General features: G+C 66.3%; 60 protein-coding genes and 1 tRNA gene (2 of these 61 cut by a window edge). 10 read left to right on the top strand and 51 right to left on the bottom strand.

Annotated features, from left to right (window positions below):
• From ACW7G0_RS09785 to ACW7G0_RS09580, 42 genes are all read right to left on the bottom strand, one after another.
• On the bottom strand, nucleotides 1–246 hold the start of the coding sequence (locus tag ACW7G0_RS09785; RefSeq protein WP_456960793.1) for a protein phosphatase CheZ. It extends 363 nt beyond the left edge of the window; 246 of the gene's 609 nt are visible here — the first part of the coding sequence; its start codon is at nucleotides 244–246; its stop codon lies beyond the left edge, outside the window.
• Entirely contained in the window at nucleotides 243–635 is a 393-nt protein-coding gene (gene cheY / locus ACW7G0_RS09780) for a chemotaxis response regulator CheY (protein ID WP_456960794.1), read from the bottom strand. The genes ACW7G0_RS09785 and cheY overlap by 4 nt, the downstream gene beginning before the upstream one ends.
• Before the next feature lie 56 nt (nucleotides 636–691).
• Complete coding sequence (locus tag ACW7G0_RS09775) at nucleotides 692–1444, bottom strand: RNA polymerase sigma factor FliA (protein ID WP_456989333.1); 753 nt, start codon at nucleotides 1442–1444, stop codon at nucleotides 692–694.
• Nucleotides 1441–2307 carry a MinD/ParA family protein gene (locus tag ACW7G0_RS09770; protein WP_456962907.1) on the bottom strand — a complete coding sequence of 289 codons (867 nt, stop codon included), beginning with the start codon at nucleotides 2305–2307 and terminating at the stop codon, nucleotides 1441–1443. The genes ACW7G0_RS09775 and ACW7G0_RS09770 overlap by 4 nt, the downstream gene beginning before the upstream one ends.
• 19 nt (nucleotides 2308–2326) lie before the next feature.
• Complete coding sequence (flhF, locus tag ACW7G0_RS09765; protein WP_456989332.1) at nucleotides 2327–4024, bottom strand: flagellar biosynthesis protein FlhF; 1698 nt, start codon at nucleotides 4022–4024, stop codon at nucleotides 2327–2329.
• A gap of 41 nt (nucleotides 4025–4065) precedes the next feature.
• On the bottom strand, nucleotides 4066–6054 hold the full coding sequence (gene flhA, locus ACW7G0_RS09760) for a flagellar biosynthesis protein FlhA (RefSeq protein ID WP_456989510.1): 1989 nt from the start codon (nucleotides 6052–6054) through the stop codon (nucleotides 4066–4068).
• A gap of 92 nt (nucleotides 6055–6146) precedes the next feature.
• Nucleotides 6147–7295 carry a flagellar biosynthesis protein FlhB gene (gene flhB, locus ACW7G0_RS09755; protein ID WP_456989331.1) on the bottom strand — a complete coding sequence of 383 codons (1149 nt, stop codon included), beginning with the start codon at nucleotides 7293–7295 and terminating at the stop codon, nucleotides 6147–6149.
• Between the two features lie 67 nt (nucleotides 7296–7362).
• On the bottom strand, nucleotides 7363–8151 hold the full coding sequence (gene fliR, locus ACW7G0_RS09750) for a flagellar biosynthetic protein FliR (RefSeq protein WP_456960799.1): 789 nt from the start codon (nucleotides 8149–8151) through the stop codon (nucleotides 7363–7365).
• A 15-nt stretch (nucleotides 8152–8166) separates the two neighbouring features.
• A complete protein-coding gene (locus tag ACW7G0_RS09745) occupies nucleotides 8167–8436 on the bottom strand; it encodes a flagellar biosynthetic protein FliQ (RefSeq protein WP_456960800.1) in 270 nt (89 codons plus the stop codon).
• Between the two features lie 4 nt (nucleotides 8437–8440).
• On the bottom strand, nucleotides 8441–9253 hold the full coding sequence (gene fliP, locus ACW7G0_RS09740; protein ID WP_456962908.1) for a flagellar type III secretion system pore protein FliP: 813 nt from the start codon (nucleotides 9251–9253) through the stop codon (nucleotides 8441–8443).
• A gap of 17 nt (nucleotides 9254–9270) precedes the next feature.
• Entirely contained in the window at nucleotides 9271–9912 is a 642-nt protein-coding gene (fliO, locus tag ACW7G0_RS09735; RefSeq protein WP_456989330.1) for a flagellar biosynthetic protein FliO, read from the bottom strand.
• Nucleotides 9909–10262: a flagellar motor switch protein FliN gene (gene fliN, locus ACW7G0_RS09730; protein ID WP_456989329.1), complete on the bottom strand. Its 354-nt coding sequence runs from the start codon at nucleotides 10260–10262 to the stop codon at nucleotides 9909–9911. The genes fliO and fliN overlap by 4 nt, the downstream gene beginning before the upstream one ends.
• The gene (fliM, locus tag ACW7G0_RS09725) at nucleotides 10259–11266 is read right to left on the bottom strand and encodes a flagellar motor switch protein FliM (RefSeq protein ID WP_456960803.1); all 1008 of its coding nucleotides are present in this window, start codon (nucleotides 11264–11266) and stop codon (nucleotides 10259–10261) included. Before fliM ends, fliN begins: the two co-directional genes overlap by 4 nt.
• A 10-nt stretch (nucleotides 11267–11276) precedes the next feature.
• Nucleotides 11277–11765, bottom strand: a complete 489-nt coding sequence (locus tag ACW7G0_RS09720; RefSeq protein WP_456960804.1) for a flagellar basal body-associated FliL family protein — start codon at nucleotides 11763–11765, stop codon at nucleotides 11277–11279.
• A gap of 268 nt (nucleotides 11766–12033) precedes the next feature.
• A complete protein-coding gene (locus tag ACW7G0_RS09715) occupies nucleotides 12034–13032 on the bottom strand; it encodes a flagellar hook-length control protein FliK (protein WP_456989328.1) in 999 nt (332 codons plus the stop codon).
• Between the two features lie 128 nt (nucleotides 13033–13160).
• On the bottom strand, nucleotides 13161–13619 hold the full coding sequence (gene fliJ, locus ACW7G0_RS09710) for a flagellar export protein FliJ (RefSeq protein ID WP_456989327.1): 459 nt from the start codon (nucleotides 13617–13619) through the stop codon (nucleotides 13161–13163).
• Nucleotides 13620–13624: 5 nt separating this feature from the next.
• A complete protein-coding gene (gene fliI / locus ACW7G0_RS09705; protein ID WP_456989326.1) occupies nucleotides 13625–15031 on the bottom strand; it encodes a flagellar protein export ATPase FliI in 1407 nt (468 codons plus the stop codon).
• Nucleotides 15028–15663, bottom strand: coding sequence for a FliH/SctL family protein (locus ACW7G0_RS09700; RefSeq protein WP_456989325.1), 636 nt, complete (start codon nucleotides 15661–15663; stop codon nucleotides 15028–15030). Before ACW7G0_RS09700 ends, fliI begins: the two co-directional genes overlap by 4 nt.
• A 5-nt stretch (nucleotides 15664–15668) precedes the next feature.
• Nucleotides 15669–16655: a flagellar motor switch protein FliG gene (gene fliG, locus ACW7G0_RS09695; RefSeq protein ID WP_456989509.1), complete on the bottom strand. Its 987-nt coding sequence runs from the start codon at nucleotides 16653–16655 to the stop codon at nucleotides 15669–15671.
• Nucleotides 16656–16680: 25 nt separating this feature from the next.
• Nucleotides 16681–18360 (bottom strand): flagellar basal-body MS-ring/collar protein FliF, encoded by a 1680-nt coding sequence (gene fliF / locus ACW7G0_RS09690; RefSeq protein WP_456989324.1) that lies wholly within the window; start codon nucleotides 18358–18360, stop codon nucleotides 16681–16683.
• Nucleotides 18361–18437: 77 nt separating this feature from the next.
• Nucleotides 18438–18809, bottom strand: coding sequence for a flagellar hook-basal body complex protein FliE (gene fliE / locus ACW7G0_RS09685; protein WP_456989323.1), 372 nt, complete (start codon nucleotides 18807–18809; stop codon nucleotides 18438–18440).
• A 293-nt stretch (nucleotides 18810–19102) separates the two neighbouring features.
• Nucleotides 19103–20506, bottom strand: coding sequence for a sigma-54 dependent transcriptional regulator (locus tag ACW7G0_RS09680; RefSeq protein WP_456989322.1), 1404 nt, complete (start codon nucleotides 20504–20506; stop codon nucleotides 19103–19105).
• The gene (locus tag ACW7G0_RS09675; protein ID WP_456960812.1) at nucleotides 20503–20904 is read right to left on the bottom strand and encodes a response regulator; all 402 of its coding nucleotides are present in this window, start codon (nucleotides 20902–20904) and stop codon (nucleotides 20503–20505) included. The genes ACW7G0_RS09680 and ACW7G0_RS09675 overlap by 4 nt, the downstream gene beginning before the upstream one ends.
• A gap of 16 nt (nucleotides 20905–20920) precedes the next feature.
• Nucleotides 20921–22375, bottom strand: a complete 1455-nt coding sequence (rpoN, locus tag ACW7G0_RS09670; RefSeq protein WP_456989321.1) for an RNA polymerase factor sigma-54 — start codon at nucleotides 22373–22375, stop codon at nucleotides 20921–20923.
• A gap of 156 nt (nucleotides 22376–22531) precedes the next feature.
• The gene (locus ACW7G0_RS09665; protein WP_456989508.1) at nucleotides 22532–23161 is read right to left on the bottom strand and encodes a response regulator; all 630 of its coding nucleotides are present in this window, start codon (nucleotides 23159–23161) and stop codon (nucleotides 22532–22534) included.
• 112 nt (nucleotides 23162–23273) lie between these two features.
• The gene (locus tag ACW7G0_RS09660) at nucleotides 23274–23846 is read right to left on the bottom strand and encodes a PilZ domain-containing protein (RefSeq protein ID WP_456989320.1); all 573 of its coding nucleotides are present in this window, start codon (nucleotides 23844–23846) and stop codon (nucleotides 23274–23276) included.
• Nucleotides 23843–24127, bottom strand: coding sequence for a hypothetical protein (locus ACW7G0_RS09655; RefSeq protein WP_456989319.1), 285 nt, complete (start codon nucleotides 24125–24127; stop codon nucleotides 23843–23845). Before ACW7G0_RS09655 ends, ACW7G0_RS09660 begins: the two co-directional genes overlap by 4 nt.
• A complete protein-coding gene (gene fliS / locus ACW7G0_RS09650) occupies nucleotides 24124–24558 on the bottom strand; it encodes a flagellar export chaperone FliS (RefSeq protein WP_456960815.1) in 435 nt (144 codons plus the stop codon). Before fliS ends, ACW7G0_RS09655 begins: the two co-directional genes overlap by 4 nt.
• Nucleotides 24559–24581: 23 nt before the next feature.
• Nucleotides 24582–25925 (bottom strand): flagellar filament capping protein FliD, encoded by a 1344-nt coding sequence (gene fliD, locus ACW7G0_RS09645; RefSeq protein ID WP_456989318.1) that lies wholly within the window; start codon nucleotides 25923–25925, stop codon nucleotides 24582–24584.
• Nucleotides 25926–26194: 269 nt separating this feature from the next.
• On the bottom strand, nucleotides 26195–27364 hold the full coding sequence (locus tag ACW7G0_RS09640; RefSeq protein ID WP_456989317.1) for a flagellin: 1170 nt from the start codon (nucleotides 27362–27364) through the stop codon (nucleotides 26195–26197).
• 132 nt (nucleotides 27365–27496) lie between these two features.
• Nucleotides 27497–28693: a flagellar hook-associated protein FlgL gene (gene flgL, locus ACW7G0_RS09635; RefSeq protein WP_456989316.1), complete on the bottom strand. Its 1197-nt coding sequence runs from the start codon at nucleotides 28691–28693 to the stop codon at nucleotides 27497–27499.
• Between the two features lie 42 nt (nucleotides 28694–28735).
• Nucleotides 28736–30619 carry a flagellar hook-associated protein FlgK gene (gene flgK / locus ACW7G0_RS09630; RefSeq protein ID WP_456989315.1) on the bottom strand — a complete coding sequence of 628 codons (1884 nt, stop codon included), beginning with the start codon at nucleotides 30617–30619 and terminating at the stop codon, nucleotides 28736–28738.
• A 2-nt stretch (nucleotides 30620–30621) separates the two neighbouring features.
• Nucleotides 30622–31701, bottom strand: a complete 1080-nt coding sequence (gene flgJ / locus ACW7G0_RS09625; protein WP_456989314.1) for a flagellar assembly peptidoglycan hydrolase FlgJ — start codon at nucleotides 31699–31701, stop codon at nucleotides 30622–30624.
• 10 nt (nucleotides 31702–31711) lie between these two features.
• A complete protein-coding gene (locus ACW7G0_RS09620) occupies nucleotides 31712–32818 on the bottom strand; it encodes a flagellar basal body P-ring protein FlgI (protein ID WP_456960821.1) in 1107 nt (368 codons plus the stop codon).
• A gap of 11 nt (nucleotides 32819–32829) precedes the next feature.
• On the bottom strand, nucleotides 32830–33594 hold the full coding sequence (locus tag ACW7G0_RS09615) for a flagellar basal body L-ring protein FlgH (RefSeq protein WP_456989313.1): 765 nt from the start codon (nucleotides 33592–33594) through the stop codon (nucleotides 32830–32832).
• Between the two features lie 5 nt (nucleotides 33595–33599).
• Nucleotides 33600–34385 carry a flagellar basal-body rod protein FlgG gene (gene flgG, locus ACW7G0_RS09610; protein WP_456960823.1) on the bottom strand — a complete coding sequence of 262 codons (786 nt, stop codon included), beginning with the start codon at nucleotides 34383–34385 and terminating at the stop codon, nucleotides 33600–33602.
• A 36-nt stretch (nucleotides 34386–34421) separates the two neighbouring features.
• A complete protein-coding gene (locus tag ACW7G0_RS09605) occupies nucleotides 34422–35168 on the bottom strand; it encodes a flagellar basal body rod protein FlgF (RefSeq protein WP_456989507.1) in 747 nt (248 codons plus the stop codon).
• 37 nt (nucleotides 35169–35205) lie between these two features.
• Nucleotides 35206–36426, bottom strand: a complete 1221-nt coding sequence (gene flgE / locus ACW7G0_RS09600; RefSeq protein ID WP_456989312.1) for a flagellar hook protein FlgE — start codon at nucleotides 36424–36426, stop codon at nucleotides 35206–35208.
• A gap of 36 nt (nucleotides 36427–36462) precedes the next feature.
• Nucleotides 36463–37131, bottom strand: a complete 669-nt coding sequence (locus tag ACW7G0_RS09595; protein WP_456989311.1) for a flagellar hook assembly protein FlgD — start codon at nucleotides 37129–37131, stop codon at nucleotides 36463–36465.
• Nucleotides 37132–37156: 25 nt separating this feature from the next.
• Nucleotides 37157–37564 (bottom strand): flagellar basal body rod protein FlgC, encoded by a 408-nt coding sequence (flgC, locus tag ACW7G0_RS09590; RefSeq protein WP_456960826.1) that lies wholly within the window; start codon nucleotides 37562–37564, stop codon nucleotides 37157–37159.
• 11 nt (nucleotides 37565–37575) lie between these two features.
• On the bottom strand, nucleotides 37576–37935 hold the full coding sequence (gene flgB / locus ACW7G0_RS09585) for a flagellar basal body rod protein FlgB (RefSeq protein WP_456989310.1): 360 nt from the start codon (nucleotides 37933–37935) through the stop codon (nucleotides 37576–37578).
• A gap of 69 nt (nucleotides 37936–38004) precedes the next feature.
• The gene (locus ACW7G0_RS09580) at nucleotides 38005–38976 is read right to left on the bottom strand and encodes a chemotaxis protein CheV (RefSeq protein WP_456989309.1); all 972 of its coding nucleotides are present in this window, start codon (nucleotides 38974–38976) and stop codon (nucleotides 38005–38007) included.
• A gap of 76 nt (nucleotides 38977–39052) precedes the next feature.
• Between ACW7G0_RS09580 and flgA the strand changes: the two genes are divergently transcribed.
• From flgA to ACW7G0_RS09560, 4 genes are all read left to right on the top strand, one after another.
• On the top strand, nucleotides 39053–39733 hold the full coding sequence (gene flgA / locus ACW7G0_RS09575; RefSeq protein WP_456989308.1) for a flagellar basal body P-ring formation chaperone FlgA: 681 nt from the start codon (nucleotides 39053–39055) through the stop codon (nucleotides 39731–39733).
• A gap of 76 nt (nucleotides 39734–39809) precedes the next feature.
• Entirely contained in the window at nucleotides 39810–40124 is a 315-nt protein-coding gene (gene flgM / locus ACW7G0_RS09570) for a flagellar biosynthesis anti-sigma factor FlgM (RefSeq protein ID WP_456960830.1), read from the top strand.
• Between the two features lie 11 nt (nucleotides 40125–40135).
• Nucleotides 40136–40477, top strand: a complete 342-nt coding sequence (locus ACW7G0_RS09565; protein ID WP_456962913.1) for a flagellar protein FlgN — start codon at nucleotides 40136–40138, stop codon at nucleotides 40475–40477.
• On the top strand, nucleotides 40474–41748 hold the full coding sequence (locus ACW7G0_RS09560) for an ATP-binding protein (protein ID WP_456989307.1): 1275 nt from the start codon (nucleotides 40474–40476) through the stop codon (nucleotides 41746–41748). Before ACW7G0_RS09565 ends, ACW7G0_RS09560 begins: the two co-directional genes overlap by 4 nt.
• 5 nt (nucleotides 41749–41753) lie before the next feature.
• Here ACW7G0_RS09560 and ACW7G0_RS09555 read toward each other — a convergent pair whose 3' ends face one another.
• From ACW7G0_RS09555 to ACW7G0_RS09535, 5 genes are all read right to left on the bottom strand, one after another.
• Nucleotides 41754–43484: an EAL domain-containing protein gene (locus ACW7G0_RS09555; RefSeq protein ID WP_456989306.1), complete on the bottom strand. Its 1731-nt coding sequence runs from the start codon at nucleotides 43482–43484 to the stop codon at nucleotides 41754–41756.
• A gap of 9 nt (nucleotides 43485–43493) precedes the next feature.
• Nucleotides 43494–44864 (bottom strand): M28 family peptidase, encoded by a 1371-nt coding sequence (locus ACW7G0_RS09550; RefSeq protein ID WP_456989506.1) that lies wholly within the window; start codon nucleotides 44862–44864, stop codon nucleotides 43494–43496.
• A gap of 174 nt (nucleotides 44865–45038) precedes the next feature.
• Complete coding sequence (gene mscL, locus ACW7G0_RS09545; RefSeq protein ID WP_456989305.1) at nucleotides 45039–45458, bottom strand: large conductance mechanosensitive channel protein MscL; 420 nt, start codon at nucleotides 45456–45458, stop codon at nucleotides 45039–45041.
• 39 nt (nucleotides 45459–45497) lie between these two features.
• Entirely contained in the window at nucleotides 45498–46232 is a 735-nt protein-coding gene (locus tag ACW7G0_RS09540; RefSeq protein ID WP_456989304.1) for a fumarylacetoacetate hydrolase family protein, read from the bottom strand.
• 10 nt (nucleotides 46233–46242) lie between these two features.
• Nucleotides 46243–46554, bottom strand: coding sequence for a hypothetical protein (locus ACW7G0_RS09535; protein WP_456989303.1), 312 nt, complete (start codon nucleotides 46552–46554; stop codon nucleotides 46243–46245).
• Between the two features lie 96 nt (nucleotides 46555–46650).
• On the opposite strand from ACW7G0_RS09535, the gene ACW7G0_RS09530 reads away from it, so the two are divergent.
• Nucleotides 46651–47013, top strand: coding sequence for a Rieske (2Fe-2S) protein (locus ACW7G0_RS09530; protein WP_456989505.1), 363 nt, complete (start codon nucleotides 46651–46653; stop codon nucleotides 47011–47013).
• Nucleotides 47014–47051: 38 nt separating this feature from the next.
• On the opposite strand, the gene ACW7G0_RS09525 is transcribed toward ACW7G0_RS09530, so the two are convergent.
• From ACW7G0_RS09525 to thiS, 4 genes are read right to left on the bottom strand one after another with little or no spacing between them, the layout of a single operon-like run.
• Nucleotides 47052–48890, bottom strand: coding sequence for an SLC13 family permease (locus ACW7G0_RS09525; protein WP_456989302.1), 1839 nt, complete (start codon nucleotides 48888–48890; stop codon nucleotides 47052–47054).
• Nucleotides 48891–48939: 49 nt separating this feature from the next.
• The gene (trmB, locus tag ACW7G0_RS09520; protein ID WP_456989301.1) at nucleotides 48940–49707 is read right to left on the bottom strand and encodes a tRNA (guanosine(46)-N7)-methyltransferase TrmB; all 768 of its coding nucleotides are present in this window, start codon (nucleotides 49705–49707) and stop codon (nucleotides 48940–48942) included.
• On the bottom strand, nucleotides 49707–50516 hold the full coding sequence (locus ACW7G0_RS09515; RefSeq protein WP_456960842.1) for a thiazole synthase: 810 nt from the start codon (nucleotides 50514–50516) through the stop codon (nucleotides 49707–49709). Before ACW7G0_RS09515 ends, trmB begins: the two co-directional genes overlap by 1 nt.
• Before the next feature lie 57 nt (nucleotides 50517–50573).
• Nucleotides 50574–50774, bottom strand: coding sequence for a sulfur carrier protein ThiS (thiS, locus tag ACW7G0_RS09510; protein WP_456989300.1), 201 nt, complete (start codon nucleotides 50772–50774; stop codon nucleotides 50574–50576).
• A 196-nt stretch (nucleotides 50775–50970) separates the two neighbouring features.
• Here thiS and ACW7G0_RS09505 point away from each other — a divergent pair, with 196 nt between their 5' ends.
• From ACW7G0_RS09505 to ACW7G0_RS09485, 5 genes are all read left to right on the top strand, one after another.
• A complete protein-coding gene (locus ACW7G0_RS09505) occupies nucleotides 50971–52827 on the top strand; it encodes an autotransporter domain-containing protein (protein WP_456989504.1) in 1857 nt (618 codons plus the stop codon).
• Between the two features lie 45 nt (nucleotides 52828–52872).
• Nucleotides 52873–52946 (top strand) — tRNA-Gly (locus ACW7G0_RS09500).
• 145 nt (nucleotides 52947–53091) lie between these two features.
• Complete coding sequence (locus ACW7G0_RS09495) at nucleotides 53092–53562, top strand: ATP-dependent zinc protease family protein (RefSeq protein ID WP_456989299.1); 471 nt, start codon at nucleotides 53092–53094, stop codon at nucleotides 53560–53562.
• Nucleotides 53559–54467, top strand: coding sequence for a 30S ribosomal protein S6--L-glutamate ligase (gene rimK, locus ACW7G0_RS09490; RefSeq protein ID WP_456989298.1), 909 nt, complete (start codon nucleotides 53559–53561; stop codon nucleotides 54465–54467). The genes ACW7G0_RS09495 and rimK overlap by 4 nt, the downstream gene beginning before the upstream one ends.
• Nucleotides 54468–54743: 276 nt before the next feature.
• Nucleotides 54744–54890: the beginning of a response regulator transcription factor gene (locus ACW7G0_RS09485; protein WP_456989297.1), read on the top strand. 537 nt of this gene lie beyond the right edge of the window; 147 of the gene's 684 nt are visible here — the first part of the coding sequence; it begins with the start codon at nucleotides 54744–54746; the stop codon falls past the right edge of the window.

The following is a 54890-nucleotide window of genomic DNA, read 5'->3' as shown; positions in this document are numbered from 1 at the left end:
GACCACATGCTCCAGCCGAGCGCAGGCGTCGGGCAGCGAGGTCGCGCTGGGTTGCTCGTGACCATCCTCGCCGAACGCCTGCTCCAGTTCGCGTGCAAGTCGCGACAGCCCCTGCACGAATGGTTGGGTACGCCATTGGATCAACTCATCGACGTTCTCTCGCCAGCCGTCATGGTCGTCGTTTTCCAATGCCCACAGCGCGGCGTGCAGGCGTTGGGTGATGACCTGCCGGTCGTCGCTGTTCACGCGCCCGCCCCGAGGCGCTCGAATACCTTGCCCAGCTTGTCGCCTAACGTCGCGGCGGTAAACGGCTTGATGACGTAGCCGTTCACGCCGGCTTGCGCGGCTTCGATGATCTGCTCGCGCTTGGCTTCGGCGGTGACCATCAGCACCGGCACCTTGGCCAATGCGGGATCCTTGCGGATCGCCTTCAGCAGGTCGATGCCGGGCATGCCGGGCATGTTCCAGTCGGTGATCACCAGGTCGAAGCTCGCCTTGTTCAGCTCCACCAGGGCGGTGGTGCCGTCGTCGGCTTCGGCCGTGTTGGTGAAGCCAAGGTCGTTGAGCAGGTTCTTGACGATGCGACGCATCGTGGAGAAGTCGTCGACGATGAGGATGCGGATGTTCTTGTCCATGGGTCTGGAGGCACTCGGGAAGCGGTTGAAAATGATGATTCGATTGCGACGATGGTTCAGTCACTCGGGTCCATGGCGGTGTCGCGCCACTCGCCCAGTCGCGCGCGTAGCCGCAGCATCGACTGGCCGTGGATCTGGCACACGCGTGACTCGCTGATCGACAGCACGGCGCCGATCTCGCGCATGTTCAGCTCTTGCTCGTAGTACAACGACAGCACCAGCTGTTCGCGCTCGGGCAACTCGCCAATGGCGCCGCCGAGTGAGTCCCGGAACTCGCCATAATCGAACGCGCGTGCAGGGTTGGCATCGCCAGGGGCGGACACGCGCGGTTCGCCGTCGTGCTCGTCGGTGTGCGCGTCAAGGCTGATCAACTGGCCGCGTGAGGATTCCTCCAGCATGCGGTAGTACTCATCCAGGCCGATCTCCAACTCACCGGCAACCTCCTGCGCGGTGGCGGCGCGGCCGGTGGCCTGCTCAATCCGGCGGGTCGCGGCGATCACGTCGCGATAGCGGCGATGTACCGAGCGCGGCACCCAGTCGCCACGCCGGATCTCGTCGATCATCGAGCCGCGGATGCGGATCGACGCATACGTCTCGAATGCCGCGCCCTGGTCGTCCTGGAAGTTTCGTGCAGCGTCCAGCAAGCCGAGCATCCCGGCTTGGATCAGGTCGTCGACCTCGACGCTCGACGGCAATCGTGCCGCGAGGTGGTGGGCAATGCGACGGACCAGTTCGCCGTGGCGCTCGACCACTTCGGATGCATCCTGGCGGGGCAGGCTGGCGCGATAGGCAGCGGCGGCATGACTCATGCGATGGCACTCCTGGCAGGTGTGATCAGGCGCTCCATGTAGAACTCGACATGCCCGCGCGGACCTTGCGGGGATTGCCATTGGCCGGCGCGGCGGGCGATGTCACGGAATGCCATCGCCGAAGGACTGGACGGGAACGCCTGGGTTACCGCTTCCTGGCGCTGGATGGCGCGACGCAGCCATTCGTCGCGGGGGATCGCGCCCAGGTAGTTCAGGGTCACGTCGAGAAACTTCGATGCGACTCGCTCCAGCTTGCCGAACAGCTGTCGACCCTCGCCGGGGTTGTGCACCTGGTTGGCCAGCACCTGGATGCGGCTGACCCCGCGGTCGCGATTGAGCACCTTGATAAGCGCATAGGCATCGGTGACCGAAGCCGGCTCGTCGCACACCACGACGATCACGTCCTGTGCGGCCTGGCAGAAGGTCAATACGCTGTCGGCAATGCCGGCGGCGTTGTCGATCACCATGGCGTCGATTGGCAGGTCCAGCTGGCTGAAGGCATGCACCAGACCAACATGCTGTTGCGGCAGCAGCTCAACCATGTGGCGCTTGCCGGAGGCAGCGGGCACGACCCAAAGGCCACCCGGGCCTTCCAGCAGGGTGTCGCGCAGTTCGCAGCGCTCGGCGAATACATCGGCCAGGGTGAACCGCGGCGACAGGCCGAGCATGACGTCGACATTGGCCAGGCCCAGGTCGGTATCCAGCAACAAGGTGCGCTGGCCGGAGTTCTGCAGCGACATCGCCAGGTTGACCGATACGCTGGTCTTGCCCACGCCGCCCTTGCCGCTGGCTACGGCAATGACCCGGACCGGGGCCGCGCGCGCAGACGTTGTCGGCGTGGCGCCAGCAGGCTGCGCCATCATCGCGGGAACGGGTTGGAGGTCAGGCGATGGCATGGTGATCCTCGGTGACAAAGGGGTTATCGGCCGCACGGCGCAGTTTCTCCAGTTGCAGGACCAGGTTGGACGCATCGGCGGCCTCCAGATCCTCTGGAACGCTTTGGCCATGGGCGGTGTAGGTCAGGCTCAGACCGTTGCGGATGGCGACCGACAAGGCCGCGCCAAGGCGTCCGGTCTCATCGGTCTTGGTCAGCACCACGCCTTCGGGACTGGCCATCCGGTAGCGGCGGACCAGTTCACTCATGTCATGCGGGTGTGCGCTGGCGGGCAGTACCAGCAAGCTGCGCAACTGGCGGGTGGCACGCAGCCAGGTGATCTGGCTGAGCAGCGCGCGGTCACGGGCGCCATAACCGGCGGTATCGACCAGCACCAATGGATAGTCCTGCAACTGGGCCAGCGTCTGGGCCAGGGCTTCCGGCCCGTTCGACTCGCATACGGTGATGCCGAGGCGGCGTCCGTGTGCATGCAGTTGTTCGATTGCGCCCACGCGCTCGCTGTCAGTGGTCACCATGGCGACATCGCGGGCGCGGTGGCGGGCGGCAAAGCGGGCGGCCAGCTTTGCCACGGTCGTGGTCTTGCCGGCGCCGGTGGGTCCGATCAGTGCGATCACGCCGCCGTCGTCGATGGGCTCGCTGCGGCTGATGGTCAGCATCCGTGCCAGCTCGGCGAGCATCGGTGCGCGCACCTTGTCCGGGTCCAGCGCCGGGTTGATCTTGGCCGCAATGGTCTGTGCCAGGGACTCGTCGCAGCCATACCCCAGCAGCATGTCGTAGGCGGCGGCACGCGCCGGGGAGCCGCGCAGGCGTTCGCTGGTGAACTGGCCCATCTCGCGCTCGATCATCCGTCGCATCGAACCCAGTTCCTCGCGCATGGCGATGATGCCGGGGTCCGGCTCGGCGACCGCGTGTACCGCCGGTGGCGCGGCCTTGACGCTGGCCCCGGTCGCATCGGCCGGTGCCGGCAGGTGCGACGACATCGTCGTGGCCAGTGAGGGCGGTTCCTGGACTGGGGCCGGGTCTGGAAGATCGGCGGGAAGCTTGCCGGCCGGGGCCTCGGTGGCCGCGCCCTCGCCGAGGGGATCGGCTGGCAGCAGGTCCCGGTCGGCGAGGGCATTCATCATCGCCTCGAAGTGGGTCGGTGATCCGGTTGCTGCGTTCACCGCTGCAGCGGTCGGGGCAGCGTTGGCCTGTGGCCGCGCACCGGCAGGGCGTGACGCATTCGGGTGGAGGGCGGCCGTTGGCGGCATGTGTCCGGTGAGCTCCGCCAGGGTCGCGTCGGCGTGTTCCTTGTCATGGCTTTCCGCCGGGGAACCACCAATGCGGAACACGGCGCGTGCGCGGCTGGCGAAACTGTCGCGCGGTGGCGACGTCTTCGAGTCGGCGCCCGATGCCGGCGTCACGGCTGCCTTGCCGCTCGCGTCGTCGTGGTTCCGGCCCGCGTGTCCGGGGGTTGCCGGCGGCAGCTGGTCGGGCCTGGTGGCAGCCGGTGTCGGCGACAGTGCCGGCGTCGCGGCACGCAGAGCCTGATGCACCAGTGCCTCGTCGTAATCGGTCGCCGCGACGACCTCGATCCCGTCGGCGGTCGGCCGCGTCGACAGGATGACCGACTCCGCCCCCTGTTCCTCGCGCACCATGCGCAATGCGCTGCGCATGTCGGTGGCAATGAAACGCTTGATTCTCATGACGTTGTTCCCTTGTTCCCGTTATTCCAGGCCCTGGTTTGTCAACCAATCGAGCCGACCAACCGCAAACGCTTCTCTTCCGGTACTTCGGTGTAAGCCAGTACCGACAGGGCCGGTACGCTGTGCCGCACCAGCCGCGCGATGGTTGCGCGGATCCCGCCGGGCACCAGCAGGACGGCCGGTTCGCCGCGTCCCTCCTGCTGCGTCACCAGATCGTTGAGGTTCTGGTGCAGCCGCTCGGCAAGTCCTGGTTCCAACGCGGCGCCGGTGCCGTTGACCGACTCTTGCAATACCTGTTCCAGAGCCGGCGCCAAGGTATAGACGGGCAGTTCGGTCTTGAGCCCGTTGAGCTCCTGGACGATGAAGCGCCCCAGTGCGTTGCGGACCGCTGCGGTCAGTGCGGCCGGGTCCTGGGTGTGCGCGCCGTGCTCCAGCAGTGCCTCCACGATCTGGCGCATCTGCCGCAGCGGCACCTTCTCCAGCAACAGTGATTGCAGTACCCGCACCACCACCGACAGCGGCAGCAACTTGGGCGTCAAGTCCTCGACGAGTTTCGGGGTCGCCTTGCCCACGCTGGCCAGCAGCTGTTGTACTTCGTCGTGACCCAGCAGTTCGGAGGCGCGCTCGCGCACCACGTGCGACAGGTGGGTGGCGACTACGGTGGCGGCGTCCACCACCGTGTAGCCCAGCGATTCGGCATGGGCGCGCTGGTCCGGCGGGATCCATACCGCATCCAGCCCGAATGCCGGGTCCTTGCCGGGGATGCCTTCCAACGGGCCAAATACCTGGCCCGGGTCGAGTGCCAGGTTGCGGTCCGGGTACAACTCGCCGGTCGCCATTGGCACTCCATGCACCAGGATCCGGTATTGGCCGGGCGACAGCTCCAGGTTGTCGCGCACGTGCACCGCCGGGATCAGGAAGCCCAGATCCTGGGTCAGCTTGCGCCGGATGCCTTTCAGCCTCGCCAGCAGTTCACCGCCACGGGTCTTGTCGACCAGAGCGATCAGCTTGTATCCCACCTCCAGTCCAAGCGGCTCCACCGGGCGCACTTCGTCCCAGCTCAGCTCGGCCATGGCCTGGTTCTGGCTGCTGCCGGTGGCCACCTCGTCGGCATCCGCGGTCGCGGCGGCGGCGGTCTCGCGCTTGTGCAGTTTCCAGGCGGCATAGCCGACGATGGCCGACAGGGTCAGGAAAGGCAGGTTGGGCATTCCCGGGACCACGCCGATCAGGCCCAGCAGCAAGGCGGCGACGAACAGCGCGCGCTTGTGCCCGAATACCTGCGCCGATACCGCCGGTCCCATGTCCTGCTCGCGGGTTGCCCGGGTGACCAGCATTGCGACCGCCGTGGACACCAGCAGTGCCGGCAACTGGGCGACCAGGCCATCACCGATGGTGAGCAGCGCATAAACCTGGGCCGCGCTGGAGAACGCCATGTCGTGCTGGAGCACGCCGATCAGGATGCCGCCGACCAGGTTGATCACCAGGATCAGCAGGCCGGCGATCGCATCACCGCGGACGAACTTGCTGGCGCCGTCCATCGAGCCATAGAAGTCGGCTTCCTCCGAGACTTCCTGGCGCCGGGCCTTGGCATCTTCGCGCGTCAACAAACCGGCGTTGAGATCGGCGTCGATCGCCATCTGCTTGCCGGGCATCGCGTCCAGGATAAAGCGTGCCGACACTTCGGCGATGCGCCCGGAGCCTTTGGTTACCACGATGAAGTTGACGATGGTCAGGATCGAAAAAACGATCAGGCCGACGGCGTAGCTGCCACCAATGACGAAATTGCCGAACGACTCGATCACGTGCCCGGCCGCGCCGGGGCCTTCGTGACCGTGCAGCAGCACCACCCGGGTGGAGGCGACGTTCAGCGCCAGCCGCAGCAGGGTGACCATCAACAACACCGACGGGAACACCGAGAATTCCAGCGGCCGCTTGACGTAAACCACCGCCAACAACACCACCAGTGACAGCGCGATGTTGATGGTGAACAACGCATCCAGCACCACCGGCGCCAGCGGTACCACCACCATCGCCAACATCGCCAACACCACTACCGGGGCAGCGGCTCCGTCGCGCAGCGAACGGGCGAGGTCGGCTATGGAAAACCGGCTCATGGTTGCACTCACGCTGCCGGCCCCCCGTCAACCGGGTCGACGGCGCCGTCCGCGCCTACGTCCAACGGCTGCAGCGACGGAGCCGGGCCGTGCGCCGGCTGCCAGCGCTTGAGCTGGTACACGTAGGACAGTATCTGTGCGACTGCAGCGTAGAGTTTCACGGGGATTTCCTGGTCGACCTTGGCCTGCCTATACAAGGCGCGTGCCAGCGGCGGTGCCTCGACCACGGTGATGCGGTGTTTCCCGGCCACGTCGCGGATCATCAATGCGGTCTCGTCCACACCCTTGGCGACCACCCGGGGCGCACGCATGTTGTCGGGGTCGTACTTCAGCGCGACTGCGTAGTGGGTTGGGTTCATCACCACCACGTCGGCGCTGGGCACCGCCTCCATCGTCTGGCGTTGCGACAGTTGGCGTGCGACCTGGCGCACCCGGGCCTTGATCTCAGGGTTGCCCTCGGTCTGCTTCATCTCGTCGCGGACTTCCTGCTTGGTCATCTTCAGCTTGCTGCGGTGCTGGTAGCGTTGCCACGGCACATCGATGGCGGCAATCAACGCCAGCGAACCCGCCATCGCCAGCAGCGCGGTCATCGCGGTGTGCAGGCCGGTGTCAATGGCGACATGCAGTCCCATCCGGGGCATCAGCAACAGGTTGTCGACCGCGCCGATGATGACCAAGGCGCCGGTGCCAACCACCAGCAGCACCCGCAACATCGAACGCAAAAGCTCGGCGAAGCCTTCCTTGCCATAGATGCGCTTGAGACCAGAGGCCGGGTTGAGTCGCTTGAAATCCGGTTGCAATGCCTTGTTGGAGAAGCGGATGCCGCTCATCAGTGCCGGCGCGATCAGGCAGGCCACCAATGCGGCGGCCAGCACCGGCAACACCGGCAGCATCAGTGAAATGGCCAGGGTCACCGCGTGGGTGATCAAGCGGTCAGGGTGGCCGAGGATGGCCGGATTGAAGGCCAGCGCGCCGCCCAGCCAGCCCTGTGCCGCAGTGCCGATGCCCGGCGCCAGCAGCATCAATGTCACTGCGGTGACCCCCAGCACGGCAACGTTGGCCAGTTCACGGGATCGCGGGACATCGCCTTTTTCACGAGACTCGCGCAGGCGCTTCTCGGTCGGTTGCTCGGTGCGGTCCTCTTGATCGCCGGACATGACAGGGTTCCTGCTGCGGCCACGGGGTGGCCAATCGGATACAGCGCGACCGGCAGGCTGGGCGCGGTCAGCCGGTCAATGCGCGCGCCGCCAGGAAGGCTTCCCCGAACAGTCGCTGTATCGGCTCCTGCAGTTCCCGTGCCAGCAGCCCCAGCAGGACCAGTCCAACGACCAGGGCCACCGGCAGGCCGATCGCAATCGGGTTGAACGCCGCGGCGGCGCGCGAGAGCACGCCGAAGGCCAGGTTGGAGGTCAACAGCGCCATCATTACCGGCAGCGCCAGCAACAATCCCGCCCGCAGGCAGGTGGCAAAGAATGCGGGCAATGCCGCCAGGAAACCGTGCAGGTCAACCAGCGGCGCGCCGATCGGCAGGGTCCGGTAGCTGTCGACCAGCAACTCGACCAGCGCGAGGTGGGCATCGAAGGCGAAAAACAGCAACCCGAAAGTCAGGAAGAACCACTGCGAGAGCACCGTCGACGATGCGCCGCTCAAAGGGTCCGCCAGGGTCGCAAACGACAGCCCCATGCCCTGGCTGACCAGCTCGCCAGCCAGTTGCCCGGCCTCGAAGGCGAGCCGAAGCATCAGGCCAATGGCGATGCCGACTGCCAGTTCCCGCACAACGGTAAGGACCGTTGTCGCGTCGATCGCGGCGATGGGCGGGACGGGCAGCACGGTGGACATCGTCGCCGACAGCGCCAGGGCGACGATCAGCCGCGCCTGCACCGGCATTCCGCGGCCGCCGATCATCGGCAATGCCAGCAACGTCCCGCCTATGCGCAGCAGGTACCACAGCACCTGGCCAAGCATGCCGAACAGGTTCAATCCATCGATGGCGGTGGCGGTCGCCGGGTCCATCGCGCGGGTTCCCGGTCAGCCAATCAAGTGCGGGATGCGCTGGTACAGGCCGATGGTGAACGCCACCATCTTGCCGAGCAGGAAGTGCCCGGTCAGTGCCAGTATCGTCGCCAATGCAATCGCCTTCATCACGAACGCGATGGTCTGCTCGTTCACCTGGGTGGCGGCCTGGATGATGCCGACCACCACGCCCACGACCAATACCGCCAGCAGGGGAGGAGCGCCCATCAACAGCGCCATCTGCAGGCCGCGGCCAATTTCGGTGATGGCGGTTTCCGGCGTCATCGTCCTACACCGCGTTGAAGCTGGCAGCGAGTGAACCGACCACCAGGATCCAACCATCCACCAGCACGAACAGCAGGATCTTGAACGGGGCGGAGATCAGCATCGGCGAGAGCATCATCATGCCCATCGACATCAGCACGCTGGCGACCACCAGATCGATGATCACGAACGGGATGTAGACCAGGAACGCGATCTCGAACGCGGTTTTCAGCTCACTGGTCAGGAACGACGCCGCCAGCACCCCGAATGGCACGTCCGACGGTCCTGCGTACGGGCCGCTGCCGGACAGCCCGGCAAAGGTCATCAAGTCATTCTCGCGGACCTGGGCCAGCATGAAGCCGCGGAACGGCTCGATCGAGGCGGTCCAGGCGCTGCGGAAATCCATCTGGTCATTGAGGTAGGGGGAAATGCCCGCGGCCCAGGACTGGTCGAACACCGGCATCATGATCATGGTGGTCAAAAACAGCGCCAACGCCAGCAGCACCTGGTTGCTGGGGGTCTGCCCGGTGCCGAGCGCCTGTCGCAACAGGCCCAGCACGATGATGATGCGGGTGAAGGCCGTCAGCCCGAGCAATGCCGCCGGCAGCAGGGTGATGCCGGTCATCAGCAACAACACCTGCAACGGCAGGCTGACCGGTTCGCCGCCGATATTGCCAACCGTCACGTTTGGCAATGTGGGGGTGGTCGTCGCGGCAGGCGATGGCGCCGTTGCCGGCGCGGCCATGGGTGTGGTTGACGCGGGCGCAGTCTGCGCCGCGACGGTCGGGGCCAGTAGCAACGCGGCGACAAACAGCACTACGCCGAGCAGTCGCGACATCCGGGCAGCGACCCGGCTCACGGCTTTTTGCCGAAGTGTTGTGAAAGCAACTGGGCGAACGGCGAGGGACCGCTGTTGGGGGCGAACGGTAGCGGCGCGTCGAGGGTATGCAGGGTGCGGGTGCCACCGGGGCCGACCCCAAGCAGGAGTTGGGTCTGGCCTATCTCGACCACCACCACCCGGTCACGCGGGCCCAGTGCCAGCGACCCGACCACGCGCAGTGCCGGGTTGCCGGCACCCGCGATACCCATGCCCGGCATCCGGCGGGCCAACCACGCCAGTCCGAGGATCAGCGCGACCACCAGCAGCAGCGCGAGCACGCCACCGCCTACCGCGCCGGCGCCGCCGGAACCACTGGCTGGCGGCGGCGCGAACATCGGCGCCGGCGCTACCGACGCGGCGTGCGTGCGTGCCATTGGCAGGGGCAGCGGCACGAGGTTGGCGGTGGTATCAACGGAAGCGGTGACCCGCGCGAAAGCGCCGGTGGAATCCACCGCTGCAGCCGCCACAATCCCTTCCTTCGCCACAGTCCCGTCCTTCACCACAACCCCGTCCTTCACCACAACCCCGTCATTCGCGCGCAGGCGGGAATCCATGGACGTGGCTGTAGACGTGGCCGCAGCAACCGCCGCCGCCGCAGTGTCGGCCGCCGGGCTCATCGCAGTCGCTTGATGCGCTCGGCGGGGCTGACCACATCGGTCAGTCGCACGCCGAAGCGGTCGTTGACGACCACGACCTCGCCCTGGGCAATCAGGGTGCCGTTGACGAACACATCCAGCGGCTCGCCCGCGCCACGCTCCAGCTCAACCACCGAGCCCTGGTTGAGCTGGAGCAGGTTGCGGATCGGGATACGGGTGCGCCCGACCTCCAGCGACAGCGATACCGATACATCCAGGATCACGTCCAGGTTCAGGTCGGTGCCCCGGCTGTCGCCGTCGGCGGTCAGGGTATCGAACGCGGCGCGCGAGGTTTGGCCGTCGTCGGTCTGTGGGATGTCTGTCGGGTTCATGGCGTTGTCAGGCTTTCGAAAGTGGGGAGGGCGCGGGCGGGGTGGACGGTGCCGATCTTGATGGCGTTATGGCCGTTGTGACTGCCGAACTGGCCGGTGAACAGCGCGGTCTGTTCAACGTTCAAGGTCACCGTGTCGGGCAGATGGATCGGAATCACGTCACCGATCTTGAGTTGGCACAGTTGGCGCAGGCTGATCTGGCATTGGGTCAACGAGCTGCTGAGCTCGACCTGTGCGTCCTGCAGCTGCTCACGCATGGCCCGGGTCCAGCTTTCATCGCGCTCCACCCGGTCACTTTGCACGCCGGCGTCCAGCTGTTCGCGGATCGGTTCGAGCATCGAGTAGGGGATGGACACGTGGAACTCGCCGCCGCCGCCTTCCAGCTCGACATGGAAGCGGCTGACCACGATGTACTCGCGCGGGCTGATGATGTTGGCGAAGTGCGGGTTGACCTCCGAGTTGAGGTATTCGAATTCGACCGGCAGCACCGGCGCCCAGGCGTCCGCCAGGTCGGCGAAAGTCTGCTTCAGCAACAGCTGGATGACCCGCATCTCGGTGGGGGTAAATTCGCGGCCTTCGATTTTGGCCGGGTACTTGCCGGCGCCGCCAAAGAAGTTGTCGACCACGGTGAATACCAGCCGCGGCTCGAACATCACGATGGCAGTGCCGCGCAGTGGCTTCATCTTCACCAGGTTCAGGTTGGTCGGCACCTGCAACGAGTGCATGTACTCGCCAAAGCGCATCAGGTCGACCCCGCGTACCGACAGATCGGCCGAGCGTCGCAACAGGTTGAAAAGGCCGACCCGCCAGGTGCGGGCGAAGCGCTCGTTGATCATCTCCAGGGTGGGCAAGCGACCACGGACGATGCGGTCCTGACTGGCGAAATCGTAGTTGCGCGCCTCGTTGGGAGCTGCGGGCGCGTCCTCATCGACATCAACGGCACCGCTGTCGACGCCGTGCAGCAGGGCGTCGATTTCGTCTTGGGAGAGCAGGTCGGAGCTCATCGCAGGTGTCCTACTGGGTCACGAAGCTGGTGAAATAAACCGCTTCGAGCTTGCTGGCGGTGGTCTCGGCCTTCAGCAGCGTGCGCACTTCGTCGGCGGCGGTCTTCTGCAACCGTTCCTTGGCGCTGCGCTGGGCCAGTTGGTCGGCGGAGTACTGCCCAAACAGCAGCAGCAGGCGGTTGCGGATGGCCGGTGCATGCAACTCCATCGCCTTGGCGGTGGCGTCATCGCGGGTCATCAGCTGCACATCGGCCTGCAGGTAGCGCACCGCGTTGGTGTCAGCCAGGTTGACCACGAAGGCCGGGTCCAGCGCGAAGTAGATCGCCGGCTTGCGTGGCGAGGCTTGATCGGTTTCAGCGGCAGTCGCATCGGTTGCAACGGGCGCTGCCACGGCGCTGGAATACCAGAACCATCCGCCACCGGTGGCCAGTATCAGCACCAAGGTAGCGACAAGGATCCACGGCAGCTTGCTGGAGGACGATGGCTTCTTGGATGGCACGCGACAACTCCGGGATGCGGGGGTTGCCAAGGCAATGCAAGGGGTGTGCCGCAACTCCGGCGACGGGCAGTGACAGGGATTTGACGCATGCAGCAATGGTCACTGGTGGCGGCGGTTTGACCGCCCTGTCGTTACCGCGAAAGCGGGAAGCGCTCCACAACAGCCCAAAGGGCTGGTCATCCATGGCCTTTGGCTTTCAAAGGCTTGAAGTCGCTGGGTCCCCGCTTTCGCGGGGATGACGGGGAATGTGGCGTTGTCCGGACCTTAACTAGGCGTACTCGTCCAGCAACCCGCGACGCAGGATGGTTGGAATCGGGGTGTCCACGATGTCGGCGTCGTGTCGGTCGGAGCCGGCATCGGTCACGTAACCGTCGCTGCTGTTCGATTGCCCACTGCCAACGTCGGACTGGGCCAGTTGCAAACCCTGTTGCGCGAGCATGTCGCGCAGGCGGCCGACGCTGGCTTCCAGTGCCTGCCGCACGTCGGCGTTGGCGGAGTTGAACTCGGCACTCACCCGGTTGCCGTCGATATGCAGCCGAACATCGATGGGGCCGAGGTGGTCCGGGCTGACCCGGATCTCGGCGCGGCCGATGCGCTGATCGGCCAGCCAGCCGATGCGCGCGCCGAGCGCGTCATCAAAGCCTGAATCCGGATCGGCCGGCATCGGGATGGGTGTCGCCGCCGTCGCCGCTGCACGGACCGGACTGTTGCCGGTGAGCGGTTGGGAGGGGAGGGCAAACTCGATGGCATCCGCATCGGCACCCACCGCCGGTGCCGCTGGGAGTGATTTGCCGGCGTCATCGGCGGCTGCCAGACCCATCGCGCGGGCAAGATCGGCTAGAGGAAGCGCATCGTCGGCGGAGGCGGCGCTGGCGGCATTGGCGGCCAACGTGGCATTGGTGGCTAGTGTCGTTGGGCCAAGCGCGAAGGCCGGCAGCCTGAGGTCGGAATCGGTGGCCGCCAGCTGGCCCAGCGCTTCCCCTGCCGGGGCCACCGATGCGGTCAATGTTGTCGAGTCCGCCGTCAGCGCCAGGCTGGCATCCGCGCCGGTTGCGAGTGCGGCAGGGGCAGTCGGGGCAAGCGGTGCCGGGGTGGGCCAGTGGCCTCCCAGCAGAGCCAGGATCCGGTCGGGGGAATGGTCTTCGTCCGTGGTCTTGTCCGCGTCCGCCGGCTGTCGGTCGTGTGCATCGTTGGCGGCGGACGAGGTCTTTGCTTCCGTCGTCGCCGCGTCGCTGGACGCACCGTTGCCCGCCGAAGACTTGGCCAAGACACCGGCGAAACCACTGCTATCGCTGTCGCGCGCTGAGTCTTTGGTGGAGCTTCGGGGAGCGCCCGCTGCCGGCGCGCTGCCGGCGGACGTGCTGGCAGCACCTGCGCCAACTCCGCCGGCGGCCATCATGCGGCCGGCTCCGGCTCCGGCTCGCCGCGGCGGCTGCTCGATACCCGTCGTGCGCCCAGATCATCCATCTCGCGCTGGCTGCGCTGCTCGACCGTGCGGGATTCTTCGGCACGGTAGCTGGCCGACAACTTCTCCAGCACGTGGGTCTCGCGACTGGCCAGCAGCAGGCGCGCGCGCTCGACGTCGCTTTGTTGACGGGTGTCGCTGACCACGCGGCTTTGCTGGGCGATGGCGGTATCCAGTCGCTCGCGAAATGCCAGTCGGTTGGCCAGCAATGCCGGGCTGGTGAGGCTGGAGCCGCCGGGCACTGCGTACTCCAGTGCGTAGCGGCGCAGCGCGTCCAGGCGTGCCTGCTGCTCAACCACCGCGCGGTCGCGTTCGGCGACCTCGCGGGCGACGTCGTCCTGACGTCGCTGCTTCACTTTCAACAGTGGATCCAGTCGTTGCGATCGCATGTCGGTCAGGTCTCCTGCGGGTTGGGGGTCGGGGATTGCGGAATGTCGGGCGCATCGTCAAGCAGGCGGGCGAGTGCGGCGCGGCTGGCGTCGACATCGGACGCCTCGCTGACGTCCTGGCCCAGGAATGCCTGGATTGCGGGCCAGCGGGCGACAGCCTCGTCGACCGCCGGATCGCTGCCGCGCTGGTAGGCACCGATGGCGATCAGGTCGCGCTGGGCCGAGTAGGCCGCCAGCAGCCGGCGCAGCTTGCGGATACGTTCGCGCCACGGCGCGTCGGTGATGTCCTGCATGACCCGGCTGACCGAGACCTCCACGTCGATGGCCGGGTACTGGCCGGCGTCCGCGATGCGGCGGGTCAGCACGATGTGGCCGTCGAGGATCGCGCGGGCGGCATCGGCGATGGGTTCCTGCTGGTCGTCGCCCTCGGTCAGCACGGTGTAGAAGGCGGTGATCGAGCCGCGGCCGTCGGCGCCATTACCGGCCCGCTCCACCAGTTGCGGCAGCTTGGCGAATACCGATGGCGGGTAGCCGCGGGTGGTCGGCGGCTCGCCTACCGACAGCCCGATCTCGCGCTGTGCCTGGGCGAAGCGGGTCAGCGAATCCATCAGCAGCAGCACGTGCAGGCCCTGGTCGCGGTACCACTCGGCGATGGCCGTCGCCCGTAACGCGCCGTGCAGCCGGGCCAGTGGTGGCCGGTCGGCCGGGGCGGCGACGACCACCGCACGGCGCATGCCTTCCTCACCGAGAGTGGCCTCGACGAAGTCGCGTACCTCGCGGCCGCGCTCGCCGACCAGGCCGACCACGATCACGTCGGCGGCGGTGTAGCGGGTCATCATGCCCAGCAGCGTCGACTTACCGACACCGGAGCCAGCGAACAGGCCGATGCGCTGGCCGCGGCCAATCGGCAGCAGCGCATTGATTGCGCGCACGCCGACGTCCAGCGAGCGGGTGATCGGCTCGCGCGTCAGCGGGTTGATGATCTGTCCGCCCAGCCCGACCCAGTTCTCCGGGCGCAGCGGGCCGCGACCGTCCAGCGGTACGCCGTCGCTGTCGATCACTCGCCCCAGCAGCCCTTCGCCTACGGCCACCTCGCCGCGCTGGCGGGTGGTCACCACCCGCGCATTGGGCAACAGGCCGGCCAAATCGGCAGTGGGCATCAGGAAGGTGCGGTCGCCGGAGAAACCGACCACTTCGGCATCGACCCAGCGGCCGCCGGAGGTTTCCACCCGGCAGCGCGAGCCCAGCGGCGCGCTGCAGCCGGAGGCTTCCAGGGTCAGGCCGACCGCACGCCGCAACACGCCTTCGCGGGCGAGACCCAGCGAGGGGGGCTGCGGGTTGATGGTGCCCAGCCGCGCTGAAAGGCGCAGGTTGCGCATTTCTTCCCACTGGTCGGCGGCGATGCGGCTCATGGGGTGTCCTCGGCGTTCGTGTCGGCGTCGGTCTCCATGGCCGCGTCGAGGCAGGCCTGCAGGCGCGCGGCGAGGGTGCCGTCGATGCGGACGCTCTCGCTGTGCAACCGCAGTTCGCCGCGGGACAGGGTGCTGTCCTCGCTCAGGCGCACGCCGCTCAGCCCCATCAGGTGCGGTGCCAGCACGCCCAGGTCATCGGGGTGCAGGCGCAGTTCGATCTCGCGCGAGCTGGTGCCGACGGCGTCGAGTGCCTCGCGCACCAGGTCGGCCAGCAGGGTCGGGTCGGCGCGGTAGGTACGGCCGAGCAGGTTGCCGGCGATGCGTACGGCCAGCTCGCCCAGCGCGTCGGCCACCTCATCGTCCAGGCGCGCCAAGGGGCGGGTAAAGCCGTCCAGGATGCCTTCCATCTGGGCGGCCATCTTGCGTACTTCGGACTGGCCGCTGGCCAATCCTTCAGCATGGCCGGCGGCGTAGCCTTCGTCTCGCGCCGACTGCTCCAGTGCCTGCAGCTCTTCCACGCTCGGTCGGGCCGGTGCCGGTTCCGCCGCTGGCATGGCCGGGCTCGCGCCGCACGTGGCCATCGATTCCAGGTCCGGTGCGGTCCAGCGCACCAACTGCGCGGGATTGGCCATGACCGTCATACGAAGGCCTCTGTCTTGGCGGCCAGCTGGATCGCGCCGCTATCGGCCAGTCGCCGGACTTCGGCCAGGATCTCCTTCTGCGCAGCCTCCACCTCGGCCAGGCGCACCGGCCCGCGCGCCTCCATGTCCTCAATCAGGATATCGGCCGCGCGCTGGGACATGTTTTCGGTGATCTTGGCACGTACCTTCTGGTCGGCACCGCGCAATGCCAGCCCGAGTTTTTCGCTGGGAATCTCGCGCAATACGGTCTGTATGGCGCGGTCATCGAGTTCGACCAGATTCTCGAACACGAACATCAAGTCGCGGATCTGGGCGCTCAACGGCTCGTCGATCTGGCTGATATTGCCCAGGATGGTCTCGTCCTGGCCGGAGTCCATGAAGTTGAGGATGTTGGCCGCAACCCGCACGCCGCCGATGTTGGAGGACTTGATGTTCTGGTTGCCGGCAAACTGGCGCGCCATCACCTCGTTGAGTTCGTTGAGCGCATTGGGCGGTATGCCGTCAAGGGTGGCAATGCGCAGCAGCACGTCGGCGCGCACGCGTTCGGCCAGGCACTTGAGCACCTCGGCGGCCTGGTCCTCGTCCAGGTGGGACATCACGATGGCGATGATCTGCGGGTGCTCGTTGCGCACCAGTTCGGAGATCGCGCGCGGCTCCATCCACTTCAGCGTGTCCAGCCCGGTGGTGTTGCGCCCCGCCAGGATACGGTCGATCAGGCTGCCGGCGCGCTCCTCGCCCAACGCCTGGTTGAGTACGGCGCGGATGTAATCGTCGGCGCCCGAGCCCAGGGCGCTGGGCTGGGCAAGGGTCTCCACGAAGTCGTCAAACACCACGCCGACGGCCTCCCGCGACACGCCGCCCACCGACGTCATCGCCATGCCGAGCTTCTGCACTTCCCGCGCGCCCATGTGCTTGAGCACCTCGGCGGCCTGTGCCTCGCCCAGTGACAGCAGGACCACGGCGGCACGCTGCACGCCGGTCAGCGGCTCTTGTTTCATCGTCTTGGGCTCAGCCATCGGTTTCCACCCAGTTGCGGATCACGTTGGCGACACGCTTGGGGTCGTTGCTGACCGCGGTTCGCGCCACCTGCAGTTTTTCGTCGAAGTTCATCGATGCCTCCGGCGCGTCGTCGCGCAGGCGGGCGGCAGCCGCCTTGTCCGGTGCAGACAATGTGACCGGTACGTCCTCGTCATCCTCGATCAATGTTGCGACCGCGGTGCGTGGCTTGACCGGACCCATCAGCTGGCGCATGGCGGGGCGCAACACGGTGAAGATCAGCATCAACACCGCCAGTCCGCCCAGCGCGATACGCAGCAGTTCCTTGACCCTGGGGTTCTGCCAGAACGGCAGCTCCGCAGGTTCGTCCAGTTGCCCATGGTTGAACGGCGCGTTGACCACGGTGACCATGTCATCGCGCTGGGCATCGAAGCCGATGGCCTGCTGGACCAGCGACTTGATGCGCTCCAGTTCGGCATCGGTCAGGGGGCGGGAGGTCTGCTTGCCGTCCTTGTCGACCGCGGTGGGGAGGTTGTCCACCAGTACTGCGGCGGTTACCCGCGTGATCCGGCCGGGTGCCTGCCGGGTGTGGGTCAGGGTGCGGTCGATCTCGTAGTTGCGTACCGCGGTACGGGTGCCGGTGAGCGTGTCGTCGGCGGGTTGGGCAGTGGCTGGTGCCGCGGCCGCGGGGTTGGCGGCGGCGTTGGCGGCCGCTTGCGCGGCATCCGGGGTGTTGCTGGTGCTGCCCGGTACGCCGCCCGGGGCTGCGTTTGCGCTGAGGTCGCCGGATTCGGAGACCTGCTCGCTGCGGACGATCGCCGCCTCGGGGCCATAGATCTCGCGCGCCTGCTCGCTCTGGGAGAAGTCCATCGCCACGCTTACCTGTGCACTGACCCGCCCGGGGCCGGTCATCGGCGCCAGCAACTCCTGGATGCGCTGCACGTAAACCGCTTCCTGGCGGTGCTGCTGCTCGAAACGCTTGGCGCCGATGGCCGAGCTGCTGTCGGGATCGGCGTTGGACAGCATGCGGCCAAACTGGTCGACCACGGTCACGCTTTCCGGTGGCAGGGTCGGGATGCTGCCCGACACCAAGTGAACGATCGCGTTGACCTGGCCGGCCTCAAGCACGCTGCCGCTGCGCAACTGCAGCACTACCGATGCGCTGGCCGCCTCCTTCTGGCGGGTAAACGCGCTGGGCTTGGGTATCGCCAGGTGGACGCGCGCCTCCAACACCGGGCGCAGGTTGCCGATGGTGCGTGCCAGTTCGGTTTCCAGCGCATGCTGGTAGCGCGCGTTCTCCACAAACTGGCTGGTACCAAAGCCCTGGTCGCCGTGCAATGACTCGAAGCCACCGCCGGTCTTGGCCGGCAATCCCGCCGAGGCCAACGCCAGCTTGGCCTGGCCACTCTGGTCGGTGGGCACCGCCAGCGAGCCGCTGGAAGCGTCGACCCGGAACGGAATGTTCGCGCTGCGTAACAGGTCGGACGCTTCGCTGGTGGACTTCGCGTCCAGCCCGGCGAACACCGGCACGTAGTCCGGTCGCTGGGTCCAGAAGAACAACCACAGGCCGATCGCGATGGCGGCGGCCACCAGCGCAAACGTGCCCATCTGGCGGACCACGGGGATGTCCTGCAGCGGGCCGAGCTCGCGCAGGTTGGTGATCGCAGTCTTGGGTAGGGAAGTGGCGCTCATTGTTGCGGTCTCGAATGTGCGGTACTACGTCGGCAATCGGGTTGGCATCACACAGGCATGTATCAAACAGGCATGCATTACACCGGCATGTTCATGACGTCCTGGTAGGCCTGGACCAGGCGGTTGCGCACTTCGGCGGTGGCCTTGAAGGCGACCGATGATTGCTGCATGGCGACCATCACCCGCGCCAGGTCCGCGCGCGGGTCACCCATCTCGAATGCCTGTTGCAACTGCGCGGAATTGTTTTGCGCGTGGCTGACGCTATCCAGCGCGTGGTTGAGGGTTTCCGAGAACCCCGGAGCTTTCGTTTCGCCGACCCGGCCGGGCCCGTCGGCACGGAATCCGCCGGGCTGGATCGCGTTGCTGGCCGGCGCATCGCCCAAACGACCGCCGACCTGCGCCTGGTGGGCACGGATCTGGGAAAGAATCGAGGAAATCGCATCGCTCATGGCCGGGCTTCAAGCGTCTTGGGTAGCTGCCCATGACGATGCAATCCGTGTGCCAGAGCCGTGCCGGGATCCCGTCGCCCGATTGCTGTCTTTGCTCGTCATCCCGCTTTCGCTCGTCACTCCCGCGAAGGCGGGAGTCCATGGACGTTGTTGATCAGCGGCCTGAAGTCCATGGATTCCCGCCTTCGCGGGAATGACGGTGGTTGATCGGCGACGACGGTGGATGGTCGGGAATGACGGTGGTCGGTCGGGATGACGAGCAGAAGCCGAGTTGTTCAGGCTTTCTTTAACGCTCAGCGCTCGATGCCGTACTTGCGCAGTTTTTCCACCAGGGTTGTCCGGCGCAGGCCCAGCAGGGGGGCGGCGTGGGCTACCACGCCGTCGGCCTGTTCCAGTGCGGCGCGGATCAGTTCCAGTTCGACGTCGGCGATGTGTGAGCGCAGATCCATGCCTTCCGGCGGCAGGGTGGCGCGGGGCGACACGGTGGCGGCAGGGTGGGGGTCGAGCACCGACTCGCGCAGGGGCTCTTCGTCCGGCAGCTCCGGCATTGCCGCGCGGTAGCGTGCGGGCAGGTCGGTGGCGCGGACGGTGTCCACCGGGTGCAGCACCGCCAGTCGTTCCAGCAGGTTGCTCAACTCGCGCACGTTGCCCGGCCAGGCGTAATGGCGCAGGGCTTCCACGGCACCGTCACTCAGGGCGACCTGGCCACGGCCGGCCTCGCTCAGCTGGCGGGTAATCGCCGCGATCAGCTCGGGCAGGTCGTCGCTGCGCTCGCGCAGCGGCGGCATCTCGATGGGGAATACATTGAGCCGATAGAACAGGTCCTCGCGGAACTTGCCATCGGCGATGTGCGACTCCAGGTTGCGGTGGGTGGCGGCAATGACGCGCACGTCGCACTGGATGGTCTGGTTGCCGCCAACGCGCTCGAAAGTGCGCTCTTGCAGCACACGCAGCAGTTTGACCTGCATCGGCATGCTCATGTCGCCGATTTCATCCAGCAGCAATGTGCCGCCGTCGGCCATTTCAAAGCGCCCCTTGCGCTGGGTCAGCGCGCCGGTGAAGGCGCCTTTCTCATGGCCGAACAATTCGCTTTCCAGCAAGTCGGCGGGGATGGCGCCGCAGTTGATCGCCACGAAGGGCCGATCATGGCGCCGCGAGCGCGCGTGCACGGCGCGTGCGGCGACTTCCTTGCCGGTGCCCGACTCACCCAGGATCAGCACGGTGGTATCAAACGGCGCCACCTGGTCGATCATCCGCGACAGTCGCAATGCCGCGGCGCTTTTCCCGGTGGGACCGCCGGTAGTGGATCTGGGTTGCTCGTCCTCGTTGATGCGCTTCAGGCTGGCGCGACGGAGCGCTTCCTGCAGTTCGGCCCGGCGGATCGGGTAATGCAGCGGCCACACCGCCTCCGGATGCACGGCCGTGCGCCAACCGGCGTCGTCGGCATTGCCGGGCAGCACCATCAGCGGCGGATGCAAGGGCTGGCGGGCCAGCCAGTCCACCAGGCCCGGCCACGCCGGGTCGCCCTCCACGTCGCCCACGACCACCGCGACCCAATCACTGTGCCGGGCCTTCTTGAGGTCGATGTCGCCGGGCTCGGCCAGCCTTGGGGTGAAGTCCATGAACTCCAACAACGTCGCGACCCGCTCGGCGCGCTCCATGTCGTTGTCCAGCACCAGGATGCGGGATTCACTCACGGTGCTACCTCAGTGGTGCCGGCGTCCGCGCCGCCGACCACCGCCTCCAGCAATGGCATGACGTCATGCAGGTAGGAAAGCTTGCTGACGAATGCATCCGCGCCGGCCCGCAGCGCGTGCTCGCGGTGCTCGGCATCGTCGAAATGGCTGGCGATCACCACATAGGGTGGCTTGTCCTGGGCCTTGATCAGGCGGGTTGCCTGCAGCCCGCCCATCTCCGGCATCGCCAGGTCCATCAACACCACGTCCGGCAGCAGTGCCTCGCATTGGGCAATGGCCTCGATGCCATTGGTCGCCGAGCCGACCACGTTCACCCAGTCGACCCGGCGCAGGTGGCGGATGGCGGCGTTGATGAAACCTTCGTGGTCGTCGACCAGCAACACGGTGAGGGTGCGCATGAGGGGTTACTCCAGTTCAGCTGGCGGTGGCGGTAGGCGCCGGGCGTTGACGCGAGCGTGCGGGGCCGATGCAAAGTTGGCCGCGGTACTTCGCCACGGTGCGGCGCGCAATGCAAACCCCCTGGCGCTCCAGCAGGCCGGCAATGGTGTCATCGGCCAGCGGTGCGTGCGGGGGCTCGGCATCAATCAGGCGCCGGACCATCGCCTTGACCGCGGTTCCCGATACGCTCGCACCTTCCAGCCGGACGGCGAACAGGCGCTTGAGCTCCAGGGTGCCGCGCGGGGTCTGGACATACTTGCCGGTGGTGATGCGCGAGACGGTGGACTCGTGCATCCCGATCTCGTCGGCAACCTCGCGCAGGGTCAGCGGCACGATCGCCTCCTCGCCGCGTTCCAGGAAGCCACGTTGGCGCTCGATGAGCACCTGGGTGGTGCGCAGCAGGGTGTCGTTGCGCATCGCCACGCCGCGCACCAGCCAACGCGCCTCGTCGAGCAGGCCACGCAGCACACTCTGGTCACCCGGCGCGCCGTCCAGCGCGCGCGCGCAATGGGCGGCGACGCGGATGCGCGGGGTGGCTCGGCCGTTCAGGGCGACCCGCCACCGTCCGCCCAGGAAACGCGCCACCACGTCGGGCGTGATGTAGGGCGTTGCGGCATCCGCGGGTTCCTCGACCGGGCAGGGACTCAGGCTGAGGATCAATCCGGTGGCGCGCTTGATGGCGTCCGGGGTGGTATCCAATGCGGCGGCCAGCGCGGGGTGGTCGTGCGCGGCCAGCAGGTCGATGTGGTGGGCAAGGATGCGGTCGGCCAGGGCGTAAGTGGCGAGCTCGCGCGCGACGGGCTCGCCCGGATGTGTCCCAGCTCGTTCGGCCTGTTGGCGTTGCCGGGCCAGCTGCGCACGCAGGCACTCGGCTGCATCGACCGCCGCCATCCCCGGCCACGGGCCGTTGAGCAGCCGCAAACGCAAGGTTTTCATTGCCGGCCGGGTAATCGACAGCTCACTGGCGCCGGCGGCTACCAGCCCGGCCAGCGGGTGTTCCAGATAACCGCGGTCATCGCACTGGTCCAGCCACCACTGGGCAACACGCAGGTCGTCGATATCCCAATCCAGGGCCAGCTCCTGCAGCAGGCGGACCCGTGGGTCGCTGGAGCTGCCGGCCGCGATCCGCGCGGTGGCGTCGTCGTCGCCAGACGTACTGCCAGACGCTGCCGAGGTGTAGATCGGCTCGGGCAGCTCGTCCCAGGCACCGGCGTCCAGCGTCGCATCGTCGCCGTCAGCCTCCTGGACGTTGGCGTCGGTTTCACCAATCTCGTCGGCGTCATCGTGCTCCAGCATTGGATTGAGCTCCAAGGCCTGCAGCAGCTCCATTTCCAACTGTGGGGCAGATAGCTGCAGCAGCCGGATCGACTGCAACAGTTGCGGCGTGAGGTTGACGGTTTGCGTCAACTGCCCGTGGACGGTTTGTTTCACAGATCCCCCTGTGGTGATGCCGTACGCGCGGTACGGATCCTGCATGGCTGATCTTGCCTCGTCGGTGACAGATAACGAATCGGGGCAAACCCGAGCCAAGTAGGGATTATCCGGAATTCATGTAAGGGTTTTCCGGACCTGGTGCCGGCTTTGCGGCTACAAACCGCCCGCGTGCAATCCCAGGGCGATGCGCAGCAACTCGGTGGCGTTGGGACAGCCCAGGGTTTCCATCATCCGCGCACGGTGGGTTTCAACGGTCTTGACGCTGATGTTCAGGTCGCCGGCGATCTGCTTGCTGCTGCGGCCGGCACCTAGCGCGGCCAGGATCTCGCGCTGGCGCGGGGGCAACGCATCCACACCCGTCATCGCTCTGGAGCGCCCTCCGCGCAACTGGGGCGCGGAGACCTGCGGGCTCAGGTAAGTGCGCCCGGCGGCCGCGGCGCGCAGGGCGATGTCCAGTTCGGCGGGTGCGGCCTCCTTGACGACGAAACCGGACGCCCCTCGCGCCAGCGCCTCGCGGACATGGGAGGCATCGTCGTGCATCGACATGATGACCACTGCGGTGTCGGGACAGACCTGGCGCAGCTCATCCAGGGCCTGGAACCCATTGCGGCCGGGCATTGACAGGTCAAGCAGCACCACGTCGGGGAGGGTTCTGCGTGCTTGTATCACCACCTCGTCAGCGCTGGCGGCTTCGGCGACCACCTCCATCGCATCGAAGGATTCCAGCAACCGGCGCAAGCCGGCCCGGACCAGGGTGTGGTCATCGCAAATCAGTACGCGCAGCAAGTGAACCTCTCGCGGGACGTGCTCCAACGGGACGTGGAGACGTGTTCACTTTAGCCCAACTGTCCCGTTTCCATTGCCGCTTGCGGGGAAGGTCCGTGCGGCAAGGGGTTCAGCGGGGCCGGCGCGATTCGGCGATCGCTCGACGGTGGACCCGGAACAAGTGCCGTTCCAGGGCCGAGGCGAGCGTTGCCGGCAATGCCTGGAAGCGCAGCCATAGCTGACGGCCCGTGCCATCAGCGACGCTGGCCAGTACGGTCGCGGGCAGCTCCAGGGCCTGTGGCAACCAGTCGCAAGGCAGTACCCGGAATACGCCCACGGTGCCGGGCGCCACGTCGGCGGCGGAGTTCCCCACGGCCAGGCACACACCCAGTGCCGACCAGCGGACAGACTGCGGGTGGTCCTGGGTATCGCGATTGCCCACCAACGTGGCAACCAGCGCCGTCAGCAGGTCGAGCTTGGCTTCAATGCGCTGCATGCCCAGTTCCTGGGTGCCGCGCTCGTCCGTGTCGTCGGTGCGACTGTCCTCCACCAAGGCGATCGCGCGTAGCAGCGCCTCGGCGCGAGCGCATGCGACGCGCTGGGCGCTCTCGTCCAGCGCCCCGGGCACGAACGCGACCGGACGAACCTCCTGGCAGGTAAGCGAGTCACCGAAAACCGCGGCGCGGGCCTCGTCGGCATTCATGGCAGGCTCTGGGCCCGGTAGGCCTGTGCGCTGCGACGGTTGCCTTGCAGCCGCTGCAACGCCTCCATCGTGTCGCTGCGTGCGCCTTGCAGTTGTTCCAGCAACGAGCGCTGTGTCGATAGCAGTGCCTGCCATCCGTCCTGGTCGTCTGCGCTGGCCGGGGATTTGCCCAATGCGGTGCGCACGTCCAGCTCGTGTTGGGTGATCAAGGCGATTGCGTCGTCGAGCCGTCCGCTGTCCAGCGCGAGACGGATGGCGTCGCTGGGCAGCACCGGCGTCATGGCCCCAGCCTTGCTTGATCAGGCGACGGGCCCGCGGCGCCCGGTTGCCCCGGTGCGATGGCGGACCACGCGGTCTCGATCTCGCCCAACAAGTCTTCGATCTCGATCAGCGGCGCGCTGTCGTTGCCGATGTTCGCGTCCAGCAGCCGGCGTTGGGCGTAGTCATACAACTGTTGCAGGCCATCGGCGATCTCGCCGCCGGCTTTCATGTCCAGTGCACCATTCAGCCCGCCGATGATCGCGCTTGCCTCGCTGATTGCCTTGGCCTTGCGCGGCAGGTCGCCGCGCTCCAGGCAGGCAATGGCGAGGCGGGCGCGGGCGCGGGCGCCGGCCAGCATCAACGCGACCAACTGGTGCGGACTGGCCTCCAGCACGGCGCTGTTGACGTTGGTCTGACGGTACTGGTTGGCGTAACTGCGGGCGCTATGCATGGCGGGCTCGGGGTCCAGGAAAGTTAGTTGCCGGCAGGGCTTGGCAGGTTCTGCAGCTGCTGGGTGAGGAAGGAGCTGGTGCTTTGCAACTTCGAGATCATCACGTCCAGCGCGGTGAACTGGCGCAGGTACCGGGCTTCCACGCCTTCGATCCGGCGGTCGAAGTTTTCCCGGTCTGTCGCCAGCGATTCCAGGCGTGAGTTGAGGGCATCGGTGCGGCCCTTGATCAAGCCGTCGTCGCCGACCCAGGACTTCAACGAACCGGCCATGGTTTTCTGCAACCCGCCGTCGCCACCAAACAGGCGTGACACCGCTTCGGGGTCGGCGGCCACGGCGGCGTCGAACTTGGCGCCATCCATGCTCAAGGAGCCGTCCACTTCGGTCTTGAAGCCGAGCGCGGCCAACTGGGAGTAGTTGGCGCTGATGGTATTGCGCAGGCTGGAGGTGATGGAACGCGGCGCGGAATCTCCGCTTAGCGGTGCGCCGCTGCTGGCTTCTCCGCCGGCCGCGCTTTGTGTGCCCAATGCGGACAGGGCCGTGTTGTAGGCACTGATAAAGCCAAGCAACTTGGCTTTCAACGGGCTGGCATCGGCGCTCAGGTCCAGCGAGAACGTCTCCCCCGGCTGGGCCTTGGTCAGATCCAGGGTGATGCCGTCGATCGCGCCGTCGAGCCGGTTGCTGCTGCTGGTGTGGGTGAGCCCGTCGATGACCACGCGTGTATCGTTGCCCGGGTCGGTGACCGTCATGCTGCCACTGGTGGTGTCCAGCGCCGCCAGACCGCCGTCACCACCGGTGGCAGTGACTTGCAAACGGCCTTCGGTGCCGGTCTCGGTGGAGGCCAGCACCAACACGTCGCCGGCATCGCTGTGAATCAGCGTTGCGGTGACACCCTTGCCGCCGGCCTGGGCGTTGATGGCGTCGCGGATATCGGCCAGCGAGCCCTTGCCCTCCTCGATGGTGACCTCGATGGGTTCACCGTCGCCCATCGTGATCGACAGGTTGCCGTGGCCCAACTGGGTGTCCTTGGCCAGGGCGGCGGACTGTAATTTATGCGTGGTGGCCAGGCTTTCCACGGCGATCTGGTAACTGCCTAGGGCCGCCTTTTCGTTGGCGGTGGCGGAAAAGCCGGCGTCGCTGCCAACGGTGACCTTGCGGCCCAGTGAGGCGCCAATCCCGTCCAGTTTTGCCAGCGTGTCCTGGAGCCCGGACAAGCCGCTGCTGACCTTGCCGAAGGCGGAGATCTGCGCCTTGGTGGTGCTCTCGATCCGGTCGAAGCGGCGGTCGCCCGGGGCGCGCTCGGCCGCTACCAGCTGGGGTACCAGATCGGTGAGGCCGGATGCAAACCCTGGGCTGGAAATGGAAGCCACGCGTGTCTCCTTTGAGTGATGGCTGATGGGCCCGGGTAACCGACCCCGACAACAGACCCCGACAGCAGGCCCGTCAACCAAGCAAGAACCGTTCCGATGGATTGGCGGCGGCTTACGCCCGCCGGTCCTGCTCTCAAGGTATCGGCCAGCGCCGGCAAACCTTTAGCAATACCGTGAGCCACATCACTTTCCCCGTCCCGAAAATCAGCGCACAAAAAAAACCGGTCAGGGCAAAGCCACTGACCGGTCGGGTTCCCAGGGGAGGGAGATTAACGCAGCAGGCTGAGCACGTTCTGCGGCACCTGGTTGGCCTGGGCCAGCATCGCGGTACCGGCCTGGGCCAGGATCTGGGTGCGGCTCAGGTTGGCGGTTTCCTTGGCGTAGTCGGCGTCCACGATCCGGCTGCGGGCCGCGGACAGGTTCTCCGAGCTGGTCTGCAGGTTGGTCACCACCGAGGTGAAGCGGTTCTGGATCGCACCCAGGTCGGCGCGGGAGGAGTTGACAGCATTGAGTGCGGCGTCCATGGCCAGGATCATGTTGTCAGCTGCGTCGGCGCTCAGGACGTTCTGTGCCTGGAAGCCGTTGGTGGTGGCGCCGACTATCTCGGTGGCGGCGGTGTCGGCGACGGTCAAGCCGGTTGCGGTGAGTGTTGCCCCTGCATTGGCGGTGTTGCCGGCGATTTTGATGCCATCTTCGCTGGTGGAGGTAAGCGTCAACACGCCGGCGGCATTGGTGACCGACACGCCAGTCTCGGCGGTCTTGGCATTGATGGCTGCCATCAGGTTGGCACCCTGTGTAGTCGCATCCGTACCCGCATCGACAGCGCCGATGTCCACGCCATTGATGGTCAGGTCGCCAGCGGCCAGGGCACCGGCGGCGGCCGCACCGCCGGTGACCGTCGAGGTATAGGTGCTCGGCGCAGTCCAGGTGCCGAGCTCGTCGATGTTGGCATTGGCCATGCCGCTCACGGTAATGGTCTGGCCCTGGTTGGCGCCGATCTGGAACACGGCATCGCCAAAGCTGCCATCAAGCAACTTCTTGCCGTTGAAGTCGGTATGTTCGGCGACGCGCTGGATCTCGGACTTCAGCTGGCTGACCTCGGCGTTCAGTGCAGCGCGATCGGAGTCGGAGTTGGTGGCGTTGCGCGACTGCACGGCCAGCTCACGGATGCGCTGCAGGTTGTTGCCGATCTCGCCCAGCGCGCCTTCTGCGGTCTGCGCCAGCGAGATGCCGTCGTTGGCGTTGCGGGCGGCCTGGTCCATGCCGCGGATCTGGGTGGTGAAGCGCTCGGAGATGGCCAGGCCGGCGGCGTCGTCCTTGGCGCTGTTGATGCGCAGGCCCGAGGACAGGCGCTGGATGGTGGTGCCCAGGTCGGCGCTGTTGGCAGCGAGGTTGCGCTGGGCATTGAGCGACATGACGTTGGTATTGATGACAGACATGGTGTGGTTCTCCTGGAAGGGATGCCGGTGATTGGACCGGTAGCTCGCAGGGGCGTCGCTGTAATCAGGACTTGTCCGCTGCTGAGAAAGGTAACGGCACCGGTTATGGAAGCTTTAGCAAAAACTTGCCAATCAACCCAGTTTGTTGAACAGCGACAGGCCCTGGATCCGCAGGGTCACCGTCTGTGCGGCCTCCAGTGCGGTGAGCTGCATTGCAAATTCGGAGGCAGCCTCGGCGTAGTTGACATCGCGCAAGCCGGACAAGGTGGCCTCCAGTGACAACTTGGTGGCACTGCGGCTTTCCTCGGCCGCATCCAGTGCCGACAAGCGGTTACCGGTACTGGCGCGCGCGGCAATCATGTGCTCCTGGGCGCGGCTCAGGTCGCCCAGCCCGGCAGTGAGCGCGTTGGTCCGGCGGGCCATATCGGCCGCGGAGTCGCCCGGTGCGTCGAGTGCATCGGCCAGTGACTGCAGCGTGCCGAAGATGTCGTTCTGCGGGGCGCGCCCGACACCGAAGCTGTCGCCCGCGGCAGGTGCACCATTGATCTTCAACTGCACGCCACCGGCATTGATGGTCTCGCCTTGCTTCCATGTGCCGGTGGCGATTTCGGCGCCGCCGGCATCGAGCACCCGGTATTGATCGGCGGCAGTGAACTCCACGGTGATGTCGCCGCCGCTCCATGCGCCGTGGTCGGTGACACTGGCCGATTGCAACACGCCGCTACCGGTGTTGGCCGCCTCAGCACGGCCGCGCACGATGCCGTCACCGGTGGGCACCCGCAGGAACAGGTCGCTGCCGGGGTCGGCATCGCGCAAGCCAAGGCCGGGGGCAACGTCAAGGTCGTTCTGGCCGTCGTTGCCGGCGTAGGTGACGGTGCCGCCGTTGTCGGTAAACGGCACCACGCCGTCGCGGGTGCCGGCAAACAGGGCGCGGCCGGAGCCGTCGGTGGTGTTGCCGATGGAGATCATCTCCGCGCGCAGGTGGCGCAGCTCGATGGCGATGGTCTTGCGGTCGTCGGCCGACAGCGTCGGGGTGTTGGCTTGCACGATCAGGTCGCGGGCACGGCCCAGGCGGTCATTGGCGCTGGTCAGGGCGTGCTCTTGCAGGTTCAGGCGGCGGTCGAGGTGGCCGGCGCTGGTCTTGTAGCTGTCCAGCGCGGCCAACGCATGGTCCAGGCCTTGTGCGGTGGCGGCCGCGGCAGGCGCCTCGCCGGCCCGCGAATAGAGCACCCCGGTGGTCATCTGCTCGTGGGTGCGAACCATTTCGGACTGCCGCTGCAGCATGCTCTGCAGCCCTTGCGCGTACATCCCGGCGGTGGAAATTCTCATGGGAGTGGTCTCATCGGTTCGGGTCGGTCAGCGCGGCGGCGATCAGCGACGGACGGCGCTGAGCAGGGACTGGAACAGGGTGTCGGCGGTGGCGATGATCTGCGCGGCGGCCTGGTAGGCCTGCTGGTAGCGAAGCAGGTTGGTGGCCTCCTCGTCCAGGTTGACGCCGGAAAGCGATTCGCGCTCGGCCGTGACCTGGCCGTGGATCGCCGCTTGCGCCTCCAGGTTGAGCTCGGCGTGGCGTGCATCGCCGCCGACCTTGCCGGTCAACTGCGCCAGCCCGGCGGTAAGGTCCAGGGTTCCGCCATTGAGGATGTCCTGCTCATCCATCCCGGCCAGTTGGCGTGCGTTGCTGTTGTCGGACGAGCGTGGCGGGGTTGGCGACAGGCTGAACTGGTCGCCCGCGGCGGGCGTGCCATCCAGCTCCAGCGACCAGCCGTCGCCGTTGATCGGGGTGCCGGGGCTGTATGGGAACGGACCCGCGCCATCGATGGTGTACTGGCCGGCATCGATGAATTCGATGCTGGCACCGGCGAAACCTGCGAAGGCGGCGGTATCGGTGATTTTGCTGGAACCGGTCCTGGCGGTTCCCAGGTTGCCGCTGTCGGCACTGACTTCCATTGGTGCAGCGGCGGCGATGGAATTGGGGTCGGTCAGCGCCATTTTCAGCCCGCCGGCAACCCCTGCGGTGGGGCGCAGGGAGAACCGGTCGCCATTGGCGGGGGTACCGGCGAGGACCAGCTCGATGCCGTCCATCCGCAGCGGGTCGGCGGCGGTGCCACTGCCGGTGATCGCAACTGGCTCGCCGGTATCGCTGCGGGTCGCAGTCCAGTCGCCGGCGTCGAAACGCAGCACCAGGTCGTTGCCCTTCAGCGCGCCCAGGTCGCCAATGCTGGCGCTGAGCACGGCATCGCCGGCATTGCCGGCATGGCGGTCGATGCGCGGCGCCGGCAGGGTAAAGAAGTCACTGCCAGGATTGCCGTGGTAGTCCACGCCGGCTCGTTGGGTGGCGTTGAAACTTTCGGCGAACGCGGTCGCCAGCCGGCCCAGTTCGGCGCGCGCGGGGTCGAGCACGCGGCTGCGGAACTCCAGCAGGCCGCCGACCTCACCCGACACGGTGGTCGCCGAGAGCGGGATCGAGCCGCCGCCGGCGGTTTCCAGTGACAACTGCACCCGGTCGGCGCGGTAAGGGTCGGCAACGGTCCCCAGGCTCATGGCGCGGCTGCCCAGCACCATTGGCTGGCCGCCGGTGGTGAACACGTTGACCGAGCCGTCGTCCTGGGCGACGGTCTCCGCGCCCACCAGGTTGGCCAGCTGGTCGATCCGGACCGCGCGCTGGTCGAGCATGTCGGGAACGACATTGCTGCCGGCGGCGGCGATATCACGATTGAGGATCGCGATTTCGCCGGCCAGCTGATTGGCGGTGGCGACCTGGGCCTTGATGCGTTGGTCGACCTGGCCTTCCTGGGTCGCCATCTGGGTGTCCAGGTTGCCCCAGCGCGTGGCGAGCTGGTTGCCAGCGGCGAGCAATGCGTTGCGTGCCGTACCCGAAGTGGGTTCGGCGGTCACGCCCTCGGCGGCGGCAAAGAACGCCGACCATGGGGCCGCCAGACTGCTGGCCGAGTCCGAGACCAGCATGTCCAGCCGGGTCGACATCGACGACAGCTGGCCAAGCCGGCCGATCTCGGCGCTGCTGTCGATCTGGCGGCCGAATACCAGGCCATCGGCCAATCGCTGCAGTCCGGCGACGTCCACCCCGGCACCGATGTAGCCGGCCGTGGTGCTTTGCCCGGGGCGTGCTTCCAGATCCACACGCTGGCGGCTATAGCCCGGCGTGGACGCGTTGGCGACGTTGTGGCCAACGGTGTTCAGTGCACGCTGGAACGCGAGCAGGGCCGAGCTTCCGGTGGATAGCAGTCCGCTCATGGTCAGCCTCGGGTAGTGGTGTCAGGTAGCGCGGCGAAGGCGCGGCCGTGGGTGTCATCCAGGGCTTCCAGCGCGCGCCGGAGGGTCGGTCCGTTGGCAATCGCGGAGATCTTGGCGGCGTAGGCCGGATCGGTGGCGTAGCCGGCCTTTTGCAATGCGTTGGCAAAACGGGAGGTGTCTTCGCCGGCGGCAAGTGCGCCGGCATAGCGGTCGTTATGCATCAGCCGTCGGTAATCGGCGAAGCTTTCGTGCACCGATCCATAGGCGCGGAACTGGGCGCGGGTCTCGACGCGACGGCCATTGACGAACTCATGGGTGCCTGAGTCAACACGCTTGCCGTCCCAGTGGCCGCTGGCCTTGATGCCAAACAGATTGTGCGAACCATCGCCGCCAACCAGACGCCGGCCCCAGCCGGTTTCCAGCGCGGCCTGGGCGACCAGCGCCTTGGCCGACACTCCCAGCTCGCGCGCGGTCTCCACCGCGTGTGGCCAGATCGACTGTACGAAGGCTTCCGGGCTGCTGCAGTCAAGCTGGGCGTTGGGGTCGCAAGGGCCGTCGACATGGCCGGGGGCGCCGACCCCGTTCGATATGGCCGCTGGCTCCGGCGCAGGCGGCGGCGACAACGGCGCCAGCGCCGGCAACGAAACGCCGCCATGGCTGGGCGCCAGCGACAAGCCGGTCATTATCGTTGCTCCCGGCAGTGGCATTGGCAGCGGCAGGTTCTTCATCAACGCCATCGGCGCGTGGGTGGCGGGACGGCCGCTGGACAAGGGGCCAATGGTCATTGGCATCGCCTCGCTCGCGGCCGGGGTCATGGGCAGGCTGCGTGACAGCTGGCGCTCGATCATCGGTGCCAGACCCAGACCGCGGCCCTTGCTCATTTCCTTGGCCAGTTGCTGGTCGTACATGTCGCGGTACATGGTGTTGTCGCCCAGCATCGAGTCACCAAAGCTGGTGCTGCGCATCGACTTGAGCATCATCTGGGCAAACTGCGACTCCAGTTCGCGCGCAGCGGTTTGCAACCGTTCGCGCGAGGCGTCGGCAGGTTGCAGTGGCAGGGCGGTGGCGGAAGGCAGGCGCATGGCGTGGTCGCTAGATCACCTCGAGCTCGGCGCGCAATGCACCCACGCGCTTGAGGGCTTCCAGGATGGCGACGATGTCGCCCGGGGCGGCGCCTACCGCGTTCACTGCACGCACGATGGCCTGCAGTGAGCTGCCACCTTCAAACAGGAACATGCGGTTACCGCTCTCGCTGATCTCGATCGAGGATTCGGGCATCACGGCGGTGACGCCATCGCTGAACGGGCCGGGTTGGCTGATCTGCGCGCTTTCCACGATCGACACCGTCAGTGAGCCGTGCGAGACCGCTGCCGGCAGCACGGTGACATGGCCACCCATGACCACGGTGCCGGTGCGGGCATTGACGATCACTTTGGCCGCCGCCGCGCCGGGGCTGACGTCCAGTGCTTCGAGCTGGGCCAGGAAGCCGATGCGGTTATCGGACGGCGGCGTGATCTCGATGGTGACGCCGTCCACCGCGTGGGCGCGACCGGGGCCGAATGCCTGGTTGATCGCAGCGACCAGGCGCGAGGCGGTGGTGAAGTCGAATTCGTGCAGATTGAGGGTGATGTTGCCAGTGGGCGCCGCACCGCCGGGGACGGCACGCTCGACAATGGCGCCGTTGGGAATGCTCCCGCCATTGGGTGCGTTGACCGAAATCCGCGACCCGTCACGGCCGGAGGCGCCAAAGCCGCTGACCACCACGTTGCCCTGGGCAATCGCATAGACCTGCCCGTCGGCGCCCTTCAGTGGCGCCATCAGCAGGCTGCCACCGCGCAGTGAACCCGCGTTGCCGATCGAGGACACGCTGACGTCGATCGATTGGCCGGGCTTGGCATAGGGCGGCAGCTCGGCATGGATCGCGACAGCCGCGACGTTTTTCAGCTGCGGGTTGACGCCATCGGGCAGGGTGACGCCCAGCTGCTCCAGCATCGTCTTCAGGCTTTGCACGGTGAACTGGGTCTGGCTGGTGCGGTCACCGCTGCCATCCAGGCCCACGACCAGGCCGTAGCCGATCAGCGCGTTGCCGCGCACGCCGGCCACCTGGGCGAGATCCTTGACCCGCTCGGCGCAGGCCGGGCCGGCGGCAAACAAGGCCAGCAGGACAAAGGTTGCGATGGACTTGATGGTTGGACGCATGCTGGTGGTCCTCAATACGGGAAGGCGGCGGAGTTGAAGAACCGGCCAAGCCAGCCCATCGCATTGGAACGCGCCAGCGTGCCGCGACCGCCATAGACGATCTGGGCATTGCCGACGCGGTCGGAAGTGATGCGGTTGTCAGGCCCGATATCGGCCGTGCGCACGATTCCTTGAACCTGGACCAGTTCATCACCCTGGTTCAGGCGCATCTGCTTCTGGCCACTGACCAGCAGGTTGCCGTTACCCAGTTCGCGGACCACAGTCACGGTGACTTCACCGTCCAGGCGGTTGCTCTGGGTGGAGTCGCCGGCGCCATTGAAGTCACGCCCGGCCTCGACTTCGGCCTGCAGGATCGACTGCCCGTTGTAGGTCACCGGCACCCCGGCAAGCACCGGTGCGCCCAGGCTGAAGCCCGAGTCCTTGGTCACAGCGGTCTTCGCGCGCGAGGTGGACGAGGTGCGTTCGATCAGCACGATGGTCAACAGGTCGCCTACATTGCGCGCCTTGTTGTCCTGGAACAGTCGCAGGCCGCTGTTGTTGGTACCGGCATAGATGGAGCCGGTGCTGGTCTGGCCCGTGGGTGCGACTGGCGATGCGCCGGTGGGCGTGGCGTAGGGCGCCATGGCGGCGGCGTCGAGGCTGGCCACCGGGACCATTGGCGCGAACGGACGCACATCGCCTACCAGGCTGGCACAGCCGGACAACGCGAGCATCGCGGTGCACGCGAGTGCCCAGCCGCGGACGCGAACGCCGGATGCCGGAGCGAAGTCGGTCATGACAGTCACAGGTTCTGGTTGAGGAAGCCGAGCATCTGGTCGACGGTCGAGATGGCCTTGGCGTTGGTCTCGTACGCGCGCTGGGTCTCGATCATCGACACCAGTTCTTCGACCGTGTTGACGTTGCTGCCTTCCAGCGCCCCCTGCTGCAGCAAGCCCGCGCCGTTCTCGCCCGGGGCGCCGACCTGGGCCGGGCCGCTGGCGCCGGTTTCCACGTACAGGTTGCCGCCCTTGGCCTGCAGCCCGGCGGGGTTGATGAAGTCGGCGACCGACAACGCGCCGATCTGGACCCCTTCGGCCTGGCCGGCGAGCTGGACGGTGACCGTGCCGTCGCCGGCAATGGTCACGGCCTGCGCGCCTTCGGGGAGCTGCAAGCCGGGCTGCACCGGGTAGCCGGCGTTGGTCACCAGCTCGCCTTGCGAGTTGATCTGGAAGCTGCCGTCGCGGGTGTAGGCCGGGTTGCCATCGGGCATCAGCACCTCGAAGAACCCGCGACCGTTGATGGCCACGTCCAGGGCATTGCCGGTCTGGGCCAGGTTGCCCTGGGTGAACTGTTTGGCGGTGGCGGCAACCCGCACGCCGGTGCCGGTGGACAGGCCACTGGGCAGTTGGGTCTGCTCGGACGATGCACCGCCGGGCTGACGCACGGTCTGGTAGAGCAGGTCCTCGAAGCTGGCGCGGTCGCGCTTGAAGCCGGTGGTATTGGTATTGGCGAGGTTGTTGGAGATCACCGCCATGCGCGTCTGCTGCGCGTCGAGGCCGGTCTTGGCGATCCAAAGTGCCTGGGTCATGGGGAATACTCCGAAGAATTCTGGTGGGTCGGTGGATCAGCGCGAGGACAACAACGAGTTGCTCGCCTGTGCGTTCTCGTCAACGCTCTGCAAGACCCGTACCTGCATCTCGAACTGGCGTGACAGCTGGATCATCGAGACCAGCATCGCGGTGGGGTCGACGTTGCTCTGCTCCAGTGCACCGGCGGTCAGTACCTCACCGGCGGCCGGAGCCAGTGGCGCGGCGCCGGCGGGCAGGCGCATCAGCCCATCCTCACCACGTTCCAGCTGATCGGTACGTGCGGCGGCCACTTGCAACCGGCCGGCTTCGGCGACGGTGTTCGCTGGCTGGCCGAGCGGGACGATCGAGATGGTGCCGTCGCTGCCGATGTGCAGCGACTCGTGGGGCGGAATCGCCACCGGCGCGCCCCGCTGGTCAAGCACCGTCAACCCGGTCGCGGTGGTAAGCAGCCCGTTGCGGCTCAGCTTGAGGTCGCCGGCACGGGTATAGGCGACATCGCCATTGGGTGCCTGCACGGCCAGCCAACGGTCCTGGTCCAGCGCGACATCCAGCACGTTGCCGGTGATGTTGATCGCCCCCGGTGAGGCGCTGACACCCAGGGTGCTGAATGCCGCCGCGACACGCGAGCCATGGCCGTCGCCACCCACCGGGCTGGCCACGGTGCCGGCCAGGGTGGCCTGGAAACCGATGGTGTCGGTGTTGGCGAGGTTGTGCGAGACCGACGCTTGTGCCCGCAAGGTGGCGCTTGCGCCGGTCATCGCCACATAGGCGGCCTTGTCGATCATCGTGTTTGCCTCGCTGGTGGCAGACGGCCGCGCATCAGCGGATGTTGATCACGGTCTGGGTGATCTGATCCTGGGTGGAAATCATCTGCGCGTTGGCCTGGAAGTTGCGCTGGGCAGTGATCATGTTGACCAGCTGCGCGGTCAGGTCGACGTTGGAGGCTTCCAGTGCGCCGCCCTGGACCAGGCCGAGCTCGGAGGAGCCTGCGCTGCCAAGACGTGCGTCGCCGGACTCGGCGGTCTCGGCCCATCCGTTGTTGCCCAGCGATTGCAGGCCCTGTGGGTTGGCGAAATTGGTCAGGGCGACCTGGCCCAGGGGGGTGGACACGCCATTGGTGTAACGGGCGTTGACCACGCCTTCGGCGGAGACCTCGATGCCGGTCAGGCGGCCGGTGGCGTACCCGTCCTGGGCCAGCGAAGACACGCCGAACTTGCTGCCGTACTGGGTGGAGCCGCCAAGGTCCAGCGTGAGCGCCATCGGCGCGGCGCCATTGCCGGGGTCGAAAGCGGGCATCGGGAAGGTGCCGGGACTGGGCGACTGCAAGGCGCCGGTGTCGGAGTATTGCAAGGTGGTCGGCGCGCCGGTGGTGGTGCCATCGATCGAGGTGTAGACCTGCCACTGGTTGGCGTTGGCGGTTTTTACGAAGTGCAACGACTGGGTGTGGGCCGCGCCCAGCGAGTCGTAAACCGTCAGCGAGGTAGTGTGGTTGTAGGTGGTCGGGTCGTTGGCGTCAAAGGGGGTGATCGCGGGCACCTTGGCGTCGGCCGGCAGGTTGGTGCCGATATCGACCTTGCCGGTGGCCTGGGGAGGTGCGTCGCCCACGGCCAGCTGCAGATCGCCCATGCGGCCGGTATCAAAGCCGGTGCCGCTGGCATTGGGCAGGAATACCTGCAAGCGGTTGCCACTGGGATTGACCACGTAGCCTTCACTGTCGGCCCCGAAGTTGCCGGCGCGCGAATAGACGTTCGCGCCGTTGTCGGACAGGGTGAAGAAGCCCTCGCCGCTGATTGCCAGGTCCAGCGCCTTGCCGCTGAACTCGATGTTGCCCTGGTCGAATTGTTGCGCGACCTGGGCCAGCTTCACCCCGGATCCGATCGCGTTGCGCGACAAGCCGTAGCCCGAGACCGGGAATACGTCGGCAAACTCCGCGCGGGACTGCTTGAAGCCGCTGGTGTTGGCGTTGGCGATGTTGTTCGAGGTGACGTTGAGGTCGGACGTGGCCGCGTTCATGCCACTGAGCGAGATGCGAAAACTCATGCTGTGTGCTCCTGGAAAATCGGGGTTGGGCGGCGGTCAGCCGATGCGACGGATCGACGACAGCGGATGACTGCCGAGGCCGGAAAGATTGAGAACGAGCCCGGTCGGCTCGATGGACACGCTGTCCACGTGCGCGGCCAGGCGCAGGTCGAGGGCCTCCGCTTCCTTGCCCCCGCCACTGCTGGCGCGGATGGAGTAGGTGCCGGCGGCAATCGGGTCGCCGCTGTCATTGCGGCCGTCCCATTCCCACGCCACGTTGCCGGCCGCGCCGGCCTCGACGGTGGTCTTGCGCACGATCGCGCCGGCGCTGTCGACGATCTCGATCTGGATCGTGCCGGGAGCCATGGCAACCAACTCGCCACGTGCGCCAGCGCCTGCCGCAAGCTCAACCGTATCGGCTTCCACCAGCGCTTCGCGGCCGACCAGACTGGCTGCGCGCAGCGTCTGGTCGGACTCCATCACGCTGGCCATCGAGCCCATGGCGCTCTGCATGTCCTCGATGCCCTGCACGGTGGAGAACTGCGCCAGCTGGCCAAGGAACTGGTTGTTGTCCAGCGGCTTGAGCGGGTCCTGGTTCTTCAGTTGCTCGGTCATCAGGCGCAGGAAATCGGCCTGTCCCAATGTCGTGTCGCGGGCGGTCTGTTGGTTGCCCACCCCGAGGGCTCCGTAGGGATTGTCGTTGTTGGTCGCGGGGATGCTGGTCATGGGTTCATCTCGTCGGTCGGGTGGGCTACTTGCCCATGTTCAAGGTCGCCATGGCCAGTTCCTTGGCGGTATTGAAAACCTCCACGTTGGCCTGGTAGCTGCGCGAGGCGGAAATCATGTCGACCATCTGTGCGACCGGGTCGATATCGGGTGCATAGACATAGCCGTCCGCGTCGGCCAGCGGATGGCCGGGTTCGTAGCGACGCAACGGGGCGGCGTCGGACTGGGTCACGTCGTCGACCTGCACCCCGGCAAGCCCCGGTTGGCCGGCCACCGGGGTGGCGGAAAACACCGGGTGCAAGGGGCGGTAGACCGCATCCGGGTTGCCGGCTACCGAGTCCGCATTGGCCAGGTTGCTGGCCACGGTGCTCAGCCGCACCGATTGGGCGTTCATCGCCGAGCCGGCGACGTCGAAGATCGGAAGGTTGCTCATCCTGGTTCTCCTTATTGCCCGGTGATCGCGGTCAACATCCCGCGTACCTTCGACTCCACGAACGACATCGAGGCCCGGTACTCCAGTGAGGCCTGGGCGAAGCTCGCCTTGGCGCGCTCGGCGTCCACGGTGTTGCCGTCCATGCTGGGCTGGGAGGAGGTCGGGGCGTAACGCGCGGCCTGGGCGGCGTTGCCAATCGGGTCGCCAAAGCCGGCGCCCGGTTGCAGCGCGGCGCGCAAGGCGCTGCCGAAGTCCATGTCCTGGGCCTGGAAGCCGGGGGTGTCGGCGTTGGCGATGTTGGATGCGAGCAGTTGCAGGCGTTGCTCGCGCAAGGCCAGTGCGGTGCCATGGATACCAAGGAAATCGGACATTGCGCCCTCCGGGGTGCGGATTCCCCCCGGATCAAGCAAGCGGCGTGCCACAGCCGCTGCAGCTGGGCGTCAGCAGGCCTTCTGGAGTGCGTTCATCCGGGCGGCAATGCGTTGCGCCAGCTCATGCTCGGAGTACTTGGGGACGAAGTCGTCCGCCCCCACGCGCTCCACCATGGCGTGGTTGAACACGCCCGACAGCGAGGTGTGCAGCAGTACATACAGCCCCCGCAGCATCGGGTCGCGTCGGATTTCCGTCGTCAGCGTGTAACCATCCATTGCCGGCATCTCGATATCGGAGATCACCATGGCGTAGCGGTGCTGGGGCGGCAGGCCGCTTTCTGCCAGTTGCTGCAGGTGCTCCAGGGCCTGGCGACCATCCGAGAGCAGGGTCGAGGGCAGGCCCAACTGCTCCAGCACCGCGCGGATCTGGTTGCGGGCCACGCGCGAGTCGTCCACAACCAGCACCTCCTGCGGTGATCCTGCAGTGGGCTGCAATGCGACGATGCCGCTGGCGTCGCTGGCCCGGGGCGACGACTCGGCCAACACGCTCTCCACGTCGATCAGCTGGATCAGCTCGCCATGGTGGCGGGTCACGCCGGTCAGGTAATTGCCTTCTCCGCCCAGGTCGGGTGGCGGCTGGATATCCTCGACGGCGACGTTGACGATCCGGTCCACGCCAGCCACCAGGAAGCCCTGCACGCTCCGGTTGAACTCGGTGACCACCAGGTAGGCCGGCGGCGGCGCGCCGCCGGTGTCATAGCCGATCGCCCGCGCCAGATCGAGCACCGGAACGGTGCGGCCGCGGATATCGGCCGCGCCGTTGAACGCTGCCGGCAGTTGCGGCAGGGTGAACAACGGCGGACGGGGGATGACCTCCTGGACCTTGAATACGTTGACGCCAAAAAGCTGACGCTGGCCCAGCCGGAACAACAGCAATGCCAGTCGGTTGTGACCGGCCAGGCGGGTACGTTGATCGATTCGGTCCAGCAGTTGGTGGCTCATGGGTAGGTTGTCGGCTTTGCCCGGCAGTTCTTGAGTCATCGCCCGCCACCCCGCGAGATTGCCCGCGGCATGCAAATTGCTTGTGCAATGGCTGACCTCCTGCGTGAGATGCATTTTGCTTCCGTCCCGTTCTCGACCCTGGTGTCGTTGCCTGTCGCTATCAACACTGCTGGTTGCTGCGTTTGCGCTGCCGTCCGGCGCCCAGGCAACCCGGCCGGCCGACATCCGCGAGGCCGCGTTGGCGGCACTGGGCGTTGCCGGGACCGGCTCGGAAGCCATGGTCGATCCGGCATTGCAACTGGCAACCTGTACTACGCCACTGAAGGCCGTGCCAACCGGGCCGCATACGGTCCAGGTCCGCTGCGACGATGCGCCCGGCTGGCGCCTTTACGTGCCGGTGCGGGTTCGCCGGGAGGCCGATGTCGTGGTGCTGGCCAAGGCAGTCCCTGCCGGGCAGTTGATTACCGCCGCCGACGTGGTGGTACGTCGGCGGGACATGGCCGGCGCTGGCGGCAAGGGCTTTCGTGAACCGGGTGCGGTCATCGGTCTGACCGCGGTCCAGGGGCTGGTGCCGGGTGCGGCATTGACCGATGCTGACCTGGCCGATGGCCCGCTACTCAAGCGTGGTGATCCGGTCATGCTGGTCTCGCGCATCGGCGGGGTGGAAGTACGGATGGCCGGTCGTGCGCTGGGCCGCGCAGAGCCGGGGGCCACGGTCGCGGTTGAGAACCTGGCGTCGCGGCGCATCATCCGTGGCCGCCTGGTCGGCGATGGCGTGGTTGAAGTGATGCGCTGAAATTGTTGACGCCATTGGCTAAAGTTCCTTCCGGGCCGGTCGTTACCGGGGTCGACGAGCAATCAGGAGTTAAGTGATGTCCAACCAGATCAATGGCGCCCCACCGCCCGCCGCCCGCGCTGCCGAGTTGGCCGCCCCCAGCCAGGCCCGCGTCCGTGCCGGTGGAGACCGTTCCGAACCCGTGGCGGCGACACCGGCGACGGACCGCATGCTTTTAACCGGTGAGGCGGCGGGCCTGCAGGTCCTGGAGCGCTCCCTGGCCGCGCCGGCAGGTATCGACGTGGCCCGTGTGAACGAGGTTCGCGCGGCGCTGGCGGATGGCAGCTATCAGGTCGATCCGCAGCAGGTCGCGTCGCGCATGCTGGCGTTCGAGGACGCATTGCTGAAATGACCATCACGGCGATGCAGCCATCGGTAACAGCGTCGCTGGACGCGTTGGAGCAGGCGCTGCAAGCCGAGCGTCAGGCATTGTTGACCCATGACGTCGATGCGTTGCTCGGATCGACCCAGGCCAAGCTGGTTGCGTTGAGGGAAGTGGAGAAGCGTCCATTGAGTGACGACTTCTCCGGGCGCGTGATTGCGCTCAGTGAATTGAACCGTGCCAACAACGTGTTGCTCACGCGTCGTCGCCGTGAAGTGACCTGGGCGCTACGGCACCTTGGCCGCATGGAATCGGCGGGCGTGTACGATACCGATGGACAAGCCAGCGCACGTCCACAGGTGCGCGCTCTCGGAGTGGGATGAACGACGCGACCAGCACAGACGAACGTCCCCCATGGAGTGAGGACCTGTTGACGCTGGTCTCGTTGACGGACACCGCGATCATCCTGTTCAACCCGGCTGGTCAAGCGGAGCGGTCCAATGCCGCCGCCAACGTGTTGGGACAGCGATTGCTGGCCAGCACGACAAACGCCGGGAGCAATGCGATATCGGTCCTGCCCGGGCACATTCCCGAGGACGCCTGGGACATCGCCTGTCGCGACGGCCGGTGGAGTGGTGAGGTGGTGATCGAGGCGCCAGCGATGGTGCTGGAGATCCGGCTGTTCGCCGAACCCGGCGGTCGGGGCCAGCGGTTTGCGACCTTCTGGGACGTCACCGTCCGCTCGGCACGCGAAGCAGAGTTGCAACAACGCCACGATGAACTGGAAAGCACCTATCGACGGCTGGCCGGGACCCAGGAACAGCTGCTGCAGTCCGAGAAGATGGCGTCGATCGGCCAGCTCGCCGCAGGCGTCGCCCACGAGATTAACAATCCGGTGGGCTACATCCACTCCAACCTGGGCACCTTGCAAGAGTATGTCGGCGCGTTGCTCGCGTTGCTGGAGGCTTACGACACGGCGTTGGATGAAAGCGCCCCCGGAGCCAGTCGGAAGCAGCTGCAGGCGATGCGAGAGCGTCTGGATATCGACTTCATCATCGGCGACGTCCCGAAGCTGCTGGAGGAGTCCCGCGAAGGGATCGAACGGGTCACCAAGATCGTCCAGGACCTGAAGGATTTCTCCCGGGTGGGTCCCGATGAACCGATGCAGGCCGCCGACATCGAGAAGGGCCTGGAATCCACGCTCAACATCGTCTGGAACGACCTCAAGTACAAGGTGCGGATCGAGAAGTACTACAGTCCGCTGCCACCGGTGGAGTGCCATGTCTCGGAGATCAACCAGGTATTGATGAACCTGCTGATCAATGCCGGCCAGGCCATCCATGAGCGCGGCGTGATCGTGATGGCCACCGGCGCGGACGATGGAGAGGTATGGATCAGCATCAGCGATAGTGGCTGTGGCATACCCGATGAAGTACTGCAGCGGGTCTTTGACCCGTTCTACACCACCAAGCCGATTGGGCGCGGTACCGGCCTGGGCCTGGCGGTCTGCTACTCCATCGTGGCCAAGCACCACGGCCGCATCGAGGTATCCAGCCGGCTGGGTGTGGGCAGCACGTTCCGGGTGGTGTTGCCGATCACGCAGCCCACCGGGTTGGCGACACTGCCGGGGGCTGCGACTTCCACGCCACAGTAATTGCGTCAGTCATGGCCGGTCGCATGCTGTTCGTAGGCGCGAAACGCGGCCTGGATGTGCTCGCGCAATTCATCGTCGTTCCAGGGCTTGGTGAGATAGCGGTAAATCGATCCGTGGTTGATCGCCTCGGTGATGGTGGTCAGGTCGGTGTAGCCCGACAACACCATGCGTACCGTATCGGGGTACATGTCGCGCACGCGGGTCAGGAACTCGGTGCCGCTCATGTCAGGCATGCGTTGGTCGGACAGGATCACCTGGACCGGGTTGCTGGCCAGCAGGTCGAATGCCTCGCGTACCCCGTTGGCGGTCAAGATCTGGTAGCCGTCGCGGCGGAACAACCGCACCAGCGATCGCAACACGTTCTCCTCATCGTCGAGAAGCAGCAAGGTGCGTGCGGGACGGTTGGCGGTGAATGCCTCCGGCAGCAGGAAACGGCGCCGGATGAGGTCGTCCAGTTCGTCGGCCGGCAGCGGTGCGCTGAACAGGTAACCCTGGAGGAAATTGCAATGGTTGCGACGCAGGAAGCCAAGCTCGGCCTCGCTTTCGACTCCCTTCGCGGTGACCTTCATGCCCAGGCTGTGGCCCATGGCGATGATGCCGCGCACGATGGCCGCGCTGCGGGTGTTGCTGGCGACGTTGAGGATGAAGCTGCGGTCGATTTTCAGCCGGTCCAGCGGGTATTGGGCCAGCGCGGACATGCTCAGGCCACCCAGGCCGAAGTCGTGCACGGTCAGGGTGGCCCCCAAAGCGCGCAAGCCGGCAAGATTGTCCAGGACCTGGCGGGTGTCGAGCGCGAGTACGTGTTCGGCGATCTCGAACTCCAATGCCTTCGCCGGCAAACCGTACTTGTGCAATAGCGTGCCGATCCGATCCACGCAGTCGCGATGAGTGAGCAGCGGCTCGTCAAGGTGGACCGATATGCCGAGGTAATCCAGGCCTTGGTTTTGCCATTGCGCCAGCTGGCGCAATGCTGATTCGACGACCCACCAGCCCAGCGGCTCTGACAACCCGACGCGATCAACGATCTCGATGAAGCGGTTCGGCAGCATCAGGCCCTGGTCCTCGGTCTGCCAGCGCAGCAAGGCACTGAAACCCGACAACCCGCCATCATCGGCATTGACCAGGGGTTGGTAGAACAGACGGAACTCGTCGTTGTCCAGCGCCTTGGCGAAGCGTTCGGCAAAGCCGTCGTTGGATGCGGTGTGTCCCGGCTTGGAGACATACAGGCCGACGGCGTCCAGGCCTTCCTGCTTGACCCGGAGAAGGGCTTGCTCGGCCTTGGCCAGCAACGCGGCGGCGTTGCTGGCATGGTCGGGAAATATCGCCACCCCGATCGAGAACGTGATCGGCACCGTATAGGGTGGGATGGACAGCGGCGTCTCGAAGGCATCGCGCAACAGGTTGGCCAGGTTGCTGCCGTCGGACTCCCCGTCCCGGTAACCGATGGCGGCGATGAACTGGTCGCCCGCAAGTCGCCATAACCAGCCGTCTTGAGGGATTGTCTTGCGTAGCCGCTGAGCCGTTGCGGCCAGGACCTTGTCGCCGACCTCCTCGCCCATGTTCGCGTTGATCGAACGGAACATGTCGATGTTGATGTGCAGCAATGCGACCCGTCGCTTGGTGGCGCTGGCGGCGGCCAGCGCGGTGGTCAAGCTGGGCCCGTTGGCGCCAAGACGATAGATACCCGCAACCGGGTCCAGGGAGATGTAACCGAAATCGTCATAGCGCTGGGGCATGGGCTGGAGCTAGTCCTGCGCGGGTGTCTCGCCGCCACCAAAATCCCCTTCGGCCGATGCGGCCAGGTAGGCAAACACCGCATACGCCGCGACGTTCTGCGCCAGGGCTTCGGGGTCGATCTTGTCGAAGGTGTCGTCCGGGGTGTGGTGCAGGTCGAAATAGTCGGTGCCGTCCTGGCTCAGGCTTGCCCATGCCAGGCCGTCGCGTGCGAACGGGCTGATGTCGGGACCGGGGCCGCCGTCACCGGGCGCGTGCTCAATTCCCAGCGGTGCGAGCGCCTCCAGGATCTGCGCTTCGGCCGCCTTGGCATACTCCGGCGCGGAGCTGTCGAAAGCATAAATGCGGCCGGCGCCGAAATCGCTCTCTGCGGCAATCTGATGCTGCTTGACCTGGTCGGCATGGGTTTCGGCATACGCCTTGCCGCCCCACAGGCCTTGCTCCTCATTGGCGAACGCGACCACCCGGATGGTGCGCGCCGGGGCGGTCGGCAGGTCACCGATCAACTTGCCGGCGGCCATGGTCAGGCCAACCCCGGCGGCGTCGTCGATCGCGCCGGTGCCGGCATCCCACGAGTCCAGGTGTCCGCCGATCAACACGACTTCGTCGGGCTTGCTGCTGCCGGTGATCTCGCCAATCACGTTGTAGGAAGTGGCCTCGCCGTTCCAGCCGGTGTCCAGCGCCATTTTCACCTGTACCGGCTTGCCCAAAGCGAGCAGGCGGGTCAGTTGGTCGGCGTCCGGCGCGGCCAGCGCGGCGGACGGGATCGGGGTCAGGCCTTCGTCGAAGCGGGTAATGCCGGTGTGCGGGTTGCGATGGGAGTCGGTGCCGGCCGAGCGCATCAGGTAGGCGCTGGCGCCGGCCCGGATCGCGGCCGAAGGGCCGCCCGAACGGGTACGTGAGCCCAGACCGTAGCCGCTGCCATCGCGGGCACGTTCCATCTTGTAATCGATGAAGGCGATCTTGCCGTCCAGTGAGTCGGCCGGTGCGGCTTCCAGCGCGGCCAGGTCGGCGAAGCGCACCACCTCAGCGGTGACCGTGCCGCCCGGACTGCCGCCCAATGCCGTCAGTACCAGGTTCTGTGAATGGGCGCCCAGTACCTGCGCGCTCTCGCTGCGACGCTCCCACTTCGGGAACGTGACCGGCTCGGTCCAGACCTTGTCGTAGCCGAGTTCCTCGAACTTGGCCTTGGCCCAGGCGACCGCACGGGCATCGGCTGGACTGCCGGCCAGCCGCGGACCGACTTCAGTGGTCAGCGATTCGGTGATCTTGTAGCCCAGGTCGCTGGCCAGCGCAGTGGCGCGCAATTGCGCAGCGGTGTCCATCGCGGCATCGGGGATATGGGTGTCCGCCGGCGCGGCGTGGACAGTACCGGCGAGCATCAGGGAGGTGGCCAGGGTGGTGCCCAGCAGCAATGGAATGCGCATCGGATCTCCTGCCGGGCCATGGCCCGAAAAACAATGAAGCCGCGAGCGTAACAACTCGCGACTTCATAATGGCGTGCCTCAAGTCACATGGCGGCGTGCCACGCTTTGAGATTGCCTTGGTGTGGTCGCTCAGAGGCCAGGTTGCTTCAGCGAATCGCGGATCTCACGCAGCAACAGCACTTCTTCCGCCGGCGCAGCCGGGGCGGCGGCTTCCTTCGTGATCATCTTGTTGTAGGCCTTGATGATCATGAAGATCACGAATGCGATCAGCAGGAAGTCGATGATGGTCTGGATGAACGCGCCATAGGTAATGACCGGTGCCGCAGCCTCCTGCGCGGCCGCGAGGTTGGCGTAGTCGCCACCGTCGAGGGCGAAGAACAACTGCGAGAAATCGACCCCACCCATCGCCATGCCCACGATCGGCATGATGATGCCGTCGACCAGCGCGGTGACGATCTTGCCGAATGCGGCGGCAATGATCACCGCGACCGCCAGGTCGAGGACGTTGCCGCGCGCGATGAATGCCTTGAACTCGCTGACCATGCTCATCAGGTGATCTCCTTGGGTAGTTGGGCAATACCGCGGAAACTATAACGTGGTAACGGTGTCAGTGACGCGGCCATGCAGCTCGACGAGGTCATCGAGGTGTGCGTGGAAGGTATCGCCCGGTAGCAACGGGCCGACCCCGGCCGGCGTGCCCATGAACACCAGGTCCCCGGCGCGCAGGGCGTATAGCTTCGACAGCTCATGCAGGATGTCCGGCACGTCCCAGATCAGGTCGGCGAACGCACCGTGCTGGCGGAGCTGGCCACTGACCTTCAAGCTCAGCGTGCACGTCGCCAGATCGCCGACCTCGGCGGCCGGCACCAGCGCGCTGATCGGCGCGGAATGATCGAATGCCTTGCCGGTGTCCCAGGGCAGGCCCTTGGCCTTGGCGGCCGCTTGGAGGTCGCGGCGGGTCAGGTCCAGGCCGATCCCGTAGCCGAACACCAGCGCGCCGGCGGCAGCCGGGTCGAGCACGCCGGCCGGAGCGTCGGCGCCTAGCGCGACCACCAGTTCGACCTCGTGGTGCAGCTCGGTGGTGCCGCGCGGGTAGGGGACGACGCCATCGAGCACCAGTGCATCGGCCGGCTTGCAGAAGAACACCGGACTGCCGCGCTCGGCTTTCGACGCGGGCGCAACGGCTCCCATCTCACGTGCATGGTCGGCGAAGTTGCGCCCCACGCAATAAATCCGACGGACCGGGAAAAAGCCTGCGTCGCCGGTACCGCGGACGGGGATACGGGCCTGCTCGGGTGCAGGGATTACATCGTTGCCCGGCATCGCGGGTAAGTCAGCGCGGCTGGGTCGACTTGTCGACAACGCGGAACTCGCCCTCGACCACGCGCGGGTCGTGCTGGCCGGCGGCGGCGCGACGGTGCGGCAACGGCTGGCTGCGGCCGCGGAACAGCCGGTAAACCAGGCCCGCTGCCAGCATTGCCGATCCGATGACGGCACCGACAACCACCAGCAGCGCAAGCAACCCGAGACCGAGGGCACCCATCAGGAAGCGCAGCAACGGGTTGCGCGGTTTGCGTGGCTCAAAGGCGGCGCGGACGCGTGACTGGAGGAAATCGTTGTTGAAACGGAAAGTCTGGCTGCTCATTGAATACATCATGGCACAATGCGGCGGAAGGCCGGAGCCGGCAGTATCCGCCGGTACGAGGAGAAATTCGTGAGAAATTCGTTAATAAAACCGCGAATGAACCCGGTAGCGCTTATCGCGATGGATCGTCTCGCCGATGGTGAGTTTGCCGCGGTTGGCGCGGACCTGGATGACGACATGGAACCGCTGGTCCTGTATCGCGATGGCGGGCAGGTGCGCGCCTGGCTCAATGTCTGTCCGCATGCCGGTCGTCAGCTGGACTGGGCGCCGGGCCAGTTCCTGAAGAGCAAGGACGGGTTGCTGGTCTGCGCCGCGCATGGCGCCAGTTTCGAGTTGCAGCACGGCGAGTGCGTTGCCGGGCCATGCCGCGGGGATTCGCTGCGCGCGGTGGCGGTGGAAGTGCGTGACGGTGCGGTGTGGCTGAAAAGTAGCGCTGCCAGTGCGAAGGCCTCGGTCTAGAACAACCCACTCAGAACAGCCCGCTCAGAACAACCCGCTCAGAACAACAAGTTCACCATCAGCACGGCGATCGCGGTATAGGCCAGTGACAACGGCCCGCCGACCTTCCACAGTTCCTTGCCGGTATATCCCGCCGGCCCGGTGATCATCGAGATCACCGGGTTGGATGCGGTCATGAAGTTGTTCGACGCCGACAACGCGACGATCAACGCGAACGCGGTCGGGTCGCCACCGGCCGCGAGCGCCAGGTTGATGGCCAGTGGCACCATCACGATGGCCGCGCCGACATGGCTGATCACCAGTGAAAACGCGGTGGTCAGCAAGCCCAGCAGCAATTGCAGCAACCAGGTCGGAGTGCCGTCTGGCAATCGCTCGATGCTGTGCCCGGCGACCCAGGCCGCCGCGCCGCTGGAGTCCATCGCCCAGCCCAGCGGAATCAGGCAGGCCATCAGGAACACCGTCTTCCAGCTGATGGCCGAGTACGCCTCGTCGATGTGGATCACCCCGGTCAGCAGCATCCCGGCAACGCCGGACATCAGTGCGATCGATACCGGCAGCCGCGACGACAAGGCAACCAACATGGCCAGGGCGAAAATACCCAGTGCGATCTTCAGCTTGTGCGGGCGTTGCTCGCCCTTGGGGTAATCGGTCACCACCACCAGGTCCTTGCCCTTGGCAGCGTCGGCGAGGTTGGCCCAGATGCTGTGCAGCACCAGCATGTCGCCGGCGCGCAACGCCAGGTTGCGCACATCCTCGCGCATCACCTTCTTGTCGCGATTGACGGCGAGTAGGCTCAGGCTGTGGGTCTTGCGCAAGTGCAGATCGCGCGCGGTCTTGCCGATGAACTTGGAGTTCGCCGGGATCACCGCCTCGGAAATGCCCGCACGGCTCGGGTTGAACAAGTCGGCGAATACGCGCAACCGCGAACTCATCCGCAGCATCTGGTTCTGGGCGAAATCCGCGACCTGCTGCCTGGGTCCCATCGCGCCCAGCACGCTGCCGACCCAGATCCGCGCATCGGCAGACGGTGACAGCCGTGCATCGTCCTTGGTCTTGATGGCCAGGATCAGCGGTGCATGGTGCAGCGTTTCCGCCTCACCCAGGGACATGCCCACCAGCGGGCTGTCGGCGGTGACGGTCAACTCGTAGACATCGCCCTCGATGCCGTAGGCGTCCTCAAAATAGCTTTGGGTGCGCGCCGGGGTGGCGCCCTTGCCGACGCCCTCGTGCAGACGCTTGCTGCCGAAGAACCTGAAATACAGCAACGAGGTGGCCAGCAACGCCAAACCGATCGGCAGGGTCGCGAACATCTGCAACGGCTCCAGCGACGCAGCACCCGATGGCAGGTTGCTGTTGGCCGCCAGCAACAGGTCATTGAGCAGGATCAGCGGCGAGTTGCCGACCATCGTCAACGAGCTGCCCATCACGATCGCGGTGGCCAGCGGCAACAACAGCCGCGGCAGGGTAAGCCCGGTTCGCGATGACAGGCGCGATGCCACCGGCAGGTACAACGCCATGACCGACGGGTTCTGCATCACCGAGGAGTTCAGGCCGGCCACTGCGCCGGTCAGCAGCAGCAGGCGTTCCTCGATTCCGTGCGAGCGCCTCAACAACCACGCCGCCAGCCGGTTGAGCGCGCCGGTGCGGTCCAGGCCGGCGCCCAGGATCATGGTGGCGATGATGCTCATCACCGCGTTGGACGAGAAGCCGTTGAAGATGATGTCCGGTGAGACCAGTCCCGACAGGCCCAGCAGCACCAACACGACCAGCGCGACCACGTCGGCGCGGACGCGCTCGAACAGGAACATCACCATCGTGAACACCACCAGCCCCAGTACCAGCTTCATGTCGGTGGTAAGCGTCAGTGCGGTGTCCATGCCCGGGTTGAACACTTTGGTGGTCGGCCTGTCTTTTGGTCAGCAACCGTCAGCAGCGGTCGTAAAGAAGATCCCAGACGCCATGGCCGAGTTTCTGGCCGCGGGTCTCGAAATGCGTCTGCGGGCGCCAGTCCGGCCGCGGCACCGAGCCGCGCTTGCCGGCGCGGTTGACGATGCCGTCGGTCGCATCCAGCACGTCCCACATCTGCTCAGCATAGTCGTGCCAATCGGTGGCGAGGTGCAAGCGACCGCCCGGGGCGAGTTTACGAACCAGCAGGGCGGCGAACCCGGGTTGCAACAAACGCCGCTTGTTATGGCGCTTTTTGTGCCATGGATCAGGGAAGTAGATCCGGACCTCATCAAGGCTGGCGTCGGCCACCTCGTGGGTCAGCACCTCGACCGCATCGTGGTGGTAGACACGCACGTTGATGGCATCGTCCAGTGCCAAGGCGTTGAGCAGGCGGCCGACGCCGGGCGCATGGACCTCGATGCCGATCAGGTCGCGCGCCGGGTCGTGCCGGGAGGCGAACAGCAACGCCTCGCCATTGCCGAACCCGATCTCCACCACCCGCGGTGCGACGCGTCCGAACACGGTGTCGAAGTCACGGGGTTGGTCGCGGCTTTCGGCCGGCCTGAAGTCGATCCCGAAGCGCTCCCACTGCTGGTCGAACGCGCGCTGCTGGGCCGGGGTGAAGCGGCCCTGGCGCAACACGAAGCTGCGGATCTGGCGATGGCCTTCGGTGACGATGAACGGTTTGCCGGAAGCGGGCTTCGGCGCTTTGGGAGCGGTCGGCTGCGGCGGGTCGCTGTCGGGCATCAGCCGATGATGCCTTCCACCGGGCTGGAGGCACTGGCATAACGCTTGCGCGCCACCCGGCCGGCCTTGAACGCGGCGCGCCCCGCCTGGATGGCCAACTGCATCGCGTGGGCCATCAGCACGGGATCCCTGGCACCGGCGATCGCGGTGTTCATCAGCACGCCATCGCAGCCAAGTTCCATCGCGATGGCAGCATCGGAGGCGGTGCCCACGCCGGCGTCGACGATGATCGGCACCTTCGCGTTCTCCACGATCTCCACCAGGTTCCACTTGTTCTGGATACCGAGCCCGGAACCGATCGGTGCTGCCAGCGGCATCACCGCCACGCAACCAATTTCTTCCAGTCGCTTGGCCAGCAGCGGGTCGTCGGAGGTGTAGACCATCACTTCGAAGCCATCCTTGACCAATGTCTCGGCGGCGGCCAGGGTCTGCACCACGTCGGGGTACAGCGTCTTGTGGTCGCCCAGCACTTCCAGCTTGACCAGGTTGCGCCCGTCGAGCAGTTCGCGCGCCAGCCGGCAGGTGCGCACTGCCTCGTCGGCGGTGTAGCAGCCGGCGGTATTGGGCAGGATCGTGAAACGGTCCAGCGGCAGCACGTCCAGCAGGTTGGGTTCACCCGGATTCTGGCCGATATTGGTGCGGCGGATCGCGACGGTGACGATCTGTGCCCCGGCGGCCTCGGTCGCGCGCCGGGTCTGGTCCAGGTCGACGAACTTGCCGGTGCCGGTAAGCAGGCGCGAGGTGTAGGCCTTGCCGGCAATCAGCAAGGGGTCGGCGGCGCGGAAGTCGGTGGCGTTGAATGCGTTCATGCCGCGATTATCGCACCGCAGGCCGCCGGGATCAGCATCGCAATAATTGACCCGGCGTCAGCCGCCGCCCAGGGCATGCACGATCTCGATCCGGTCGCCGTCGGTCAGCGCGCGTTCGTCGTGCTGGCTGCGCGGCACGATCTGGCCGTTGATCTCCACTGCAACCCGGCGTTCGGCCAGGCCCTCGTCCTGTAACAGACGGGCCAGCGTGGTGGGGGCCGCGAGCGCGCGCGGTTCGCCATTGAGAATGATGTCCATGCCGGCATTGTCTCGGGACGGGCCGAAAAGGGCCAGCCCGGCGACCGGCTCGCTGATGCGCCGCTGGCAACAATCAAGCGGGTTGGCGGTTGGCGCTGGTGGCTGATGTGGCTTGTCTGCGGCCAACACCCGTGTTTCGATACAGGCCGTCCGCTGGCGTATTGTGGCGCTGGCCCGTGTTTTGCCCATCGCAGGAGTGATCCCGTTGAAACCTATTCGCGCCGCCCTCGCCATTGCCGTTGCACTCGCCTTCGCGCCGTCGCTGGCCGTGGCAGGTGACCCCGAGGCCAACGATCAGCCGTATTCGCAGACCATCTTCTTTGGCGACAGCCTGACCGACTCTGGACACTTCCGGCCCGCGTTGATCCAGGCGGTGGGTCCGCAGGCCGCCATCCTGGGCAAGTTCACCACCAACCCGGGGCTGGTCTGGTCCGAATACCTGGCGGACTTCTATGGCACCCAGGCGAGCGCAGCCAACCAGGGCGGCAGCAATTACGCGGTCGGTGGCGCGCGTGCAGGGGAAGACTCGGTCGGCGCGCTCGGGCCGACGCCGTCGATGATGACCCAGGTCACCAGCTACCTCACCGCCACTCGCGGCGTCGCTGATCCCAATGCCCTGTACACGGTGTGGGGTGGCAATAATGATCTGTTCGCGGTCGCCCAGGGCGCGCCGCCCCAGGCCACCATCGGTGCCGCAGTGACCGCGCAGATCGGCGTCGTTGGCGCGTTGCAGGCGGCTGGCGCGCAGTACGTGCTGGTGCCCAGCATCCCCGACCTGGGGCTGACGCCATCGGCACGCGCGCAGGGCGCCCTCGCACAAGGCCAGCTGACCCAGTTGGCGACGGTTTACAACGACGCGTTATACGGCGGACTGGCCGCGGCGGGGTTGCAGGTGATTCCGCTGGATATGTTCCATCTGTTCCAGGAAGTTGCCGCCAGTCCAGCCGGGTTCGGTTTCAGCAACATCACCGGCACGGCCTGCCAACCCCAGATCACCGCCCAGTCCGTTACCTGCCAGCCCGGCAGCTACGTGACCCCGGATGCCGCCACCAGTTACCTGTTTGCCGATGGCGTGCACCCCTCCGGCGCGGCGCATGAGGTGATCGCCGACTATGCTGCATCGATCCTGGAAGCGCCGCGCCAGGTCGCCGTGCTGGCCAATTCCGCGTCGATGGTCGGACGTGCCCGCGCCGACCGTGTTGCCGCGCAGCTGACCGGCGTGACGATGACCAACGGCAATCGCTGGTGGGGCGACGTGCGTGGGGATTTCCAGCGTTACGATCATGGCGACCTGTATGACGGCGCCGGCCCGGCCGTGACGGTCGGTGTCGACTGGCACCGCGATGGCCTGACGCTTGGCGGGTTTGGCGGCTATGGCCAGCTGAAGCAGGACTGGGGCCGCAGCGGTGGCAGTTTCGACCAGAGCGCCGCCAGCATCGGTGGTTACCTGGGCTGGACTGCCGGTAGCGGGGCCTGGGTCAACGCCCAGGTGAGCTATAGCCAGTTGGGCTTCGATCTCGAGCGCAATGCCAACCTGGGCCGCGTCACCCGGGTGCACCGCGCGGACGTGGATGGCAGCAACGTCAGTGCCGGCGTGAATGCGGGCTGGGAGTTCGGTAATGGCGCATTGCGTCATGGGCCGGTGTTGGGCGTACTCGCGCAGAAGATCCGGATTGACGGGTTCGGCGAGAGCGATCCGCAGCTGTCGACCTCGCTGGCGTACCCGGAGCAGGAGTTCGACTCGCTGATCGGCACCGCAGGCTGGCAACTGCGTTACATCGCCAGCGAGCATCTGCAGCCGTATGCAAGGGCGACCATCGACCGCGAGTTCGAGGATGCCCCGTCGCAGGCCTTCGGCCAGTTGCAGTCGATGCCGGGTACGGCGCAATTTGCGGTGCCCGGGGTTGCGTTCGATGACAGCTACGGCAGCTTGATGTTCGGCGCCCGCACGCGGGTGATGGGACTGGACGCGAACATCGGCAGCAGCCTGACGCTGGGCCAGCAGGGTGGCCACCACGCCACCGTGTTCGCCACCATGGGCGGAACCTTCTGAGGCGGGCTTCCCCGGCGCCCGGCAAAGGCTTTAAACTGGCGTGATGCGGGTGTAGCTCAATGGTAGAGCTGTTGCTTCCCAAGCAACTGACGAGGGTTCGATTCCCTTCACCCGCTCCACATGCGCGGCGGCCTGGTCCTGATGGACGGGGCCGCCGTTTTCGTTGGCTCGCGCCGATGACGGCACCCATGTTCTCGGGTCTGTCATGGGCGGGTCACCGTGATGGTTGCACCATCGATACAATTTCGCCCGGAGCGGAAGCAGATGATGCCAAGGGTTGTATTGGGCTGGCGGGAATGGGTCGACTTGCCGGCCCTCGGGGTGGCCGCGATCCGGGCCAAGGTCGACAGTGGCGCGCGCAGCTCGGCGCTGCATGTCGACGCGCAGTGGCGTTTCGTCGAGGGCGGCGCGCCATGGGTCGGCTTTCAGTTGACGCCGGGTGGCGTCGGCGGCATTTCGATGGAGTGTTTCGCGCCATTGGCGGACGAGCGCGAGGTCACCGACTCGGGTGGCCATCGGACCCGTCGCGCGTTCGTAAGGACGTCGCTACGCTTGGGAGGTATCGAGCGCCAGATCGATATCAACCTGGCCGACCGACGAGGCATGCTGTTTCCGATGTTGCTCGGCCGTACCGCGATGGCCCATGCGTTCATGGTCGATCCGGCACGCTCGTTCCTGCACGGCAAGCCCGTATCCGATCGTTCGTTCGACCACCCATGGACCCTGTCCGCATGAAACTCGCGATCCTGTCGCGCAACACCAAGTTGTACTCGACCCGGCGCCTGGTCGAGGCCGCCCGCGAGCAGGGCCACAGCGTCCGCACGCTCGATCCGTTGCGTTGTTACATGCGCATCTCCGGCGATGGCTTTGCGATGAACTACAAGGGCCGGCCGATCTCCGGTTACCACGCGGTAATTCCCCGTATCGGTGCCTCGGTCACCCGCTACGGCAGCGCGGTACTGCGCCAGTTCGAGCTGATGGGCACCCTCAGCCCGAATCCGTCGGACGCGATCCTGCGCGCGCGCGACAAGTTGCGCAGTCACCAGCTGCTCGCCGCGCAGGGGATCGGGATGCCGGCAACGGTGTTTGGCGACAACCCCGATGACACCGTCGACCTGTTGTCGATGCTGGGGCCACCCCCGCACGTGATCAAGCTCAACGAAGGCACCCAGGGCGCCGGAGTGATGCTGACCGAGAAGATGTCGGCTTCGCGCGGAGTGATCGAGGCGTTGCGTGGCCTGTACGCGCAATTTCTGGTGCAGGAGTTCATTCCCGAGGCCCAAGGCGCGGACCTGCGTTGCTTCGTGGTTGGTAGCAAGGTGGTGGCCGCGATGCGACGCCAGGCGCCGGCGGGGGATTTTCGCTCCAATCTGCACCGGGGCGGCAAGGCCAAGGGCGCACGTGCCACGTTGGCTGAACAGGAGGTCGCGATCCGAGCGGCACGGGTGCTGGGACTGGGCGTCGCCGGTGTCGATCTGATCCGTTCGCGCCAAGGCCCGCTGGTGCTCGAGGTGAATGCCTCGCCGGGTCTGGAGGGCATCGAGTCGGCCAGCGGCGTCGATGTGGCCGGCGAGATTGTTGATTACGTGGCCCAGCGATACAAACGTCGCGCGGCCAAGCGTGTCACTGCGAAAAACTGAGGGTCCAATTAACAAACGTTTAATCGGCCACCACGTAGATTGATCTGGACCGGAATACTGTCCGTTGCATATCAGTGTTCGCGCCAATTGACCAAGTCAGTCGATTACACCGCAGCAGTGGCAATGCAGGTTTCGGTATCGGGCAACAACTTTTGGCCCAGGCGCGGTGGTCCCGTGTCTGGGCTTTCTTTTATGCTGGTGCCCAGCGCCAGCACACTGCCATGATGTGAACCTTGTCACGCTGATTGCCGGCCAACCCTCAACCAGGAACCCCTCATGCGCATCCTCGTCATCGAAGACAATCAGGACATCGCCGCCAATCTGGGCGACTTCCTGGAAGATCGGGGCCACACCGTCGACTTCGCCGCTGATGGCATTACCGGGCTGCACCTAGCGGTCGTGCATGACTTCGATGCGATCGTG

Source organism: Lysobacter sp. A286 (assembly GCF_054052105.1).
Note: the sequence above shows the minus strand (reverse complement) of the source record. Positions and strands in the feature narration are given on the sequence as shown.

What these genes read in the sequence shown, in the direction of transcription:
- cheY (WP_456960794.1), bottom strand. Translation starts at nt 635, where the DNA reads ATGGACAAGAACATCCGCATCCTCATCGTCGACGACTTCTCCACGATG.
- ACW7G0_RS09775 (WP_456989333.1), bottom strand. Translation starts at nt 1,444, where the DNA reads ATGAGTCATGCCGCCGCTGCCTATCGCGCCAGCCTGCCCCGCCAGGAT.
- ACW7G0_RS09770 (WP_456962907.1), bottom strand. Translation starts at nt 2,307, where the DNA reads ATGATGGCGCAGCCTGCTGGCGCCACGCCGACAACGTCTGCGCGCGCG.
- flhF (WP_456989332.1), bottom strand. Translation starts at nt 4,024, where the DNA reads ATGAGAATCAAGCGTTTCATTGCCACCGACATGCGCAGCGCATTGCGC.
- flhA (WP_456989510.1), bottom strand. Translation starts at nt 6,054, where the DNA reads ATGGTGGTGGTACCGCTGGCGCCGGTGGTGCTGGATGCGTTGTTCACC.
- flhB (WP_456989331.1), bottom strand. Translation starts at nt 7,295, where the DNA reads ATGTCCGGCGATCAAGAGGACCGCACCGAGCAACCGACCGAGAAGCGC.
- fliR (WP_456960799.1), bottom strand. Translation starts at nt 8,151, where the DNA reads ATGGACCCGGCGACCGCCACCGCCATCGATGGATTGAACCTGTTCGGC.
- ACW7G0_RS09745 (WP_456960800.1), bottom strand. Translation starts at nt 8,436, where the DNA reads ATGACGCCGGAAACCGCCATCACCGAAATTGGCCGCGGCCTGCAGATG.
- fliP (WP_456962908.1), bottom strand. Translation starts at nt 9,253, where the DNA reads ATGTCGCGACTGCTCGGCGTAGTGCTGTTTGTCGCCGCGTTGCTACTG.
- fliO (WP_456989330.1), bottom strand. Translation starts at nt 9,912, where the DNA reads ATGAGCCCGGCGGCCGACACTGCGGCGGCGGCGGTTGCTGCGGCCACG.
- fliN (WP_456989329.1), bottom strand. Translation starts at nt 10,262, where the DNA reads ATGAACCCGACAGACATCCCACAGACCGACGACGGCCAAACCTCGCGC.
- fliM (WP_456960803.1), bottom strand. Translation starts at nt 11,266, where the DNA reads ATGAGCTCCGACCTGCTCTCCCAAGACGAAATCGACGCCCTGCTGCAC.
- fliJ (WP_456989327.1), bottom strand. Translation starts at nt 13,619, where the DNA reads ATGCGATCGCAACGACTGGATCCACTGTTGAAAGTGAAGCAGCGACGT.
- fliI (WP_456989326.1), bottom strand. Translation starts at nt 15,031, where the DNA reads ATGAGCCGCATCGCCGCCGACCAGTGGGAAGAAATGCGCAACCTGCGC.
- ACW7G0_RS09700 (WP_456989325.1), bottom strand. Translation starts at nt 15,663, where the DNA reads ATGGCCAATCCCGCGCAGTTGGTGCGCTGGACCGCACCGGACCTGGAA.
- fliF (WP_456989324.1), bottom strand. Translation starts at nt 18,360, where the DNA reads ATGAGCGCCACTTCCCTACCCAAGACTGCGATCACCAACCTGCGCGAG.
- fliE (WP_456989323.1), bottom strand. Translation starts at nt 18,809, where the DNA reads ATGAGCGATGCGATTTCCTCGATTCTTTCCCAGATCCGTGCCCACCAG.
- ACW7G0_RS09675 (WP_456960812.1), bottom strand. Translation starts at nt 20,904, where the DNA reads ATGCGCACCCTCACCGTGTTGCTGGTCGACGACCACGAAGGTTTCATC.
- ACW7G0_RS09660 (WP_456989320.1), bottom strand. Translation starts at nt 23,846, where the DNA reads ATGAATGCCGACGAGGCCCGCGCCGCGGTTTTCGGTGACTCGCTTACC.
- ACW7G0_RS09655 (WP_456989319.1), bottom strand. Translation starts at nt 24,127, where the DNA reads ATGACGCCGGTGCTGCCCAGCGACGCCATCCGTCTCGCGCTGGACAGC.
- fliS (WP_456960815.1), bottom strand. Translation starts at nt 24,558, where the DNA reads ATGCATAGCGCCCGCAGTTACGCCAACCAGTACCGTCAGACCAACGTC.
- ACW7G0_RS09640 (WP_456989317.1), bottom strand. Translation starts at nt 27,364, where the DNA reads ATGTCTGTCATCAATACCAACGTCATGTCGCTCAATGCCCAGCGCAAC.
- flgL (WP_456989316.1), bottom strand. Translation starts at nt 28,693, where the DNA reads ATGAGAATTTCCACCGCCGGGATGTACGCGCAAGGGCTGCAGAGCATG.
- flgK (WP_456989315.1), bottom strand. Translation starts at nt 30,619, where the DNA reads ATGAGCGGACTGCTATCCACCGGAAGCTCGGCCCTGCTCGCGTTCCAG.
- flgJ (WP_456989314.1), bottom strand. Translation starts at nt 31,701, where the DNA reads ATGCGCCTGCCTTCCGCCACCGCCCTGCCACTGCAACCTGCCGACGCC.
- ACW7G0_RS09620 (WP_456960821.1), bottom strand. Translation starts at nt 32,818, where the DNA reads ATGCGTCCAACCATCAAGTCCATCGCAACCTTTGTCCTGCTGGCCTTG.
- ACW7G0_RS09615 (WP_456989313.1), bottom strand. Translation starts at nt 33,594, where the DNA reads ATGACCGACTTCGCTCCGGCATCCGGCGTTCGCGTCCGCGGCTGGGCA.
- flgG (WP_456960823.1), bottom strand. Translation starts at nt 34,385, where the DNA reads ATGACCCAGGCACTTTGGATCGCCAAGACCGGCCTCGACGCGCAGCAG.
- flgE (WP_456989312.1), bottom strand. Translation starts at nt 36,426, where the DNA reads ATGAGTTTTCGCATCTCGCTCAGTGGCATGAACGCGGCCACGTCCGAC.
- ACW7G0_RS09595 (WP_456989311.1), bottom strand. Translation starts at nt 37,131, where the DNA reads ATGACCAGCATCCCCGCGACCAACAACGACAATCCCTACGGAGCCCTC.
- flgC (WP_456960826.1), bottom strand. Translation starts at nt 37,564, where the DNA reads ATGAGCAACCTTCCGATCTTCGACGTCGCCGGCTCGGCGATGAACGCC.
- flgB (WP_456989310.1), bottom strand. Translation starts at nt 37,935, where the DNA reads ATGTCCGATTTCCTTGGTATCCATGGCACCGCACTGGCCTTGCGCGAG.
- ACW7G0_RS09580 (WP_456989309.1), bottom strand. Translation starts at nt 38,976, where the DNA reads ATGACTCAAGAACTGCCGGGCAAAGCCGACAACCTACCCATGAGCCAC.
- flgM (WP_456960830.1), top strand. Translation starts at nt 39,810, where the DNA reads ATGTCCAACCAGATCAATGGCGCCCCACCGCCCGCCGCCCGCGCTGCC.
- ACW7G0_RS09565 (WP_456962913.1), top strand. Translation starts at nt 40,136, where the DNA reads ATGCAGCCATCGGTAACAGCGTCGCTGGACGCGTTGGAGCAGGCGCTG.
- ACW7G0_RS09560 (WP_456989307.1), top strand. Translation starts at nt 40,474, where the DNA reads ATGAACGACGCGACCAGCACAGACGAACGTCCCCCATGGAGTGAGGAC.
- ACW7G0_RS09555 (WP_456989306.1), bottom strand. Translation starts at nt 43,484, where the DNA reads ATGCCCCAGCGCTATGACGATTTCGGTTACATCTCCCTGGACCCGGTT.
- ACW7G0_RS09550 (WP_456989506.1), bottom strand. Translation starts at nt 44,864, where the DNA reads ATGCTCGCCGGTACTGTCCACGCCGCGCCGGCGGACACCCATATCCCC.
- mscL (WP_456989305.1), bottom strand. Translation starts at nt 45,458, where the DNA reads ATGAGCATGGTCAGCGAGTTCAAGGCATTCATCGCGCGCGGCAACGTC.
- ACW7G0_RS09540 (WP_456989304.1), bottom strand. Translation starts at nt 46,232, where the DNA reads ATGCCGGGCAACGATGTAATCCCTGCACCCGAGCAGGCCCGTATCCCC.
- ACW7G0_RS09535 (WP_456989303.1), bottom strand. Translation starts at nt 46,554, where the DNA reads ATGAGCAGCCAGACTTTCCGTTTCAACAACGATTTCCTCCAGTCACGC.
- ACW7G0_RS09530 (WP_456989505.1), top strand. Translation starts at nt 46,651, where the DNA reads ATGAACCCGGTAGCGCTTATCGCGATGGATCGTCTCGCCGATGGTGAG.
- ACW7G0_RS09525 (WP_456989302.1), bottom strand. Translation starts at nt 48,890, where the DNA reads ATGGACACCGCACTGACGCTTACCACCGACATGAAGCTGGTACTGGGG.
- trmB (WP_456989301.1), bottom strand. Translation starts at nt 49,707, where the DNA reads ATGCCCGACAGCGACCCGCCGCAGCCGACCGCTCCCAAAGCGCCGAAG.
- ACW7G0_RS09515 (WP_456960842.1), bottom strand. Translation starts at nt 50,516, where the DNA reads ATGAACGCATTCAACGCCACCGACTTCCGCGCCGCCGACCCCTTGCTG.
- thiS (WP_456989300.1), bottom strand. Translation starts at nt 50,774, where the DNA reads ATGGACATCATTCTCAATGGCGAACCGCGCGCGCTCGCGGCCCCCACC.
- ACW7G0_RS09495 (WP_456989299.1), top strand. Translation starts at nt 53,092, where the DNA reads ATGATGCCAAGGGTTGTATTGGGCTGGCGGGAATGGGTCGACTTGCCG.
- rimK (WP_456989298.1), top strand. Translation starts at nt 53,559, where the DNA reads ATGAAACTCGCGATCCTGTCGCGCAACACCAAGTTGTACTCGACCCGG.